This is a genomic window from Streptomyces meridianus (assembly GCF_023703325.1).
GTDB lineage: Bacteria > Actinomycetota > Actinomycetes > Streptomycetales > Streptomycetaceae > Streptomyces > Streptomyces meridianus.
The window spans coordinates 1-56,369 of sequence record NZ_JAMQGM010000048.1 but is presented as its reverse complement, the minus strand read 5'-3'; the positions used below and the strand labels follow the sequence as shown (position 1 = coordinate 56,369).

The 56,369-nt window shown below is 70.8% G+C and carries 51 protein-coding genes, 2 tRNA genes and 2 pseudogenes (1 of these 55 running past the window's edge); 36 read left to right on the top strand and 19 right to left on the bottom strand.

Annotated elements, in window-relative coordinates:
* Positions 1-248 carry the 3' portion of a cytochrome P450 family protein gene (locus M1E25_RS21690; protein WP_251418335.1) on the top strand. It extends 850 nt beyond the left edge of the window, so the window shows 248 of its 1,098 coding nt (coding positions 851-1,098); its start codon lies beyond the left edge, outside the window; it ends in the stop codon at positions 246-248.
* On the opposite strand, the gene fdhD is transcribed toward M1E25_RS21690, so the two are convergent.
* Positions 223-1,065: a formate dehydrogenase accessory sulfurtransferase FdhD gene (gene fdhD / locus M1E25_RS21685; RefSeq protein ID WP_251418346.1), complete on the bottom strand. Its 843-nt coding sequence runs from the start codon at positions 1,063-1,065 to the stop codon at positions 223-225. The two genes, M1E25_RS21690 and fdhD, sit on opposite strands and share 26 nt — an antisense overlap.
* A gap of 429 nt (positions 1,066-1,494) precedes the next feature.
* Here fdhD and M1E25_RS21680 point away from each other — a divergent pair, with 429 nt between their 5' ends.
* From M1E25_RS21680 to M1E25_RS25835, 4 genes are all read left to right on the top strand, one after another.
* The gene (locus M1E25_RS21680; protein WP_251418333.1) at positions 1,495-3,036 is read left to right on the top strand and encodes an aldehyde dehydrogenase family protein; all 1,542 of its coding nucleotides are present in this window, start codon (positions 1,495-1,497) and stop codon (positions 3,034-3,036) included.
* A gap of 220 nt (positions 3,037-3,256) precedes the next feature.
* Positions 3,257-3,341, top strand: a tRNA-Leu gene (locus tag M1E25_RS21675).
* A gap of 90 nt (positions 3,342-3,431) precedes the next feature.
* Entirely contained in the window at positions 3,432-3,824 is a 393-nt protein-coding gene (locus tag M1E25_RS25840) for a tyrosine-protein phosphatase (protein ID WP_308290463.1), read from the top strand.
* Entirely contained in the window at positions 3,709-4,158 is a 450-nt protein-coding gene (locus M1E25_RS25835) for a tyrosine-protein phosphatase (protein ID WP_372501265.1), read from the top strand. Before M1E25_RS25840 ends, M1E25_RS25835 begins: the two co-directional genes overlap by 116 nt.
* 50 nt (positions 4,159-4,208) lie before the next feature.
* Here M1E25_RS25835 and M1E25_RS21665 read toward each other — a convergent pair whose 3' ends face one another.
* A complete protein-coding gene (locus tag M1E25_RS21665; RefSeq protein ID WP_251418332.1) occupies positions 4,209-4,769 on the bottom strand; it encodes a hypothetical protein in 561 nt (186 codons plus the stop codon).
* A 304-nt stretch (positions 4,770-5,073) separates the two neighbouring features.
* Here M1E25_RS21665 and M1E25_RS21660 point away from each other — a divergent pair, with 304 nt between their 5' ends.
* Positions 5,074-5,955 (top strand): SDR family oxidoreductase, encoded by an 882-nt coding sequence (locus M1E25_RS21660; RefSeq protein ID WP_251418330.1) that lies wholly within the window; start codon positions 5,074-5,076, stop codon positions 5,953-5,955.
* 65 nt (positions 5,956-6,020) lie between these two features.
* On the opposite strand, the gene M1E25_RS21655 is transcribed toward M1E25_RS21660, so the two are convergent.
* Complete coding sequence (locus M1E25_RS21655) at positions 6,021-7,448, bottom strand: M28 family metallopeptidase (RefSeq protein ID WP_251418328.1); 1,428 nt, start codon at positions 7,446-7,448, stop codon at positions 6,021-6,023.
* Between the two features lie 384 nt (positions 7,449-7,832).
* A complete protein-coding gene (locus tag M1E25_RS21650) occupies positions 7,833-8,033 on the bottom strand; it encodes a DUF4236 domain-containing protein (RefSeq protein ID WP_251418326.1) in 201 nt (66 codons plus the stop codon).
* Positions 8,034-8,174: 141 nt separating this feature from the next.
* On the opposite strand from M1E25_RS21650, the gene M1E25_RS21645 reads away from it, so the two are divergent.
* The gene (locus M1E25_RS21645; RefSeq protein ID WP_251418324.1) at positions 8,175-9,161 is read left to right on the top strand and encodes an NAD-dependent epimerase/dehydratase family protein; all 987 of its coding nucleotides are present in this window, start codon (positions 8,175-8,177) and stop codon (positions 9,159-9,161) included.
* 21 nt (positions 9,162-9,182) lie between these two features.
* Here the strand turns inward: M1E25_RS21645 and M1E25_RS21640 are convergent, their stop codons facing one another.
* The 4 genes from M1E25_RS21640 to M1E25_RS21625 form a co-directional block, all read right to left on the bottom strand.
* A complete protein-coding gene (locus M1E25_RS21640) occupies positions 9,183-9,893 on the bottom strand; it encodes an N-acyl homoserine lactonase family protein (RefSeq protein WP_251418321.1) in 711 nt (236 codons plus the stop codon).
* A 201-nt stretch (positions 9,894-10,094) separates the two neighbouring features.
* Positions 10,095-11,390 (bottom strand): type VII secretion-associated serine protease mycosin, encoded by a 1,296-nt coding sequence (gene mycP / locus M1E25_RS21635; RefSeq protein WP_251418318.1) that lies wholly within the window; start codon positions 11,388-11,390, stop codon positions 10,095-10,097.
* Between the two features lie 87 nt (positions 11,391-11,477).
* Positions 11,478-12,872 (bottom strand): hypothetical protein, encoded by a 1,395-nt coding sequence (locus M1E25_RS21630; RefSeq protein WP_251418315.1) that lies wholly within the window; start codon positions 12,870-12,872, stop codon positions 11,478-11,480.
* A gap of 60 nt (positions 12,873-12,932) precedes the next feature.
* Entirely contained in the window at positions 12,933-13,268 is a 336-nt protein-coding gene (locus M1E25_RS21625) for a hypothetical protein (RefSeq protein WP_251418313.1), read from the bottom strand.
* Positions 13,269-13,553: 285 nt separating this feature from the next.
* Here M1E25_RS21625 and M1E25_RS21620 point away from each other — a divergent pair.
* A pseudogene (locus M1E25_RS21620) lies at positions 13,554-13,799 on the top strand (WhiB family transcriptional regulator); the annotation flags it as partial.
* A gap of 165 nt (positions 13,800-13,964) precedes the next feature.
* Positions 13,965-14,038 (top strand) — tRNA-Met (locus tag M1E25_RS21615).
* 244 nt (positions 14,039-14,282) lie between these two features.
* On the opposite strand, the gene M1E25_RS21610 is transcribed toward M1E25_RS21615, so the two are convergent.
* On the bottom strand, positions 14,283-15,254 hold the full coding sequence (locus M1E25_RS21610) for an acyl-ACP desaturase (RefSeq protein ID WP_251418308.1): 972 nt from the start codon (positions 15,252-15,254) through the stop codon (positions 14,283-14,285).
* Between the two features lie 517 nt (positions 15,255-15,771).
* Here M1E25_RS21610 and M1E25_RS21605 point away from each other — a divergent pair.
* The 6 genes from M1E25_RS21605 to M1E25_RS21580 are packed head-to-tail and all read left to right on the top strand — an operon-like array spanning position 15,772 to position 21,060.
* The gene (locus tag M1E25_RS21605; protein ID WP_251418305.1) at positions 15,772-17,157 is read left to right on the top strand and encodes an ATP-binding protein; all 1,386 of its coding nucleotides are present in this window, start codon (positions 15,772-15,774) and stop codon (positions 17,155-17,157) included.
* Positions 17,154-17,588 (top strand): roadblock/LC7 domain-containing protein, encoded by a 435-nt coding sequence (locus M1E25_RS21600; protein ID WP_251418302.1) that lies wholly within the window; start codon positions 17,154-17,156, stop codon positions 17,586-17,588. Before M1E25_RS21605 ends, M1E25_RS21600 begins: the two co-directional genes overlap by 4 nt.
* Positions 17,585-17,944, top strand: a complete 360-nt coding sequence (locus M1E25_RS21595; protein WP_251418299.1) for a DUF742 domain-containing protein — start codon at positions 17,585-17,587, stop codon at positions 17,942-17,944. The genes M1E25_RS21600 and M1E25_RS21595 overlap by 4 nt, the downstream gene beginning before the upstream one ends.
* On the top strand, positions 17,922-18,521 hold the full coding sequence (locus M1E25_RS21590; RefSeq protein WP_251418295.1) for a GTP-binding protein: 600 nt from the start codon (positions 17,922-17,924) through the stop codon (positions 18,519-18,521). The genes M1E25_RS21595 and M1E25_RS21590 overlap by 23 nt, the downstream gene beginning before the upstream one ends.
* Entirely contained in the window at positions 18,518-19,951 is a 1,434-nt protein-coding gene (locus M1E25_RS21585; RefSeq protein WP_251418292.1) for a cytochrome P450, read from the top strand. The genes M1E25_RS21590 and M1E25_RS21585 overlap by 4 nt, the downstream gene beginning before the upstream one ends.
* Complete coding sequence (locus M1E25_RS21580; RefSeq protein WP_251418345.1) at positions 19,933-21,060, top strand: cytochrome P450 family protein; 1,128 nt, start codon at positions 19,933-19,935, stop codon at positions 21,058-21,060. Before M1E25_RS21585 ends, M1E25_RS21580 begins: the two co-directional genes overlap by 19 nt.
* Positions 21,061-21,197: 137 nt before the next feature.
* Here the strand turns inward: M1E25_RS21580 and M1E25_RS21575 are convergent, their stop codons facing one another.
* Positions 21,198-22,817, bottom strand: a complete 1,620-nt coding sequence (locus M1E25_RS21575; protein ID WP_251418290.1) for an ABC-F family ATP-binding cassette domain-containing protein — start codon at positions 22,815-22,817, stop codon at positions 21,198-21,200.
* 322 nt (positions 22,818-23,139) lie between these two features.
* Between M1E25_RS21575 and M1E25_RS21570 the strand changes: the two genes are divergently transcribed.
* The 4 genes from M1E25_RS21570 to M1E25_RS21555 all read left to right on the top strand — a co-directional run bounded on the left by M1E25_RS21570 (position 23,140) and on the right by M1E25_RS21555 (position 25,564).
* On the top strand, positions 23,140-23,856 hold the full coding sequence (locus tag M1E25_RS21570) for an endonuclease V (protein WP_251418288.1): 717 nt from the start codon (positions 23,140-23,142) through the stop codon (positions 23,854-23,856).
* 10 nt (positions 23,857-23,866) lie between these two features.
* A complete protein-coding gene (locus M1E25_RS21565) occupies positions 23,867-24,166 on the top strand; it encodes a YciI family protein (RefSeq protein WP_251418286.1) in 300 nt (99 codons plus the stop codon).
* Positions 24,167-24,217: 51 nt separating this feature from the next.
* Positions 24,218-25,333, top strand: a complete 1,116-nt coding sequence (locus M1E25_RS21560) for a WD40/YVTN/BNR-like repeat-containing protein (protein WP_251418284.1) — start codon at positions 24,218-24,220, stop codon at positions 25,331-25,333.
* 75 nt (positions 25,334-25,408) lie between these two features.
* A complete protein-coding gene (locus M1E25_RS21555) occupies positions 25,409-25,564 on the top strand; it encodes a hypothetical protein (RefSeq protein WP_251418282.1) in 156 nt (51 codons plus the stop codon).
* Between the two features lie 7 nt (positions 25,565-25,571).
* Here M1E25_RS21555 and M1E25_RS21550 read toward each other — a convergent pair whose 3' ends face one another.
* A complete protein-coding gene (locus M1E25_RS21550) occupies positions 25,572-26,744 on the bottom strand; it encodes a saccharopine dehydrogenase family protein (RefSeq protein WP_251418279.1) in 1,173 nt (390 codons plus the stop codon).
* A 167-nt stretch (positions 26,745-26,911) separates the two neighbouring features.
* Between M1E25_RS21550 and M1E25_RS21545 the strand changes: the two genes are divergently transcribed.
* The 4 genes from M1E25_RS21545 to M1E25_RS21530 all read left to right on the top strand — a co-directional run bounded on the left by M1E25_RS21545 (position 26,912) and on the right by M1E25_RS21530 (position 32,723).
* Positions 26,912-28,060, top strand: a complete 1,149-nt coding sequence (locus M1E25_RS21545; protein ID WP_251418276.1) for a CaiB/BaiF CoA transferase family protein — start codon at positions 26,912-26,914, stop codon at positions 28,058-28,060.
* A complete protein-coding gene (locus tag M1E25_RS21540) occupies positions 28,057-29,199 on the top strand; it encodes an acyl-CoA dehydrogenase family protein (RefSeq protein WP_251418273.1) in 1,143 nt (380 codons plus the stop codon). The genes M1E25_RS21545 and M1E25_RS21540 overlap by 4 nt, the downstream gene beginning before the upstream one ends.
* Positions 29,200-29,238: 39 nt before the next feature.
* Positions 29,239-30,453: an acetyl-CoA C-acetyltransferase gene (locus M1E25_RS21535; protein WP_251418271.1), complete on the top strand. Its 1,215-nt coding sequence runs from the start codon at positions 29,239-29,241 to the stop codon at positions 30,451-30,453.
* 101 nt (positions 30,454-30,554) lie between these two features.
* Positions 30,555-32,723, top strand: a complete 2,169-nt coding sequence (locus M1E25_RS21530; protein WP_251418269.1) for a 3-hydroxyacyl-CoA dehydrogenase NAD-binding domain-containing protein — start codon at positions 30,555-30,557, stop codon at positions 32,721-32,723.
* Between the two features lie 84 nt (positions 32,724-32,807).
* Here the strand turns inward: M1E25_RS21530 and M1E25_RS21525 are convergent, their stop codons facing one another.
* Positions 32,808-33,575, bottom strand: coding sequence for a MerR family transcriptional regulator (locus M1E25_RS21525; RefSeq protein ID WP_372501258.1), 768 nt, complete (start codon positions 33,573-33,575; stop codon positions 32,808-32,810).
* A gap of 139 nt (positions 33,576-33,714) precedes the next feature.
* On the opposite strand from M1E25_RS21525, the gene M1E25_RS21520 reads away from it, so the two are divergent.
* The 4 genes from M1E25_RS21520 (at position 33,715) to M1E25_RS21505 (ending at position 39,883) form a co-directional block, all read left to right on the top strand.
* Positions 33,715-34,692: an oxygenase MpaB family protein gene (locus M1E25_RS21520; protein WP_251418267.1), complete on the top strand. Its 978-nt coding sequence runs from the start codon at positions 33,715-33,717 to the stop codon at positions 34,690-34,692.
* 553 nt (positions 34,693-35,245) lie between these two features.
* Positions 35,246-36,940, top strand: coding sequence for a BCCT family transporter (locus tag M1E25_RS21515; protein ID WP_251418343.1), 1,695 nt, complete (start codon positions 35,246-35,248; stop codon positions 36,938-36,940).
* Positions 36,941-37,131: 191 nt separating this feature from the next.
* Positions 37,132-38,769 (top strand): ABC-F family ATP-binding cassette domain-containing protein, encoded by a 1,638-nt coding sequence (locus M1E25_RS21510; protein ID WP_251418265.1) that lies wholly within the window; start codon positions 37,132-37,134, stop codon positions 38,767-38,769.
* A gap of 373 nt (positions 38,770-39,142) precedes the next feature.
* Complete coding sequence (locus tag M1E25_RS21505; RefSeq protein ID WP_251418263.1) at positions 39,143-39,883, top strand: DUF4328 domain-containing protein; 741 nt, start codon at positions 39,143-39,145, stop codon at positions 39,881-39,883.
* 69 nt (positions 39,884-39,952) lie between these two features.
* On the opposite strand, the gene M1E25_RS21500 is transcribed toward M1E25_RS21505, so the two are convergent.
* From M1E25_RS21500 to M1E25_RS21490, 3 genes are all read right to left on the bottom strand, one after another.
* Complete coding sequence (locus tag M1E25_RS21500; protein ID WP_251418261.1) at positions 39,953-42,367, bottom strand: Tex family protein; 2,415 nt, start codon at positions 42,365-42,367, stop codon at positions 39,953-39,955.
* 202 nt (positions 42,368-42,569) lie between these two features.
* Complete coding sequence (locus M1E25_RS21495; RefSeq protein ID WP_251418258.1) at positions 42,570-42,689, bottom strand: LPFR motif small protein; 120 nt, start codon at positions 42,687-42,689, stop codon at positions 42,570-42,572.
* A gap of 90 nt (positions 42,690-42,779) precedes the next feature.
* Positions 42,780-43,646 carry an SCO6745 family protein gene (locus tag M1E25_RS21490; protein WP_251418255.1) on the bottom strand — a complete coding sequence of 289 codons (867 nt, stop codon included), beginning with the start codon at positions 43,644-43,646 and terminating at the stop codon, positions 42,780-42,782.
* 111 nt (positions 43,647-43,757) lie between these two features.
* On the opposite strand from M1E25_RS21490, the gene M1E25_RS21485 reads away from it, so the two are divergent.
* Entirely contained in the window at positions 43,758-44,816 is a 1,059-nt protein-coding gene (locus tag M1E25_RS21485; protein ID WP_251418252.1) for a GlxA family transcriptional regulator, read from the top strand.
* A gap of 2 nt (positions 44,817-44,818) precedes the next feature.
* Positions 44,819-45,460: pseudogene (locus tag M1E25_RS21480) on the top strand (DJ-1/PfpI family protein).
* A gap of 6 nt (positions 45,461-45,466) precedes the next feature.
* Here the strand turns inward: M1E25_RS21480 and M1E25_RS21475 are convergent.
* Positions 45,467-46,231, bottom strand: a complete 765-nt coding sequence (locus M1E25_RS21475) for an enoyl-CoA hydratase/isomerase family protein (RefSeq protein WP_251418250.1) — start codon at positions 46,229-46,231, stop codon at positions 45,467-45,469.
* A gap of 324 nt (positions 46,232-46,555) precedes the next feature.
* Here M1E25_RS21475 and M1E25_RS21470 point away from each other — a divergent pair, with 324 nt between their 5' ends.
* Positions 46,556-47,068 carry an ATP-binding protein gene (locus tag M1E25_RS21470; RefSeq protein WP_251418248.1) on the top strand — a complete coding sequence of 171 codons (513 nt, stop codon included), beginning with the start codon at positions 46,556-46,558 and terminating at the stop codon, positions 47,066-47,068.
* A gap of 24 nt (positions 47,069-47,092) precedes the next feature.
* Here the strand turns inward: M1E25_RS21470 and idi are convergent, their stop codons facing one another.
* The 3 genes from idi to galE form a co-directional block, all read right to left on the bottom strand.
* Positions 47,093-47,686 (bottom strand): isopentenyl-diphosphate Delta-isomerase, encoded by a 594-nt coding sequence (gene idi / locus M1E25_RS21465; protein WP_251418246.1) that lies wholly within the window; start codon positions 47,684-47,686, stop codon positions 47,093-47,095.
* A 152-nt stretch (positions 47,687-47,838) separates the two neighbouring features.
* The gene (locus tag M1E25_RS21460) at positions 47,839-48,777 is read right to left on the bottom strand and encodes a cation diffusion facilitator family transporter (protein WP_251418243.1); all 939 of its coding nucleotides are present in this window, start codon (positions 48,775-48,777) and stop codon (positions 47,839-47,841) included.
* Positions 48,778-48,984: 207 nt separating this feature from the next.
* On the bottom strand, positions 48,985-49,971 hold the full coding sequence (gene galE, locus M1E25_RS21455) for a UDP-glucose 4-epimerase GalE (RefSeq protein WP_251418241.1): 987 nt from the start codon (positions 49,969-49,971) through the stop codon (positions 48,985-48,987).
* Between the two features lie 296 nt (positions 49,972-50,267).
* Between galE and M1E25_RS21450 the strand changes: the two genes are divergently transcribed.
* From M1E25_RS21450 to M1E25_RS21425, 6 genes are all read left to right on the top strand, one after another.
* Complete coding sequence (locus tag M1E25_RS21450; protein WP_251418342.1) at positions 50,268-52,034, top strand: DUF5941 domain-containing protein; 1,767 nt, start codon at positions 50,268-50,270, stop codon at positions 52,032-52,034.
* Entirely contained in the window at positions 52,031-52,780 is a 750-nt protein-coding gene (locus M1E25_RS21445) for a phosphocholine cytidylyltransferase family protein (RefSeq protein ID WP_251418240.1), read from the top strand. The genes M1E25_RS21450 and M1E25_RS21445 overlap by 4 nt, the downstream gene beginning before the upstream one ends.
* A complete protein-coding gene (locus tag M1E25_RS21440) occupies positions 52,768-53,829 on the top strand; it encodes an iron-containing alcohol dehydrogenase family protein (RefSeq protein ID WP_251418238.1) in 1,062 nt (353 codons plus the stop codon). Before M1E25_RS21445 ends, M1E25_RS21440 begins: the two co-directional genes overlap by 13 nt.
* Positions 53,807-54,586, top strand: coding sequence for a CDP-alcohol phosphatidyltransferase family protein (locus M1E25_RS21435; RefSeq protein ID WP_251418235.1), 780 nt, complete (start codon positions 53,807-53,809; stop codon positions 54,584-54,586). The genes M1E25_RS21440 and M1E25_RS21435 overlap by 23 nt, the downstream gene beginning before the upstream one ends.
* Positions 54,587-54,597: 11 nt before the next feature.
* Positions 54,598-55,470 (top strand): glycosyltransferase family 2 protein, encoded by an 873-nt coding sequence (locus M1E25_RS21430; RefSeq protein WP_251418232.1) that lies wholly within the window; start codon positions 54,598-54,600, stop codon positions 55,468-55,470.
* 89 nt (positions 55,471-55,559) lie between these two features.
* Positions 55,560-56,369: ABC transporter permease (locus M1E25_RS21425; protein ID WP_251418229.1), on the top strand; the 810-nt coding region annotated here is incomplete at its 3' end.

Sequence of the window (56,369 nt, the reverse complement as noted above, 5' to 3'; positions counted from 1 at the left end):
GACCGGACGCCGGCAGCTTCGACATCACCCGCGAGCCGCAGCGCCACCTCTCGTTCGGCCACGGCGCCCACTTCTGCATCGGTGCCCCGCTGGCCCGCATGGAGGCCGAGACCGCACTGGCCCGGCTCTTCCGGCGCTTCCCCCGCCTCGCGCCCGCCGTGGATCCGGAGAAGCTCGAGCCGGTCCCCTCCGTCGTCTCCAACGGGCCGGACACCCTGCCCGTCATCCTGGGGCGACCGGAAGCCTGATCCGCTCCTCGCCGGCGTAGACGTTCATCGAACTGCCGCGGAGAAAACCGACGAGCGTCAGCCCGGCCTCCGCGGCCAGGTCGACGGCCAGGGATGACGGGGCCGACACCGCTGCCAGCACCGGAATCCCCGCCATCACGGCCTTCTGCGCCAGCTCGAACGACGCCCGGCCGGAGACCAGCAGCACCGAGCGGGACAGCGGCAGGTCGTCCGCCTGGAGCGCACGCCCGACGACCTTGTCGACCGCGTTGTGCCGGCCCACGTCCTCGCGCAGGTCGAGCAGTTCGCCCTCGGCCGAGAACAGGCCGGCCGCGTGCAGGCCGCCAGTCCGCTCGAACACCCGCTGTGCCTCCCGCAACCGGTCCGGCAGCGCGGACAGCAGCGCGGGGGAGAGGCGCACCGGCGGGTCGTCGGCCACCGGCCACCGGGCCGTCGTGCGGACCGCGTCCAGGCTCGCCTTGCCGCAGAGGCCGCAGGACGAGGTGGTGTACACGTTCCGCTCGAGCGTGATGTCGGGCATCTCGACCCCCGGCGCCGTCCGGACGTCGACCACGTTGTACGTGTTCGCGCCGTCGGACGTCGCGCCGGCGCAGTAGACGATGTTCGCCAGTTCCTCGGCCCGCCCCAGGACTCCCTCGCTCACCAGGAACCCGGCGGCGAGCGCGAAATCGTCCCCTGGCGTGCGCATGGTGACGGCGAGCGGCTTGCCGTTGAGCCGGATCTCCAGCGGCTCCTCGGCGACCAGGGTGTCCGGTCGCGTGTTCACCGAGGTGTCACGAATCCGCAGCACTCGGCGTCGGTCGGTGACCCGTCCCATCGCGATCAGCTCCGGCCCGGTCGGTGAGAGGTCGTCATCCGCCCATTGTCGCGCACCGCCTGCGGGCGCAAGCCGCCGGTCGGGTGGGGCGCCCGGCAGCACTCGGCCCGGAACGCATGCGGCGATCACTCCGGCGTGCACGCCGGGGACGCCGGCGATGACGTCGCGCGTGGTGACCGGGTGGGAGGAGATCCCGGGCGCGAGCACCGAGACCCCGGCCGGCGACTGTCCGAGTGGCCGAGAGCGGCGCCCTCCGGGCCGTGCCGCTCTTGAGCCGCCGGGTGGCGGCGATCGCCCGATCGGCCGCCACGGTTCGTCGTCACTCCGCCCCGCGAGTGATGCTGGAACGAGCGCCACCTCCCTTTCCCCCGGGGTCCCCGGTTACGCGGAGTCCCGGGACCTCGGACGATCCCGAGTATGGAGCACCCCATGGCATCTCTCATCCTCAAACCCGGCACTGCCTGGACCGATGCCTGGCAGCGCTGTCTGTCCGCAGCTCCGGAAGCGTTCCGTGAGGACCGGGTCCTCAACCTGTGGGACGGCCGCTGGCAGGCCGACGGCCACTCCCTCCCCGCCACATCGCCCGTCGACGGCAGTCCGATCGCCGGCCCGCCGCGACTGGACGCCACCACCGCGGGGCGGGCCGTCCGGGCGGCTCTCGACCAGCACCGGGCGTGGCGGGACGTACCGCCGGCGGAGCGCCGGGCCCGGATCACCGCCGCCCTCGACGCCCTGGACGAACACCGCGAGCTGCTGGCACTGCTGCTGGTGTGGGAGATCGGAAAGCCGTGGAGGTCGGCGCAGGCCGATGTGAACCGGGCCGTCGAGGGTGCGCGCTGGTACGCCGAGGGCATCGAGAGCATGCTCGCCGGCCGCCGCCCGCTGCCGGGCCCGGTCAGCAACATCGCGAGTTGGAACTACCCGATGAGCGTGCTCGTGCACGCCATGCTCGTCCAGGCCCTGGCCGGTGACGCGGTGATCGCCAAGGCGCCGACGGACGGCGGTCTCGCCTGCCTGACGCTCGCCTGCGCCCTGATCCACCGCGAAGGCGTCCCGGTCACGCTCGTCAGCGGTTCCGGGGCGGAACTGTCCGAGCCGTTGGTGCGCTCACCGGAGATCGGCTGCGTCTCGTTCGTCGGCGGGCGGGACACCGGGGCCAGGGTGGCGACCGCCGTGGCGGACCTCGGCAAGCGGCACATCCTTGAGCAGGAGGGCCTCAACTGCTGGGGAGTGTGGGAGTACAGCGACTGGGACACCCTCGGCGGTTTCATCCGCAAGACCTTCGAGTACGGCAAGCAGCGTTGCACGGCCTATCCGCGCTTCGTCGTCCAGCGTTCCCTTTTCGATGCCTTCCTGGACACCTATCTGCCCGCCGTGCGGTCCGTGCGGATCGGGCACCCGCTGGGCGTCGAGAACCCGGACGACCCGCTGCCGGATCTCGACTACGGGCCGCTCATCAACGCCGCGAAGGCCAAGGAACTCGGCGAACAGATCGACGAGGCGATCGACCGCGGTGCGGTGCCGCTGCACCGGGGAAGCCTGGACACGGGCCGCTTCCTGCCGGGTCAGGACACGTCGGCCTATGTGCCGCCGGTGACGCTGCTGAACCCGCCGTCCGGTTCGCCGCTCCACCACGCCGAGCCGTTCGGCCCGGTCGACACCATCGTTCTCGTGGACACCGAGGCGGAGCTGCTCGCGGCGATGAACGCCAGTAACGGCGCGCTCGTCGCGACGCTGTCCTGTGACGACGAGGCGACGTTCAAGCGACTGGCGCCGGAGATCCGCGCCTTCAAGACCGGTTTCGGGAAACCCCGCTCGCGTGGTGACCGCGACGAGCTCTTCGGCGGCTTCGGAGCCTCCTGGCGCGGCGCGTTCGTCGGCGGTGAGCTCCTGGTGCGCGCCGTCACGGACGGGCCGTCGGACGAGCGGTTGCCGGGCAACTTCCCCGACTACCACCTCATGCCGGAGTGAGCGGTCCGGCGAGCGGGAACCCGGGGGCGCGACCCGGAGAGCAGGGCCGGAGCGAGCGGGCCGGTGCGAACGGGCCCCGAACGGTCCGCAAGGGGTCCGCACGCCGGTCACACCGCGTGCCCGAACGGTCCTCCGGTGCGACGGATGTGCAGGTGAAGGCGGTCTCCAACCCCTGGTATGGTTGTCGTCGTCGCCGCGGGGCACCGCGGCCGATCACCTTGTCCGGGTGGCGGAATGGCAGACGCGCTAGCTTGAGGTGCTAGTGCCCTTTATCGGGCGTGGGGGTTCAAGTCCCCCCTCGGACACGTCCTCGGAGAGACCCCGGCCCCGGCCGGGGTTTCTCCTTTTACGGGGAACGGCCCGTGGCGACCGTCCCGTCCGGTTACGGTGCGGCGGTGACGAGACACATCGTGTTCGAGCGGCTGCACAACTTCCGGGACCTCGGGGGCTACGCCACCCGCGACGGCCGCACGGTCAGGTGGGGCCGGCTCTACCGGTCGGACTCGCTGTCCAAGCTCCGGGGCGCGGACCACAAGCGGTTCCGGGCCCTGGAGATCGACATCGTGATCGATCTGCGGTACCCGTGGGAGATCGATCTGCGGGGCAGGGTCCCGCACCACGAGGGACTCCGCTATCACAACCTCTGCATCGAGCACCGGCCCTATGACCAGGCTGCGCTCGCACCGGACACCCCCGTCGGCCCGTACCTCGCCGAGCGTCCACGGAGAGGTGGCCCACGACGGGGCCGCGGAGTTGCGGCAGGCGCTGGACGTCATCGCGGCCGGTGACCGGGTGGTCTTCCACTGCGCGTCGGGAAAGGACCGCACCGGTCTGCTCGCAGCCCTGGTGCTGAGCCTGGTGGGCGTCGGCGAGGACGACGTCGCCGCCGACTTCGAACTGACCGAGGCGGCCACCGACCGGCTCATTGCCGACTGGCGGGCGGACCACCCGGGCCGCCGGCTCGTCTGGCCCGGGTACGGGCGGGCTCCCCAGGACGTCATCCGCCGCTTCCTCGCCGAACCGACCGAACGCTACGGCTCCGTGCACGGTTATGCGCGCCAACGGCTCGGTGTGGACGACGCGTTGGTGGATGCGCTGCGCAAGGGGCTGCTGAACGGCTGAGGCGCCGGCCGCTGCGGTGCAGCCCGGGCCGAGGGCCGCAGAGAGGTGTTCTACGACAGGCGTGTGGCCGGGCCCTGTGCCGGGCGCAATTCCTCGCCGAACACCCTCGACACCGCGCGCATGCGCAGTTCCTCGACGATCTCGATCTGCCGCCGGGCGGCGTGCAGGAGGTCCTCCAGCCGGAGCCGGTCGAGCCGAGGATCCTCGGGGTGCGCGGTGAGAAGCGTCTTCCACAGCAGCGACTTGCCCTCGATGCCGAGACGCAGCCCCTCCAGCTCGATCACGGTGCTCAGCCCGGACCTGCGCACCAGCCGCCCATTCGACTTGAGCATGCCGGCCCGTTCCCCGATCCGCCCCGCGAGGATCTTGTACTGCCGTGCGGGCACCCCGAGCGACGTCATGATCTCCAGCAGCGCCTGGCGGTCCGCCGCGATCTCGACCGCGAGCCGCGCGAACTCCGCGCCGTACGGTGAGCGAGCGTGCACCCGGGCGATCCGCCCGGCGAGCTGCGTCCCCGCCGTCGCGCCGGCCAGGTGATCGTTGAGGTAGATCGCCAGGGTGTGCACGGCCTTGTCCTCGCCGGAGCGAGGTGGTGCCGGGGACGGGCTCATCGGGAACTCCGCGGGTCGGGGCGCACGGACTGCTGTCGAGTGCCCCCTGAAAAGCGCCCTAATCACCCCGGGGCAGTCGGGCCGGTGCAGCCCTGGTGAGGACGGCGCTCCCGACGCTCCGGCGGTCCCGACGCCGAGAGACTGCCGAGGGGCGGCCGAGGGGCGGCCGGCCGCCGGCCTGTCACCTACGAGGTCTGGACGCCCGGAGCGGCTTCACTGCGGACGGCCGCTGTTTTCCCGGTTGGGTGCGGGGCACACGGTGCGTGATCCGACCTCGTACCCCCGGAGGCCCGCCATGGCCCCTATGGCCGAACGACAGCAGCATCCCGGCGAGCAGTACCCGCAGCCCGAGTTCCCCCAGCAGGACCAGCCGCACCCGGGAACCACCGAACGCATGGAGCCCCGCCCCGACCACGGTGAGGAGACCTATCGCGGCAGCGGACGGCTCGAGGACCGCTGCACGGTGATCACCGGCGGTGACTCCGGTATCGGCCGGGCGGTCGCCCTGGCCTTTGCGCGCGAGGGCGCGGACGTCGTCTTCACCCACCTCCCCGAGGAGGAGCAGGAGGCCCGGGAGACGGTACGGCTCGTCGAGGACGCCGGGCGGCGGGCCGTGGCCGTACCGTGCGACATCCGGGAGGAACAGGCCTGCCGGGAGCTGATCGATCGGGCGGTGTCCGAGTTCGGGCGGATCGACGTCCTGGTCAACAATGCCGCCTACCAGATGTCCCAGCCCGACAGCCTCGAGGCCATCACCACGGAGCAGTTCGACCGGGTGATGCGCACGAACCTCTACGCCCTGTTCTGGCTGTCCAAGATGGCGCTGCCGCACATCCCGGCCGGCGGCAGCATCATCAACACCACCTCGGTCCAGGCGTACAAGCCGAGCCCGCATCTGCTGGACTACGCGACGACCAAGGGTGCCATCGTCACGTTCACGCAGGGGCTCGCGGCCCACCTCGCGGATCGCGGCATCCGCGTGAACGCGGTCGCCCCCGGGCCGGTGTGGACGCCGCTCATCCCGGCCACTCTGCCCGACACCGCGAAGTTCGGGGAGCAGAGCCCGCTCGGCCGCGCCGCCCAGCCTGCCGAGATGGCACCGGCGTTCGTCTTCCTGGCATCGCAGGAGGCGAGCTACATCACCGCCGAGATCGTCAACGCCACGGGCGGGACCCCGCTGCCCTAGCTGTACCCCCGCACCCGAGAGAACGCTCACGGGTGCGGGGGCCGGCGGGCGGCCGGCCGCTGTGCTCAGCGCTGGGGCACCGGGAAGGCGACAGGACTGCGGTTGCCGGCGCGGTTCACCGCACGGACCCCGAAGAAGACGTTGTCCTTGGACAGGTCCACTTCGTGCTCGGTGGCATCGCCGACGTCGATCACGTGCGTCCACTCCGGGGCCGTGGTCTCGCGCCACACCACCTCGTATCCGGCCAGGTCGGACTCGGTGCCCCGGTCCCACCGCAGTTGCGTGCTGTTGGTCAGGGCACTGGTGAGGATCTTGACGCCGCGCGGTGTGCCGGGGGCCTGCGCCAGTGTCCAGAGCGTTGCGCCGTTGACGCGGGCGACCCGTGCGATGAAGTCGAAGTCGCAGAACTCGGGCAGGTCGCCGAACTGTTTGCCGTCCTCCACGCGGACGTTCTGGTGCTGGTGCGCGAAGTCCTCCGCCGGTTCGGTGAACCGGGCCGCCGGAAAGGCGCGTTCGAGGAACGGGATGTGGTCACCGCCGCGCAGGTAGCGGTCCCGCCGGTAGACCACCCGGACCCGCATGCCGGTTGCGGGGTTGTCCGCCACATCCCGTACGAATCGGGCGAGTTGGCGGGCGGGGGAGTCGTTCTCGCCGCCGACCGAGCGACGGATCGCCGCCTGCTCGGGGGTCTCCGAAGTCGGCACGCCCTCCGCGAACAGCCGGATCGTGTACGGATCCCGGGTGCCGTCGTCGGCCCGTGAGCTGCCGACGATGTCGTTGGTGAACATGCCCTGCACGTCCGCGTCCGCGGCCTCGAACTGCTCGGCCATGTGCGTGGATCCGTACAGGCCCTGCTCCTCGCCCGCGACCGCGGCGAAGACGACCGTCGCGGCGGTGCGCCGGGTGGCCATCACCCGGGCGAGTTCCATGGCGACGGCGACCCCGGAGGCGTCGTCGTCGGCACCGGGCGCGTCGCTGGTGGTGTCCATGACGTCGCTCGCCCGCGAGTCGTAGTGCCCCGAGACCACGTACACGCGGTCGGGTTCGGTGGTGCCCCGCAGGGTCGCGACGATGTTCGTGATGCGGGTCGCGACGGGAATCCTCGAGGCGGGCTCCTGGACGTACGACTGGAGTTCCACGGTCATGCGGCCGCCGGATTGTGCGGCATACCGTTTCATCTCGGCGTGGATCCAGTCGCGGGCGGCGCCGATACCGCGCTTCGGATCGTCCTGGGTGGACAGGGTGTGCCGGGTGCCGAAGGAGACGAGCCTGCGCACGGTGGCCTCGATGCGCTTCGGGTCGATCTCCCGTAGCAGGGAGCGCAGTTCGGGACCTGGGCGCTGGGCTGTGGCGGGCGGATCGACTGCGGGCGGACCCTTTTCGGCTGCTGCTGCCGGCGTGGTCCGGCCGGCCAGGGTCGCTCCTCCTGCGACCGTCAGGGCGGCTGCGGACAGGAGGGTTCTGCGGTGGGTGCCGCCGGACTGTTCCGACATCTGAGGTCCCTTCCACGACGCTGGGTGGGGGATGGCCATCCGACATCGTCATGGACGGGCCAAGCGGCGGGCAAGGCCGCGGCAGTGACGGAAAGACAGTGCTGTGGCCGCCGAGAACTCAGGGTGATGGCCCGTCAGATAGCTGGGTGGGCGCCGACGCCGACCCGGAGACGGCGGCGCAGGGGGCCACGACGAGGGTGGGGGGCCACGACGAGGGCGACAGCTCGGGCCATGTGGCCGAGCAGCGGGAAAGCCGGGCACCCTGCTTCGGGCGCCGGATGCCGACAGGCTGATCATCCTGACGAAGCGACCCCACCACGTTGCGACGGGTGGGGTCGACTGCCTGACCACCGGGAGGCTGCGCCGTCCCGGAGGCGGTGCGCGTCAGTCCTTCTTGCCACGCTTTTCGGTCTTGCGGTAGCCGAAGGGGCCCGGGAGATCCATCGACGTGGTGGTGCGGCCGGTCGTCGAGTAGGTGCGCTTCGCGCCGTCCTTCTTGCCGATCGTGACCGACATGGACTTGCGGTTGATGTTGAGGCGCACGTTGGGAAGTATCTGGAAGCTCTTGCGAAACGTGACGGGCATGGTGACTCCTCTCTCTCGCAAGGTGGCCTGCCCCGAAACCCTTCGACTACACAGGGCAGTTGACGCAGCCTGGCCGATCGCCCAACTCTGCCGACAGCGAACTCTCCGGGGCCGCCGGGCCCGTGGTGCTTGGATGTCGGGATGGACATCCTGGTTCTGGGCGGAACGGCTTGGCTGGGCCGCGAGTTGTCGCGGCAGGCGATCGAGCGCGGACATCAGGTGACCTGCCTGGCCCGCGGCGAGAGCGGAGACGTCGCGGACGGAGCAAGGCTGGTCGCCGCCGACCGACGGGACTCCGACGCGTACGCGGCGCTGCTCGACAGCCGATGGGACGCGGTGTTCGAGGTGTCCTGGCAGCCGGGTTTCGTTCGTGAGGCGCTCGACAAGCTGGGTGCCGGAGCCCGGCACTGGACCTACGTCTCCTCCGTCAGCGCCTACGCCACCCATGCCACGCCGGACGCGGACGAGTCCGCCGCGCTCCTCACCGCCACCGAACTGGAGGAAGCGGAAGAGGCTTTGTACGGCGAGGCCAAGGTCGCCTGCGAGCAGGCGTCGACGGCGGCGGTGGGGGATCGCCTCCTCATCGCCCGGGCCGGCCTCATCGGTGGCCCGGGCGATCACAGTGGGCGGTCCGGCTACTGGGTGGCCCGCGCCGCCCGCGATCCGGAGGGCCCGATGCTCGTTCCCGACGCATCCGCCCTGCCGACACAGACCGTCGACGTGAGGGACCTCGCCGCCTGGCTGCTCGACGCTGCGGAGGCGGGGACCACCGGCGCCTACGACGCAGTCGGCCCGGTCGTGCCGCTGGGGGAGTGGATCGAGATGTCCCGAATCATCGGCGGTCACACCGGGCCGGTGGTCACCGTCGATTCGGCCTGGCTGCTCGAGAACGGTGTCGCCGAGTTCATGGGGGACGAGTCGTTGCCGATGTGGCTGGTCGAGCCCGGCTGGGAGGCGTTTTCCTCCCGGAGCGGGGCCGCGGCGCTCGCCGCGGGGCTCTGTCATCGGCCCAGGGCCGAATTGCTGGCCGACACCCTGCTCTGGGAACGCGGCCAGGGTCTGCAGCGGGAGCGACGCGCCGGCCTCAGCGCTCGGCGTGAGCGTGAGCTGCTCGACACCTTGGGCTGACGGCTCGTCTGCCGGGCGGTCTCATTCGTTCTCGGTCGGGGGTTCCCAGACCGAGCAGTCGTGGGCGAAGAGGACGCGCCGTGGATCGAACTCACTCAGCCGTTCCATCCATGGGCGGTAACCGGGGAGCGGCTGCTCGGCGCCCTGCAGCGCGGCGTGACGGGCCAGATGATCCGACGCGTAGTGGGAGGCGAAGTCATGGGCCTGCCCGGCGAGCACCACGGTGCCGTCGCTCCGCCGCACCACCAGGGACTGGTGTCCGTCGGTGTGGCCGGGTGTCGGGATGATGTGCATCCCGGGCAGGATCTCGGCCTCGCCGGTGACCTCCTCGTAGAACGCGCCGGGGAAGTCCACGAGTTCGTCGAACGTGTAGCCGCCGCGTCGCGCGGCCACCAACTCCGTTGCCTGGACCACGATCGGCTTCCCGGCAAGGAGGGGGTTGCCTCCGCAGTGGTCGAAGTGGAGATGGCAGTTCACGACGAGGGAGATGTCGGTGAGATCGACCCCGGACGCTGCGAGGGCACTTTCGAGGGACCGCCGCCGCGGCCGGTAGTGGGCCTCCGTTCCGGGATCGGCGGTGCCGATGCCGGTGTCGAAGAGGATCAGATCGTCCTCACGCCGAACGAGGTAGGCGAGCACCGGTTCCACCCGAGGCTGGTCGGTGTCCGTTTCCTCGGCCGGGCGGATGAAGTAACCGAGATCGAGACGCCGCACGAGTATGGCGTGGCTCATGCGGGTCATCCTGACATGCAGAGCGTTGGGCGACGGGGAATTCCGCTGTGGGGCGCAAAGGGATGACCTCCCCGGCCGAGCGTGGGATCGCTCGGGGAGCCTTCCGGGCGGGGAGGATCCGGGCAGGGCTCGACAGAAACGGCGGACCCCCGTCACCGCTCCGAAGGGGCGACGGGGGTCCGCCGTGCGTGTGGGGTCCCGCTACTGCTGAGGGCCTTGGGGCGGGTTCGGCGGCCCGGGCGGGTAGGGGCCGGGCGCACCGGTCTGCTGGTGGGGGCCGGGCTGCTGCGGCGGGTACCCCGGAGCGCCCCCGGAACCTCCCCAGCCGCCGGGCGGCGGTCCGCCACTGTTGTTCTTCCGCTTCACCAGCATGATCACCACAGCGACGATCACGAGGAGCACGACGACGCCGAGACCGATGAGAAGGACGCGGCCCATGCTCATGCCGCTCTCGGAGCCGGCGGAACTCTCCGGACCAGAGCCCGCCTTGTCGTTCGCGATAAGGGTTGGTGTCCTCAGCGGGCCCTTCTTGGGGCCGGGAGGGATATCTTTCGTCAGCGCGGCCAGTGGCTGGACGAAGCCGTAGCCGTACTTCTCATCCGGGAGCTTGAGCCCCTTCGCCGACGCGGGAAGTCCGGCCGTCTTCGTCATGCGGTTGGCGATCTGACCGGCAGAGAGGTCAGGATATTTTGCGCGAAGCAGGGCCGCGTTAGCGGAGACGTAAGCGGTGGCGGCCGAGGTCCCATCCGCCTTGCGGTAGGGAGACGTGCTTGAGGAAAGGCCAGTTGAGACGATCCCAGTAGCAGGCGCGGTCAGTAGTGTCGCCGGTCCGTAGTTTGATCCTTCCCAGATGCTGCCGTTTCTGTTTACGCCACCAACGGCGAGAACTCCGGGGTAATTGGCGGGGTAGATCTTCCCGTCCGCTGGTCCAGCACCGTCATTGCCTGTTGCTGTGACAACAAGAACATCGTGCTTCCAGGCGTATTCGATCGCTTCGAGGTCCTCAGGAGATGGGGTTCTTTGCATCGAGATGTTGATCACTGAGGCGCCGCTGTCCACCGCGTAGCGAATCGCTGGTAGAAAGCCTTCCTGTGTCGAGCCGTTGTCGCGGATCGGCAGAATATTGGCGTTTGGGGCCAATCCCTTTACGCCTTCGGAGTTCCCTGGACCATGTCCGTGGCCAGCGATGATCCCCGCCATCTCAGTCCCGTGTCCGTCTCCGTCTTCGGGATCGGGCGCGCCACCGTTGATGAAGTCCTTACCCTTGAGGATGTTGCCCTTCAGGTCCGGATGATTGGGGTCGACGCCGTCGTCAATGACAGCCACGGTGACACCTTTTCCGGTGGACACCTGCCAGATCTCCTCGGCTTTGAACGCCCTGAGTGGCCACTGGCCGTCTCTGACCTGATCGGCCGAAGCCGCCGGGGCGAGACCGAGGAGCAATGCTCCCGCCATCGCCGCGCCGCCGACCGCACGCAGCGTCCGCGTGAAGCTCATGCCGTGTTCCTCTCCTCGCAGAACGAAGCCCGCAACCTCGGGTTGCGGGCCCCAACTCGTTCCGCCGATCACATGGGCCCGGCCCGTCTACTCGATGACCCGAGGGGCCACATTACGCTCCGGAGTCCAGGTCTCCTCGTCCTCGACCAAGTAGTCGGGACGCTGTCCGCGCTCCTTCTCCTCATTGGAGTTCGCACCACGCGAGCCGGGGGCACCGGCCATACCTGCCTTGGCGCCACCCCGGCTGCGGTGCAGGCCGGACCCCCCTTGAGGACCTGCACCGGCTTTGCCCTTAGCGGCTCCGAACACACCGCCCTTCTGGCGAGCGAGGCCGCTGCCGCGCCCTTTCGCGCCCTTGGCCCCGTTGGCGCCACCACCCGGACCACCGCCCGTGCCGGGCATACCAGGACGCCCCGTCCGGGAGCCTGCGCCGGCTCCGCCTCGGGCGAGACCGCCGGCGATTCCGCCCGCTGCACCGGGAAGTCCCGGGGATGCGGCACCGATGCCGCCGGATCCGGAGACCTTGGAACCGCCGCCGAGGACACCCTTCCCAAAGCTTCCGCCGGCTCCGATGCCTGTGCTCGTTCCGGTGCCACCGGAAATGCCGTTGAGGCCGGTACCGACACCCGCACCGGGCTTCGGGGCGGTGCCGATCCCGCCGTTGATGCCCGCAGTCCGGGGGTTGCTCATGCCTGACGGACTGAAGCCGCCCTTGACCCCGGAGGCTCCCGGAGCACGTGCGGCAGGGCTGGTGCCGGATGAACCAGGGGGCATCAGCAAGGGAACCGGAGCGGATCCGCCGGGTTCGCCCGGATATGCGTCACTCCTCTCATCGAGGTGCTTGTTCCACGTCCCCATCGACTTCGACTGCGAGGCGTACGCGGCGCCCAACTGCTCCATCTTGACTGCCATGTCCAGCTGGGCTTCCTTGCCCTTGGAGAGGTCGTCGCGGTTGGCGTCGAGGGCTTCCTGCGTCGTCTTGTTTCCGTCGGCCAGGTCACGGCGCAGACCCGAGTCGTCACGGTCCAGGTCGGTTGCGCTGTCCCAGGCACTGGAGAGCGCGCTGGGCTTCTCCATGGCTTCGACCTCGGGCTTGATCTTTCCGAGGATCGTCGCTGCGTTCTTCATGGCGATGGAGGTGTACCGCGCGTATTCGGCACCGTCGGAGATCTTTTTCGCGATCTTCTGGGCCTCGGCGCGGAACTGGTCGGCGGCCTTGCCCTCCCAGTCCTGGAGAACCTCTTCAACGGCGGCTGTGAAGATCTTCTTGATGCCTCCGCTGCCGCCGTTTCCCTCCGCCGCGGTGCCGCCGACGAGTTGGTGGTAGAGGTCCGCCCACCCGTGGGCGACGTCGTGGACGTCGGAGGGCTTCGCCGCGGACACCATGGCCTTCATGGTGTCCATGTCCAGTTCCGCGAAGTTTGTCTTGTGCTCCGCGTTGTAGCACATGTTTGCCGGAATGTACTCGTACTCGGTGCTCACGCCCTCAGTCCCCCTCGTCCCGTCCTGCCGCTACCAGTCTGCCGCGCGCCCGATGCGCCGTCACGCCCCGCCCGACATGTCCGCCGTGACGTCGGCCTCCTGGTTCTGGTAGGCGCCGTGCGCCTTCTTCGTCTTGGTGCCGAACTTGTCCATCACATCGTTGAGGTGTTCGACCACCTGCTCGATGTGCGTCTTCATGTCCGTGTGGGCGTCGGCGAGTTCGCGCGCCTCGATGAACTTGGCTCCACCGGCGTCAGCCCCCAGAGCGCTGGGCGACAGGTACGTCTTGTACTTGGTGTCGCTGTTGGCGTTGCCCAGGTCGCGGAGCACCCCGTTCAGCTTCTTGATGACGTTGTCGAGTGCGCTGAGGTCGACCCTGTACTGATCCTGCGCCATAGCGGCCTCCCCGTGAGTGTTGAGCAGAGTCTTCCGGCACCGCTGGAGCGCCGCAACGCCTGAGCCCCGGTCACGCCCTAGCGGGCGGACTCCGTGCCTACGCCGGGGCTGTGACGATCGCGTCGCTCCGAGGGTCGGTTGTCTGTTGCCTACGATTCGACCACATCCCGGACTCCGGCGTCGCCCCGGGAGGGTGAAGAGACGGCGAAGGCCCGGATGAGGCCATCTGCGCCCCGCGCAGCGTTCGTTGAGCGGACGTTTATCGGCGCCCGGCACGGTCCTCTCATGATGATCCAGCGGATCCCCGATGCCGAGGAGGCAGACCTCGAGGCCGGGTGGCGGGAGCGGGCGCTGTGCGCACAGGTCGGCCCCGAGGTGTTCTTCCCCGAGCCGGGCGGCTCGACGCGGGAGGCCAAGCGCGTCTGCTCCGCCTGTCACGAGCGCGAGGCGTGTCTGCGGTACGCCCTCGTCCATGACGAGCGCTTCGGTGTCTGGGGCGGCCTCTCCGAGAACGAGCGGCGGGACCTGCGGGGCGGATGGAGGCGTAGGCCGGACCCGGCCGCGCCGGACCGCGGAGGCTCCCGGATCGCGGAACCCCCCGGGCCGGGCTCTGCCGGACGGGCGGGGCGGGGATCGCCGGACTGCGGCAATGGATTTGGACGATCCGCTGCGAGCACGTAGAGTCGGGTTCGTCGACGCGGGGTGGAGCAGCTCGGTAGCTCGCTGGGCTCATAACCCAGAGGTCGCAGGTTCAAATCCTGTCCCCGCTACTAGTGGAAACGAAAGGCCCCCTCTTCGGAGGGGGCCTTTCGCATGTGACGGGTACGTGGCGCGCCCCCAGCCCCGACCGGCGCAGAGTCCGTTGTCAGTGGCGCCCCCTACTGTGGTGGCCGTTGGCAGGGGCTGCTGAGGAGGGGGAAGCAGCCCCCGTCGACCGTGTGCTCCTCGCCGACGGGGGTGGCGAGGAGCACACGGGGAGGACGGGCTGCGCGCTCAGGACGCGCGCGGGCGCGCTCAGCCGGCCTTGCGGGCGGCGCGGCGGGCGAGGATCGCCGCCTGGCGCTCATCGAACTTCGTGGCCTGGTCGTCCAGACCGTTCATGAACAGTCCCAGCTCTTCCTGCGCCTTCAGTCCCTCCGGGCCCAGGCCCGAGATCTCCAGCACCTTGAGGAAGCGGAGCACCGGCTGGAGCACGTCGTCGTGGTGGATGCGCATGTTGTAGATGCCGCCGATGGCCATCCGGGCGGCGGCGCGCTCGAAGCCGGGCATGCCGTGGCCCGGCATCCGGAAGTTGACGACCACGTCGCGGACGGCCGACATGGTCTGGTCCGGGGCCAGCTCGAAGGCCTTCCCCAGCAGGTTCCGGTAGAAGACCATGTGCAGGTTCTCGTCCGTGGCGATCCGGGCCAGCATCCGGTCGCACACCGGGTCGCCCGAGTGGTGGCCGGTGTTGCGGTGCGAGATCCGGGTGGCGAGCTCCTGGAAGGCGACGTAGGCCACCGAGTGCAGCATGCTGTGCCGGTTGTCGGACTCGAAGCCCTCCGACATGTGCGCCATGCGGAAGCGCTCCAGCTCGACGGGGTCGACGGCCCGGCTGGTCAGCAGGTAGTCGCGCATGACGATGCCGTGCCGGCCCTCCTCGGCGGTCCACCGGTGCACCCAGGTGCCCCAGGCGCCGTCGCGGCCGAAGAGCGAGGCGATCTCGTGGTGGTAGCTGGGCAGGTTGTCCTCGGTCAGCAGGTTCACCACCAGCGCTATCCGCCCGATGTCGCTGACCTTGGACTGCTCCGGAGCCCAGGCCTCGCCGCCCATGACGCCGTCGAAATTGCGGCCGTCGCTCCACGGCACGTACTCGTGCGGCATCCATTCCTTGGCGACCTTCAGATGGCGGTTGAGCTCCGCCTCGACCACCTCTTCGAGCGCGTACAGCAGCCGGGCGTCACTCCACGCCTCCGATGCGACGCGGGGGGGAGGGGTGATGGACACAGAGCGGCTCCAGGGGACGATGGGACCTACGGCTCCGTAGGTTACGACACCGTAGGTTACGCCCCGCGTGAGGCCTGGCCAAGGGGCGGAGGTGTCTTGTGAATTTCAGGGGCTTTCGCGAAGAATGTGAAGTTCTGGTGTGCGCGGCGCCTGCCGGCGCTCGCGTCGCAGTGAGCTGTGCGCCCGCCCGCTCTCCGGGGCCGGTGGACGTCCGCGGTCTCCGATGACGCGCGCCGGTCGAAGGATGGTTGATGCACTTTTTGCCAGAACGGGCAGACCCGCCCCAACGGCCCCTGCCTGAACCGCTGTTACCGCCGGGATCTTGATGTGTCAGGGCATGGCTAGGATGATCGGCGCGTTCCCGTTCGCACGGCGAACAGGGTTTCGGCCGCCCCGACTTCGGTGCGCCGGAACACGGTTGGGCCCGTCAAGCGCCGGCGGACCGCACCCGGGGACGTCCGAGCCTCGGCGCCCCCACCTGCACGTCCGCCAACGCCCCCCAGCTCTTGAGGATCCGATGACACGACACATACCGGAGGCGGCGTTCTGGTGCCTCGCTGCCGGTGTGCTCGCAGGCCTGGTCCTGTTGGTACGCGAACGCCTGATATCCCGCAGGTTGCGCAAACGACTGGCCGTGTCGGAGGACAGCCTGCGTGCGCGTGACGCCGAGGCCAGGCACCTGGTCGAGGTCCGCCTGCCCGTTCTCGAGGAGGCCGAGCACTTCGGTCCGGCGCCCGCGCCGGGGCTGCTCGACCCGAGGCTGGCCGGCACGGAGTTCGGCCGCTGCCTGCAGCACGTCGTGGACCGCTTCACGGGGGCGGCCGACAAGGCGCGGGCCCGCGCCGACCAGTCGGCGAAGGCCACCCTCAAAGCTGCCATGCGTGCGCTCCAGGCCCTCGCCAACGAGCAGCAGCTGTCCATCACGGACATGCAGGACCGTCACCACAGCCCGGCCGTCCTCCAGGACCTCCTCGAGATCGATCACGCCAACTCGCAGTTCGGCCGCAGGGCGCAGGCCATCGCCGTCCTGTGCGGATCGTGGCCGGGCCGTCAGCGGGTGGCCTCCCCGCTGATCGACGTGGTTCGCGGCGCGAAGTCCCGGGTCCGCGACTACCGGCGCATCGAGATTCACACGCGGGTCGACATCGACGTGGTCAGCCGGGCGGTGGAACCCGTCGTGCTCACCGTGGCCGAGCTCCTCGACAACGCCGCGCGGCACTCGCAGCCCAACACCACGGTCGAGGTCAACATCCGGCCGGCGCACAACGGCACCTGCATCGTCATCGACGACGCCGGTGTCGGTATGGACGCGCGGGAGATCGAGGAAGCGGGCCGGCGGCTCTCCGGCCGCGAGGACATCGACATCAACCGCCTCGGCGACCCACCGCAGTTCGGCTTCGCGGTCATCGGTGTGCTGGCCGCCCGCTACGGGTTCAACGTCTCGATCGACTCCCAGTCCCCCTACGGCGGCGTCCGTGCCGTCGTGCTCCTGCCCAGCTCGCTGCTGACCCGCGCCAAGCCACAGGACGCGGCGCCGCAGCAGAGGCCGATCCGGACCGCGAGGGCCGGGACCTCCGCTCCCGCACCTCTCCCCGTCCGGCGGACGGTCGCGGAGCCGTCCGCCGCACCCGTGGAACCGGCGGTGTCCGCGGAACCGGCTCCCTCCGCCGCACCGGAGGCCACCGCCGGAGGCCTGCCCAAGCGCCGCCGCCGGGCAGCCGCCGAGGGCACTGTCGACCACCAGGGGTATCCCGACCGGGGATCCTCCGCACCGACCGGGACGCAATCCGTGCCGGTCCGCTCGGCGCGCGAAACCGCCTCCCGGATGGGTGCGTTCGCACGTGGCACCCGGTTCGGGCGCGCCGCCGCTCCGTCAGAACACGAAGGGAACCATCAGGAATGACCGACCATATGGCCAATGAACTGGGCTGGATGCTCGACGAAGTCCTGAAGGTTCCCGAGGCGCGGCACGCGATCCTGCTCTCCGCCGACGGCATGCTGCGCGGGCACTCCCAGGGCATCGGCCGCGACGAGGCCGAGCGGCAGGCCGCCGCTCTCTCCGGCCTGCAGTCGATCAGTCGCAGCACCGCCGAGTTCGCCGCCGGGGAGTCCTCTCCCTGGCAACAGACACTGGTCGAGTTCGCCGGAGGGTACGTGTTCCTGGTCGCCGCCGGCGCCGGCGCCTACCTCGCCGTCTCGGCCACCCAGGACGTCGACATGGAAGCGGTGACCTATCGCATGCAGAAGCTCGTCGACCGGCTGGGCAAGGAGCTGACCAGCCCGCCCCGCGCCGACGGGGTGCCCGTCCGGCCAGGCAGCAGCGGCCGGGCATGACTCCGCCCGTCAGGCGCGAGAGAGGACTGGTGCGGCCGTACGTCGTGACGGACGGCCGCGCCCACCCGACCCGCAACACCCTCGACCTGGTGACGCTGGTGATCGCGATGAGCGACCGCCCTGTCGACAAGCTCGGCCCAGAGAAGCGCCGCGTCATGGAGTTGTGCCGGGGCGGAGCGCTCTCGGTCGCCGAAGTCGCGGGTCACCTCTCTCTGGCGGTCAGCGTCACCAAGGTCCTGCTGAGCGATCTCATCGACAGCGGCCACGTCACCACCCGGGCCCCCGTACCCACGGCCCAACTCCCCGATGCCCACGTCTTGCAGGAGGTGCTCGATGGGCTTCGCTCCCGTCTCTGACCAGATCTACGTGTCCAATACGGTCAAGGCGGCAGTCAAGATCCTGATCGTGGGGCACTTCGCAGTCGGCAAGACCACCTTCGTCGGCGCGCTCTCGGAGATCAAACCGCTGCGCACCGAGGAGACGATGACCGAGGCCAGCGCACCGATCGACGATCTGGCCGGGACCCCCGACAAGACCACGACGACCGTCGCCATGGATTTCGGCCGCATCACGCTCAGCGACCGACTGGTGCTCTACCTGTTCGGCGCCCCCGGGCAGAAGCGATTCACCCAGCTGTGGAAGGACATGATGCAGGGGGCCCTGGGCGCACTCGTGCTCGCCGACACCCGGCGGCTGGACCAGTCCTTCGACGTGATGGGTCTGCTCGAGGAGCACGGCATGCCGTACGCGGTCGCCGTCAACCAGTTCGACGACGCGCCCGCCTATCCGAAGGAGGAGATCCGCGAAGCGCTCGACCTCCTCCCCGAGACCCCCCTCGTCGTCTGTGACGCCCGTGACCCGGCCTCCTCGACCGGGGCCCTGATCGCACTCGTCGAGTACCTCCAGACCCGCACCGCACAGGAGCAGCCATGACCACTTCCGAAACGGGTCCGGTCTCGGTGCCGCCGCCCGGCTGCCCGGCCCACGCCGGTCACGAGAGTGCCGCCCCGTACGACCCCTCCGTCGAACTCCTGTACGGTCCGGACTTTGCGGCGGACCCCGCGTCGTTCTACGAACGGCTCCGCAGGAAGGGCGCAGTGGCCCCCGTCGAACTCGCCCCGGGCGTCCGGGCGCACCTCGTGACCACCTACGCAGGCGCCCTCGAAGTCCTGCGCAGCCCGGAACGGTTCTCCCACGACTCGCGCCGCTGGCGGGCGCTGGCCGACGGTACCGTCCCCGCGGACAGCCCCGTCGTGCCGATGATGATGTACCGCCCCAACGCCCTCTGGTCGGACGGCGACGAGCACGCCCGTCTGCGGGGAGCCATCAACGACAGCCTCGGCCGGGTCGACCCGAACGCCCTGCGCGGCTACGTCGAGGAGAGCGCCGACACCCTCATCGACGTCTTCGGGCCGCAGGGCGAAGCCGACCTCCTGGGCGAGTACGGGGCGATCCTGCCGCTGCTCGTCTTCAACAAGCTCTTCGGCTGCCCCCGCGAGATCGGCAGCAAGCTCGTCGACGCCATGTCCAAGATCTTCGACAGCAATGCGGACGCCGAGAAGGCGAACATGATGCTCGTCGAGGCCATCGCCGAACTCGTCGCCCTCAAGCGCAAGGAGCCCCGCCAGGACGTCACCTCCTGGCTGATGGCCCACCCCGCCGGTCTCACCGACGAGGAGATGATGCACCAGCTCGTCCTCCTCATGGGCGCGGGCACCGAGCCCCAGCAGAACCTCATCTGCAACGGTCTGCTCCTGCTCCTCTCCGACGACCGCTTCGCCGGTGACCTGGCCGGCGGCAGCATGCCCATCGAGGACGCGCTCGACGAGGTCCTGTGGTCGGACCCGCCGATGGCCAACTACTGCGTTCACTACGCGATCCACGACGAGGAGATCGACGGCTGCCCGGTCCCCGAGGGCGAGCCCGTCCTGATCAGCCTCGCCGCCGCCAACACCGACCCCTCCCTGGTCCGGGACGACCAGCGCGGCGGCAGCCGTGCCCACCTGGCGTGGTCCGCGGGCCCGCACACCTGCCCGGCCAAGAGCCCCGCGCGCCTGATCGCCGCAGTCGCCGTGGAGAAGCTCCTCGACCGGCTGCCCGACATCGAGCTGGCCGTCGACTCAGCCGAGCTGATGTGGCGCCAGGGGCCCTTCCACCGGGCGCTCGCCGCGCTTCCCGTGCACTTCCCGCCGATCACCGTTACCCCGAACCGCAACTCTGGAGCCAGCGCATGGAACACGACTCCCACCCCCTCGTCCTCGACCCCTCCGGCTCCGACATCCACGGCGAGGCAGCCCGAGTCCGGGCCGGCGGACCGGCGACCCTGGTGGAGCTCCCTGGCCAGGTGGTGGCGTGGGCAGTAAGCGACCACGCCCTGCTCAAGGAACTGCTCACCGACTCCCGTGTGTCGAAGGACCCGCGCCGGCACTGGCCGCGGTTCATCAACGGTGAGATCACCCCGGACTGGCCGCTGTTCGCCTGGGTCGCGGTGACCAACATGTTCACCGCCTACGGCGCCGACCACCGCCGGCTGCGGAAGCTGGTCTCCACCGCGTTCACCGCCCGCCGCACCGAGGCCCTCCGGCCGCGCATCGAGGAGATGACAGCCGAGCTCCTCGACGGCCTCGCCGCCGCCCCGCGGGGCGAGGTGCTCGACCTGCGCGACCGCTTCTGCTACCCGATCCCGATCCAGGTGATCTGCGAGCTGTTCGGTGTGGACGACGACGACATGCGCGAGGAACTGCGCCGTCTCGTGGACAGCGTCTTCAACACCGCCGCCACCCCCGCGGAGGCCATGGCCACCTTCCAGCGGCTGCACGCGATCCTCGCCGAACTGGTCGCGTACAAGCGGGAACAGCCCGGCGACGACATGACCAGCGTGCTCATCGCCGCCCGCGAGGAGGACGGCACCCGGCTGTCGGAAGCGGAGATGGTCGACACCCTGCTGCTGATGATCAGCGCCGGACACGAGACGACCGTCAACCTGCTCGACAACGCCGTCCACGCCCTCCTGACGCACCCGGAGCAGCTCGACCTGGTGCGGCAGGAGAAGGCGACCTGGAGCGACGTGATCGAGGAGACGCTCCGTGTCGAGGCCCCCGTCGCCAGCCTGCCGCTGCGGTACGCCGTCGAGGACATCGAGGCGCACGGCGTGACCATCAAGAAGGGTGAGGCCATCCTCGCCGCCTACGCCGCTGCCGGCCGCAGCCCCGAGGTGCACGGGGAGGACGCCGACCGCTTCGACCTGACCCGGGTCAACAAGGAGCACCTGGCGTTCGGTCACGGAGTGCACTTCTGCCTCGGAGCCCCGCTGGCCCGCCTGGAGGCCGAGATCGCCCTTCCGGCGATCTTCGAGCGGTTCCCCGACCTGGAGCTGGCGGTTCCCGACGAAGCCCTGCAGCCGGTGGCGTCGTTCATCTCCAACGGCCACCGCTCCCTGCCAGTGAGGCTCGGACGGGACACCAAGGTCTGACCGGCCTGTGTGACACGGCCCGGGACACCGCCCTCGCGGGGCGTCGTCCCGGGCCGTTCCACGCGGGGGCCCGACCGACACCGTCGGGGATCAGCACAGTTCCGGGACGTGAGGACAGGACTCACCTCTGGACACCGTCAGGAACGTTCGGTCCCGCCCGACCTCCCGTCCAGCCGGACCCATCGGTCGATGCCGACCGCTCGCAGGAACGGCAGGTCGTGGGAGGCCACGAGCAGGGCGCCCTCGTAGGCGTGCAGGGCCGCCGTCAGCTGCCGGGCCGAAGCCATGTCCAGGTTGTTGGTGGGCTCGTCGAGCAGCAGCAACTGCGGAGCGGGTTCGGCGAGCAGCAGGGTGGCCAGCGTCGCCCGGAACCGCTCACCGCCCGACAGGGTGCCGGCCCGCTGGTCGGCCCGCGCGCCGTGGAAGAGGAAGCGGGCCAGCAGGGCCCGGATCCGGTTGTTCGTGGCCTGGGGGGCGAACCGGCCGACGTTCTCCGCCACCGTCAGCTCGTCGTCCAGGACGTCGAGCCGCTGCGGAAGATGCCGTACCGGAACCCGGGCCGAGACCCGGCCGGCCAAGGGCTCGATCTCCTCGGCGATCGTGCGCAGCAGCATGGTCTTGCCCGACCCGTTCCGGCCGGTGAGCGCGATCCGTTCGGGGCCGCGCACTTCGAACGTCCCGACGTGAGCGCCGTGGGGCAGCGTCAGGTCGTCGAGGGTCAGCACGGTCCGACCCGCGGGCACTGCCGTGCCGGGCAGATCGACCCTGATCTCGTCGTCGTCCCGCACCGCCTCCCGGGCCTCGTCGAGCCGTTCCCTGGCCTCCTCCAGTTTTCCGGCATGCAGGAGACGGTGCTTGCCGGCCGACACCTGAGCGTCGCGTTTGCGCAGCCGCATCACCGCCCGCGGCTCGCGCTTGGAGTCGTACATCCTCTGGCCGTACCGCATCCGGCGCGCCAGCTTCACCTGCGCCTCGGACAGTTCGCGCTTCTGGCGTTTCACGTCGGCCTCAGCCGCCCGGACCGTGCGCTCCGCCGCCTCCTGCTCCACGGCCAGGGCCTCCTCGTAGGCCGTCAGGTTGCCTCCGAACCAGCGCACCCGGCCGTCCCGCAGCTCGGCGATGCGGTCCACCAGGTCGAGCAGCTCACGGTCGTGGCTGACGACGACCATCACCCCGTTCCACGCGGCGACCGCCTGGTACAGGCGCCTGCGGGCAGCGGTGTCGAGGTTGTTGGTGGGCTCGTCGAGCAGCAGGACGTCGGGCCTGCGCAGCAGCAGCGCCGCCAGCCGCAGCAGAACGGCCTCGCCGCCGGACACCTGGCCGACGGTCCGGTCGAACGCGAGGTGTTCCAGGCCCAGCTGGTCCAGCACCGCCCGGGCCCGTTCCTCGACGTCCCAGTCGTCGCCGACGGCCGTGAAGTTCTCCTCGCTCGCGTCGCCGCCTTCGATGGCGAGCAGTGCGGCGCGGCAGGCAGCGATCCCGAGGGCGTCGTCGACGCGCAGTCCGGTGTCCAGGGTGAGATTCTGTGGCAGGTACCCGACCTCACCGGCTGCCCGCACCGTTCCTGCGCAGGGGCGCAGGATGCCTGCGAGCAGACGTAGCAGGGTGGACTTGCCCGAGCCGTTGAGGCCGATCAGGCCGGTGCGCCCGGGACCGACGGCCAGCTGGAAATCCTCGAGGACAGGGGTGCCGTCGGGCCAGGCGAAGGTGAGCCCGGAGCAGGTGAGGGAACGGGGTGCGGAATCGGATGGTGACATGCGGCCTCCTGGTCGCGTGATGGTGGGGCAACACGGGGAGACACCGCGACGGCAGCCGGCCGGCAGGCGTGAAAGGGGCGTCAGGCGAGAAGGCAGCTCAACACCGAGGCCGCACACGGCTCGCGCGTGAGAACGCGGAGCGCGGTGTCAGGGACCTCAGAGGAGCAATGTCCTTCTCCGTTCGACGGCGACAGGGCCGTAAAGAACCTTAGGGAGAGCAGCCGTGCCGCTCAACGCATTTTCCGCTGCACCGCCGCAGCCTCGCCGGCTCACGGATCCGGCGGACCCTGCGCCCCTCACGTCCGGGTGATAGCAATGCGTCATGACAACGCGTGGCATCGAGTGGCCGGCCTCCACGGCGGAGGCGGTCGCCGAGCAGGAACGGCTCCGGGACCTCGTCGACCTCGGCGCGGCCGGTCCGGATCCCGCCGCGGGCGGGACGGTCGCGGGGGTCGACGTGGCGTACGACGAGAACTCGGACCGACTGGCCGCGGCCGCAGTGGTCCTCGACCTCGCGACCCTGGAGGTCGTCGAGCAGGCGACGGCGACCGGTCGTGCCGCTTTTCCCTACCTTCCCGGGCTACTGGCCTTCCGGGAACTGCCGCCCGTGCTCGACGCGCTGGACCGGCTGTCCGCCCGGCCGGACCTCGTCGTCTGCGACGGGTACGGCATCGCCCACCCTCGCCGCTTCGGTCTGGCCTGCCATCTCGGCGTGCTGACGGGCATCCCCGCCTTCGGTGTCGCGAAGACTCCCTTCGTCTTCGACCACGAGGAGCCGGGGCCGCGGCGCGGGGACTGGACGCCGCTGCTCGACGGCGACGAAGTGGTCGGCAGAGCCCTGCGGACCCAGGAGAGCGTCAAGCCCGTCTTCGTCTCCGTGGGGCACGCGATCACCCTGGCGAAAGCCTGCGCGCACACCCTGCGTCTGGCCTCGCGGTACCGGCTGCCCGAGTCCACGCGGCGCGCGGACCGGCTGTGCCGCGACGCCCTGGCGGCAGCCGTCGCGGGGGGATCCCGTACGCCGCTGACCGGCGCGTAAGCTGAGGATCATGTTCGTACTCGAGTTGACCTACACCGCCCCGGTCGAGGAGATCGACGCACTCCGCGAGGCCCATCTGGCCTGGCTGGACGAGCAGTACGAGGCCGGGGTGTTCGTCGTCTCGGGACGCAAGAACCCGGGTGACGGCGGGGTCATCCTCGCGGTCGGGGACGACCGGGATCGCATCGAGGCGATCGCCGCGAGCGATCCCTTCGCGCAGGAGGACGTCTGTGCCTACCGGATCACCGAGTTCACCGCCACCCGGACCGCTCCGCCGCTCAAGGAGTACCGGCAGCAGCTGCACGTCTGACGCCGTCCGCACTCTGGACGGCGGGTAAGGGGTCGGCTAGCTTCCGTCGGCATGAAGCCGATGCTGCGCAAACTGAGACGCACGGTGTCCGTCGGGCTGTGCGGGGCCGCTGTGGTCCTGGGCGTCACCGCCCCCGCACATGCGGAGCGGCCCACGGGACAGGGGGAGCCGGCGCTCGGCTGGCAGCTCACCCCGACCGGGACGGATGCCCGGTTCCGCGGCCTTTCCGCCGTGGACCGCGACACGGTCTGGGCGGCCGGTTCCGCCGGGACCGTGCTGCGGACCGTCGACGGCGGACGCCACTGGCAGGACGTCTCCCCGCCCGGCCTGTCCGCCCTGCAGTTCCGGGACATCGAGGCGTTCGACGCCCGCCGCGCCGTCGCCCTGACGATCGGTGAGGGCGAGGACTCGCGTGTCTTTCGTACCGACGACGGCGGCGCGACCTGGACCGAGACCTTCCGCAACACCGAACCGCGGGCCTTCTACGACTGCATCACCTTTTTCGACGGCCGCCACGGGCTCGCGATGAGCGACCCCGTCGACGGCCGGTTCCGCATCCTGTCCACCGGTGACGGCGGCAGGTCGTGGGAGGTGCTGCCCTCGGACGGGATGCCGCCGGCGCAGCAGGGAGAGGCGGGATTCGCCGCGAGCGGACAGTGCCTGGTCTCCTCCGGTCCGAAGGACGTGTGGCTCGCATCCGGCGGGGCCGCCGCCGCGCGGGTGTATCACTCGAGGGACCGCGGCCGGACCTGGACGGTCGCCGATTCGCCGATTCCGGCCGGCGACCCGGCGAAGGGGGTCTTCGGCCTGGCGTTCCGGGACCGTACGCACGGGATCGCCGTGGGCGGTGACTACCGGCCCGAGGAGGCGTCGCCGCGGGCGTCGGCCGTCACCGCGGACGGTGGTGAGACCTGGGCCGTCTCCCAACAGCCCCCGGCTGCCTACCGGTCGGGCGTCGTCTGGGTGCCGCTGACGAAGAGCGCGGCGATCGCCGTCGGGCCGACGGGCAGCGACCTGACCCTGGACTCCGGCCGCACCTGGCGAAATTTCGACGGCGGATCCTTCGACACCGTCGACTGCACCCGGGACTTCGGCTGCTGGGCTTCGGGGGAGAAGGGGCGCATCGCCCGGCTCGGCCTGCCGTCGAGCCCATCCGGGCTGCACTGAGCGACCGGACCCGGGACGACGTCGGCCGGATGTCGTCCCGGGCCCGTTGTCAGTGGTCACCGGCATGCTGAGGGCATGAACGAGATCACGAACTCCGTTTGTCCCACCGTCCGCCGTGCCTGGGGAGTGCAGCCCGGGATGGCTGTGGCCCTGGCTGCCGCAGCGGTGGCGAGCCTGGGGTGGCTGCTGGCGATGGCCTACTCCATAGGCACGTGGGCGATGGGTATCTGATCTCCGGTCAACCGCAGCGGATGACGCGAAAGTTCAGGCCCGCGGCGGTGAGCCGCCCGGTCAGCGCGTCGCCCATGGCCACGGCGGTGGTCACCTGGCCCGAGGCGGGGGGAAGGTCGTCGAAGGCCAGGCAGATCGCCGACTCGGCCAGCATCTTCGCGGTCTCCTCGTAGCCGGGATCTCCTCCCGACACCTCCGTCACCACCCGCTTGCCGCCGCCCTCCGCCACGAAGCGCACAGTGAACCAGCTCCTGGCCCGCCGGTCCGGGCCGGGGCCCGTCCCCGGCTCGAGACGACGGGACAGCCACCGGCGGGCCGGGGGGATCTGGGCCATTGCGAAGAGCCCCGCCGTCCCCGCCACTCCGCCCACGGCGACCGGCAGCCACTTCACGGCCGCGTAGTGCCGGTAGCGGAAGTCGGGGCCGTAGCGCTCCAGGGCGGCGGCCGACCGCTCGACGATCTGCGGATCGATGGTGGGCAGCGGCACGGCCCAGACACCGAGGTCCCGGCGGTGCACGGGCGGGCCGAGCGGAGCCCGGGCACGCCGTCCGGGGGGCCGGGTCTCGCTGCCGCGTCGTGCGCGGGCGGTGCGCACCGTGCCGAGCGGCCGGGACATCGCGGTGAGCGCGGAGGCGAGGGTGCCCCCGGAGAACGTCGCGTTGGAGCGCACGAACGCGTCGACGCGCAGCGGGACGTCCTCCGGCAGCAGCCCCACGGTGTAGTGGACGCCCAGGTCGTGCGGAACGGAGTCGAAGCCGCAGGCGTGGACCAGGCGCGCGCCCGTCTCCTGCGCCCGGGCGTGGTGGTGCAGGTACATCCGGTCCACGAACTCGGGCTCCCCCGAGAGGTCGGCGTAGTGCGTCCCGGCGTCGGCGCAGGCGGCAACGAGAGGTTCGCCGTGTGTCAGATAGGGGCCGACCGTGGTCGCGACCACCCGGGTCCCGGACGCGAGTGCGCGCAGGGATGCGGGGTCCGCCGAGTCGGCGTGCAGCAGTGGCAGTTCCGCGCAGTCGGGGTTGATCCGTTCCAGCCGCGAGCGGAGCGCCTCCAGCTTCGCCGGGTCGCGGCCGGCCAGCGCCCAGCGGCAGCCGGCGGGGGCGTGCCGGGCCAGGTATTCGGCGGTCAGCCCGCCGGTGAACCCGGTCGCCCCGTACAGCACCAGGTCGTACGTCCGGCGCACGCTTCCCCTCCCGATGGGTTCCGGTCAAGTTACGCCACAGTAGAAACGTGTCTGGCCCCGGTCAACAGCGCCGCCCGTTCGCTCCCCGAGGACCCTTGTGGAAAGTGGAACACGTTCTTAACATTGTTGCTGTTACATCAGTAGTGTCATGTCCGATTGGCGGCTTGATGGCAGCAGCAGGGAACGGTCCGCTCGCCGGGATCCGTGTCGTCGAACTGGCGGGGATCGGCCCCGGGCCCTTCGCCGCGATGCTCCTGGGAGACCTGGGGGCCGACGTGGTGCGTGTCGACCGGCCCGGCGGCCCCGGGCTGGGCATCGACCCGCAGTACGACATCACCAACCGCAACAAGAGGTCGGTTCTGCTCGACCTCAAGTCCCCGGAGGGCCGTGAGGCGGTGCTCGCCCTCGCCGAGCGCGCGGACGTCCTCCTGGAGGGCAACCGCCCCGGCGTCACCGAGCGCCTCGGCGTCGGCCCCGAGGACTGTCTCGCCCGCAACCCGAAACTCGTCTACGGACGGATGACCGGCTGGGGCCAGGACGGGCCGCTCGCCGACCGCGCCGGACACGACATCGGCTACATCGCCGTCGCCGGGGCGCTGGGCATGATCGGCCGCGCCGGCGAGCCGCCCGCCGTCCCCGCCAACCTGATCGGCGACTACGCCGGAGGCTCCCTCTACCTGGTCATCGGAGTCCTGGCAGCCCTCCAGCACGCGCGCACCCACGGCACCGGGCAGGTCGTCGACGCGGCCATCGTCGACGGGACCGCCCATCTGACCTCGATGATCCACGGCATGATGGCCGCCGGAGGCTGGCAGGACCGCCGCGGCGCCAACCTCCTCGACGGCGGCTGCCCCTTCTACGGCAGCTACGAGACGTCCGACGGCGGCCACATGGCGGTCGGCGCCCTCGAACCCCGCTTCTACGCGGAGTTCGCCGAGCTGCTCGGCATCGCCGACGTGGCCCCCGACCGGAACGACTTCGACCGCTGGGGCGAGCTCCGCGCGGTGATCGCCGACCGGTTCCGCACCCGCACCCGCACGGAGTGGACGGTTGTCTTCGAGGACTCCGACGCCTGTGTGGCCCCGGTCCTCTCGCTGCGCGAGGCTCCCGCCCATCCGCACCTCGCCGCCCGCGGTACGTTCACCGGCGCAGGGGGTATCACCCAGCCGGCACCCGCCCCCCGGTTCTCGGTCACCCCCGGATCCCTGCGCCGCCCTCCCGCCATGCCCGGTGCGGACACCGGCGACGTGGCGCGGGACTGGGACGTACCCGCCCTCACCGCCACTTCGCAGCCGCCGCAGGAGGCCCCCCGTTGAAGCGCCAGATCTTCTCGCCCGAGCACGACGCGTTCCGTGAGACCGTGTGCACCTTCCTGGCCAAGGAGGTGCTGCCCCACTACGAGCAGTGGGAGAAGGACGGGATCACCGACCGGGCCGCCTGGCTCGCCGCCGGCCGCCAGGGCCTGCTCGGTCTCGCCGTCCCCGAGGAGTACGGCGGCGGCGGGAACCCGGACTTCCGGTACAGCGCCGTGCTCGCCGAGGAGTTCACCCGCGCCGGCGCGCCCGGCCTCGCCGTCGGCCTGCACAACGACGTCATCGGCCCGTACCTGACCTCGCTCGCCACCGACGAGCAGAAGCGCCGCTGGCTGCCCGGGTTCTGCTCCGGCGAGATCATCACCGCGATAGCGATGACCGAGCCCGGCGCCGGCTCGGACCTGCAGGGCATCCGGGCCACCGCCACCGACGACGGCGACCACTGGGTGCTGAACGGCTCGAAGACCTTCATCTCCAACGGCATCCTCGCCGACCTGGTCGTCGTGGTCGCGAAGACCACACCCGAGGGCGGGGCCAAGGGCCTCAGCCTGCTCGTCGTCGAACGGGGCATGGGAGGGTTCGAGCGAGGCCGCAACCTCGACAAGATCGGCCAGAAGTCGCAGGACACGGCCGAGCTGTTCTTCAACGACGTCCGCGTTCCCAAGGAGAACCTCCTCGGCGAGCTCAACGGCGCGTTCCTGCACCTGATGACCAACCTCGCGCAGGAGCGACTGAACATCGCCGTCACCGGCATCGTGGCGGCCGAACACCTGCTGGAGATCACCAAGAACTACGTGAAGGAGCGCGAGGCGTTCGGCCGCAAGCTCGCGAAACTCCAGCACGTCCGCTTCGAGATTGCCGAGATGGCCACCGAGTGCGCGGTCACCCGCAGTTTCGTCGACCGCTGCATCGTCGAGCACTCGGAGGGCGGGCTCGACACCGTCCACGCCTCGATGGCGAAGTGGTGGGCCACCGAGCTCCAGAAGCGCGTCACCGACCGCTGCCTCCAACTCCACGGTGGATACGGCTACATGACCGAGTATCCGGTCGCCCGGGCCTACACCGACGGCCGAATCCAGACGATCTACGGAGGAACGACCGAGATCATGAAGGAGATCATCGGTCGCTCCCTCCTCGCCTGAGCCGCTTCCCCACCCTCACCTCCGGAAAGGCTGCTGATCTTGAGCACCGAAGCTTTCGTCTATGACGCCATCCGCACCCCGCGCGGGCGCGGCAAGGCCAACGGCTCCCTGCACGGCACCAAGCCCGTCGACCTGGTCGTCGGTCTCATCCACGAACTGCGCGCCCGGTTCCCCGACCTGGATCCGGCCGCCGTCGACGACATCGTCCTCGGCGTCGTCAGCCCGCTCGGCGACCAGGGTTCCGACATCGCCAAGGTGGCGGCCATCGCGGCCGGCCTGCCCGACACCGTGGCCGGCGTGCAGGAGAACCGCTTCTGCGCCTCCGGGTTGGAGGCCGTCAACCTCGCCGCCGCCAAGGTCCGCTCCGGCTGGGAGGACCTCGTGCTCGCGGGCGGCGTCGAGTCGATGTCACGCGTCCCGATCGGCTCGGACGGCGGGGCCTGGGCCATGGACCCGATGACCAACTTCGAGACCGGCTTCGCCCCCCAGGGCGTCGGCGCCGACCTCATCGCCACCATCGAGGGCTTCTCCCGGCACGACGTCGACTCCTACGCGTCCCTGTCGCAGGAACGCGCGGCCGAGGCGTGGAAGGACGGACGGTTCGACCGCTCCGTCATCCCGGTCCGCGACCGCAACGGGCTCACCGTTCTCGACCACGACGAGCACATGCGCCCCGGCACCACCCCGGAGTCCCTGGCCGGCCTCAAGCCGTCCTTCGCCATGATCGGCGAGGCGGGCGGTTTCGACGCCGTGGCGCTGCAGAAGTACCACTGGATCGAGAAGATCGACCACGTCCACCATGCCGGAAACTCCTCCGGCATCGTCGACGGCGCGGCCCTGGTGGCCATCGGCTCCGAGGAGACCGGCCGGCGCTACGGGCTGACCCCGCGCGCGAGGATCGTGTCCGCAGCCGTCTCCGGCGCCGACCCCACGATCATGCTGACCGGCCCCGCTCCGGCCACCCGCAAGGCGCTCGCCAAGGCCGGGCTGACCATCGACGACATCGACCTCGTCGAGATCAACGAGGCCTTCGCCGGCGTCGTCCTGCGCTTCGTCAAGGACATGGGGCTGAGCCTGGACAAGGTCAACGTCAACGGCGGGGCCATCGCCATGGGACACCCGCTCGGCGCCACCGGCGCGATGCTGCTCGGCACCGTCATCGACGAACTCGAGCGGCGCGACGGGCGGTTCGGCCTCGTCACCCTCTGCGTGGGCGGCGGCATGGGCATCGCCACCGTCGTGGAGCGTCTCTGACCGGGTCGGACCGGCGGGCGGCGCAAAGCCCCACCCAATGGACGCCCCGAACCCCGAGCATCAGCCACCGACGTGGCTCAACCCGACCCGGAGCACAAGACATGAGCGAGCCCACCACCATCCGCTGGGATCAGGACGACACGGGTGTCGTCACCCTCGTCCTGGACGACCCCGGCCAGTCCGCCAACACCATGAACGCCGCCTTCGGCGCCTCCCTCGAAGCGGTGGCGGACCGCCTGGAGGCCGAGAAGGACACCGTCCGCGGCGTCATCGTCACCTCCGCCAAGAAGACCTTCTTCGCCGGCGGCGACCTGCGCGACCTCAAGAGCATCGGCCCCGACCAGGCCCAGCGCGCCTTCGACGCCGGCATGAGCGTCAAGCGGAACCTGCGCCGCCTGGAGACCCTCGGCAAGCCCGTCGTCGCCGCCATCAACGGCGCCGCGCTCGGCGGCGGTTACGAGATCGCGCTGGCCTGCCACCACCGCATCGCCCTCGACGCCCGCGGATCCAAGATCGGCCTTCCCGAGGTGACGCTCGGACTGCTCCCCGGCGGCGGTGGCGTCGTCCGCACCGTCCGTCTGCTCGGCATCACCGACGCCCTGCTCAAGGTGCTGCTCCAGGGCAAGCAGTACGACCCGCGGCGCGCCCTCGAGGCCGGCCTCGTGCACGAAGTGGCCGAGACCGACGAGGAGATGCTCTCGGCCGCCCGCGCCTTCATCGACGCCCACCCCGAGTCGCAGCAGCCCTGGGACGCCAAGGGCTACCGCATCCCCGGCGGCACCCCGTCCGACCCCAAGTTCGCCGCCAACCTGCCCGCCTTCCCGGCCAACCTGAAGAAGCAGGTCAACGGCGCGCCCTACCCGGCACCGCGCAACATCCTCGCCGCCGCCGTCGAAGGATCCCAGGTCGACTTCGAGACCGCCCAGGTCATCGAGGCCCGCTACTTCACCGAGCTGGTCACCGGTCAGACCGCCAAGAACATGATCCAGGCGTTCTTCTTCGACCTCCAGGCCGTCAACTCCGGCGCCAACCGCCCGCAGGGCATCGAGCCGCGCACCGTCCGCAAGGTCGCCGTGCTGGGCGCGGGCATGATGGGTGCCGGCATCGCCTACGCGTGCGCCAAGGCCGGCATCGACGTGGTGCTCAAGGACGTCACCCTCGACGCCGCCGAACGCGGCAAGGCCTATTCGCAGGGCCTGCTCGACAAGGCGCTCGCCAAGGGCCGCACCACGCAGGAGAAGCGCGACGCCCTCCTCGCCCGCATCACCCCGGCCGCCGACCCGCAGGCGGTGGCCGGCTGCGACGCGGTGATCGAAGCGGTCTTCGAGGACACCGCCCTCAAGCACAAGGTGTTCCAGGAGATCGAGGACATCATTGAGCCGGACGCGCTCCTGTGCTCCAACACCTCGACGCTGCCGATCACTTCGCTCGCGGAGGGCGTGCAGCGCCGGCAGGACTTCATCGGCCTGCACTTCTTCTCCCCGGTCGACAAGATGCCGCTCGTCGAGATCATCAAGGGCGAGCAGACCGGCGACGAGGCACTGGCCCGTGCCTTCGACCTGGTGCGGCAGATCCGCAAGACGCCGATCGTCGTCAACGACTCGCGCGGCTTCTTCACCTCCCGTGTCATCGGCCACTTCATCAACGAGGGCGTGGCGATGGTCGCCGAGGGCGTCGACCCGGCGTCCGTCGAGCAGGCCGCGGGGCAGGCAGGCTACCCGGCCAAGGTGCTGTCGCTGATGGACGAGCTGACGCTCACCCTGCCGCGCAAGATCCGCGACGAGACCCGGCGCGCGGTCGAGGCGGCGGGCGGCACCTGGCAGCCGCACCCGGCGGATGCGGTCATCGACCGCATGGTCGACGACTTCGAGCGGCCGGGCCGCAGCGGCGGAGCGGGCTTCTACGAGTACGCCGACGGCGCCCGCACCCGCCTGTGGCCGGGCCTGCGCGAGCACTTCACCAAGCCGGACACCGCGATCCCGTTCGAGGACCTCAAGGAGCGCATGCTCTTCGTCGAGGCCATCGACACCGTCCGCTGCATCGAGGAGGGCGTCCTGACCTCGGTCGCCGACGCCAACATCGGCTCGATCCTCGGCATCGGATTCCCCGGTTGGACCGGCGGCGTGCTCCAGTACGTCAATGGATACGAGGGCGGCCTGTCCGGCTTCGTCGAGCGCGCCCGCGAACTCCAGGCGGCCTACGGCGACCGTTTCGCGCCGCCTGCGCTCCTGGTGGAGAAGGCCGGGAAGGGCGAGACGTTCGGCGACTGACCCCAGGGTGTGTCCGGCGGATCCTCGGACGGCCCGCCGGACACACCGGGGCGGCCGAGCCCTCCGTTCGGGCCGCGGTCCGGGTCAGCCGTCCTCCGAGTTCCAGGCCCGCAGCTCTTCCCGCATCGATCGCTGGAACGCGGTCACCAGCGCCTGCACCACCAGGGGCTGCATGTGTGCCGAGAGCGATTTCATCCGCTCCCGCCGCTGCGGGCCGCTCTCGCCCTCCTCCTGAGGCTCCCGCATTTCGTCCCGGAACAACCTGCTGAGCTCGCGTGCCGCCGCCCGGGTGTGCTCCATGACCACCGTGCGGGCCGCGAGGATCGACTCCAGCGAGATCGGTACGTCCAGCAGTTGGACCCCGAGGTGCAGCATGCCGGCGTCGACCTGGAAGACGTCCGGCTCGGCCCCGCGCACCAGGATGCCCATGGCCGCCAGCCGGTCCAGCTCCTCGTCCGTCAGCTCCCGGCCGACCCGTTGCCCGATCCGGTCCCGTGTGAGGTCCTCGGCGCCGTCCGGCATCCACGAGGCCACCAGAGCCCGGTGGATGGCCAGGTCGTGGGCGCTCAGATCGGCCGGCAGACGCTGCAGATAGCGCTCGATCGCCGCCAGCGTCATCCCCTGGTGCTGGAGCTCCTCGATCAGCGCGAGGCGGGACAGATGCTCCTGGTCGTAGCGGCCGACCCGGCGCGGACCTATCTGCGGCGGCGGCAGCAGGCCGCGGGTGCTGTAGAAGCGGATCGTCCGGACCGTGACGCCGGCCCGGGCCGCGAGCTCGTCCACGGTCATCCCGGGTTCCCCGGTGGCGGGCGGCGCCGTACGGGCCCCGGATGCTGCCCGTCGAACGGACATCGGCTGCTCTCCTCGCGCGGTTGGTGCGCCGGCTGCCCGGCGTTCGTCGTCTCCGGTGCAACAGTATTGCTGTCTCACCGGAGGTGTGGAACGGGTGGATCGCCGCACCGGGAGGCGCGAGCCGGGGCCGGAGTGGAAAATGGCCGGCAGGACACCAGGCCGTACAGGGGGTGAACAGCGCGTGCCGCAGCCACTGCCGCCTGCGCCCGGCGGGATCCTCTGGGACATTGCCGGCGACGTGCGGATGACCCTTGCCCTGCCCTCCGCACTCGTCATGCAGGTCGCCCACCCGGCCGTCGGTGCCGGAGTGGACCAGCACTCGGTCTTCCGCACCGACCCGTGGGGGAGGGGCGAACGCTCCCTGCGGTCCGTCCAGCTGTGGGTGTACGGACGCGACGAGGCGGCACAGGAGGGCCGTAGGCTCCGCAAACTGCACGCCTCCGTCCGCGGCACCGACCCCGGGGGCCGCCCCTACCGGGCCCTGGACCCCGAGTGCTATGCCTGGGTCCATGCGACCGGCTTCCCCGTTTACCGGCACGCGCAGAAGTACCTGGGCCGGCGACCGTTCAGTCCCGCCCAGGAGCGGAAGCTGTACGCGGAATGGCTCCAGGTCGGGAGGATCCTCGGCATCGACGACCGGGACATGCCACAGACGCTCGGCGATTTCTGGCCGTACTACAGCCGCATGCTGCGGGACACGATCGGACCCACGCCCGTGGCCAGGGAGCTGGCCGCCGCCGAGCGGCCGGTGCCGCCGCCCCCGTGGGGCCCGGCCCCGTTGCGTCTCCTGGTCCGAGCCGCCTGGCCCGTCCTCGGCCCGGGATTCGCCGGGCTGCGGGCCTTCCTCACTGCCGGACTCATGCCCCCCGAGGCGCGTCAGGCGATCGGCCTGGCGTGGACGCCCCGGCAGGAACACCGGCTGCTGCGGCTGTGCCGGGTGGTGCGCACCGTGACTCCGCTGCTGCCGGAGCGGCTCCGCTATCTGCCGCTCGCCCGGGAGGCCCGCCGGGCGGTTCGCCGCCGGGCCCGAAGCGACGGCGCGGGTGTCGCCGACAGCGTCCGGGCGGTGCTGCACGGGGTGCGGCCCGACCGGCGGAGGCCGTTCCGCCGCTGGTGAAACGGCCCGGCGAAGCCGGCCGGCCGAGGACGGGGCAAACCGGTGCGGCCGGGCGGCTCGGTCGCGGGGACACCGGTGACCAGCGGGACCACGGGTGGAATGCGTCACACCGCGCGTGGCGGGGAACTTCGGCCGGGACGTCCACGCAGCTGCGCGTGCCGTCACCTGCGGCTCCTGATCCGGCCGTCATGACGGCCCGTCACCGAACGGGTCCGGGCCCGCAAGCCGGAACGGCCGGGGACGGCGGACGGCCCCGACTCGTCGGCGAGAGCGGGATGTTCGGCCGGGCACCACGAACGCACTCCCGGGATCGGCGGTCGCCGGCTGCGGCGCCCGTCCGGTGCGGTCGCGCCCGCCGAAGCGCTCCCCGGCCGGCCACGATCCCGAAACGGATGAACCGGACGTTCCGCTGATCACAGGCCTGTGATGGATCTCGCGCATTTTGAAATCGGGCGAATGGGTCGCGTAGGAAGGGGTATTCGCCCCCGGAATCGGACCAGGAAGGAGACGGTGCGTGACAGCCGAACAGCAGAAAGCATCCGACGGAGGCCGGGTGTCACCCGTGGTCGCGACGGCCGCGGAGACCCAGCAGCAGGGGCGACCGAGAACCGACCGCGTCGTCTTCGGCGTCAGTGCAGCTCTGACGCTCGCCTTCGTCCTGTGGGGCGGCGTCGCCACCGGAACGCTGGAGAAGGTGTCCAGCTCCCTGCTCGCAGGGCTGATGCACAACGGAGGCTGGGCGTTCGTCCTGACCGCGTCCGGCTTCGTGGTCTTCGCCCTGTGGCTGGCGGCCAGCCGTTACGGCCGCATCACCCTCGGCACCGAGGGTGAGAAGCCGGAATTCCGTACGGTCTCCTGGGTCGCGATGATGTTCAGCGCCGGCATGGGCATCGGTCTGATGTTCTACGGCGTGAGCGAGCCGCTCTCGCACTTCACCGATCCGCCGCCCGGCACCGACCCCAAGACCGCGGCCGAGGCCATGGAAACGGCGATGTCCACCACGCTGTTCCACTGGACCCTGCACCCGTGGGCCATCTACGCCGTCGTGGGCCTCGCCATCGCATACAGCACCTTCCGGCGCGGCCGCAAGCAGCTGATCAGCGCGGTCTTCACGCCGCTGATCGGCAAGAAGCGTGCCGACGGCCCGGCCGGCAAGGCGATCGACATCCTCGCCATCTTCGCCACCCTCTTCGGTTCCGCCGCCTCGCTGGGCCTCGGCGCCCTGCAAATAGGCAGTGGCATCACCCAGCTCGGCTGGATGGACAAGGTGGGAACCGGCGTGCTGGTCGCCATCATCGCCGTCCTGACCGTCGCGTTCATCGCTTCCGCGGTGTCGGGCGTCGCCAAGGGCATCCAGTGGCTCTCCAACATCAACATGGTTCTGGCCGTGGTCCTGGCGGTGTTCGTCTTCGTCGCGGGCCCGACCATCCTGGTCCTGAACCTGCTGCCGACCTCGGTCGGCGGGTTCCTCGGCGACCTGCCGCAGCTTACCGCCCGCACCGAGGCCACCGGCGGCGACGCCGTGGCCGACTGGCTGTCCAGCTGGACGGTCTTCTACTGGGCCTGGTGGATCTCCTGGACCCCCTTCGTGGGCATGTTCATCGCCCGCATCAGCCGGGGCCGCACCATCCGTCAGTTCATCGGCGGCGTGATCCTCGTCCCGAGCGTCGTCAGCCTCGCCTGGTTCGCCATCTTCGGCGGTGCCGCGATGAAGCTGAAGGACGGCGGGAAGCTCGCGGACGAGTCGACCCCGGAGGGCCAGCTCTTCGGCGTGCTCCAGCAGTACCCGCTGGCCACGGTGATGAGTCTGCTCGTCATGATCCTCGTCGGCATCTTCTTCGTCTCCGGGGCGGACGCCGCGTCCATCGTGATGGGCACGCTGTCGCAGCGCGGAGCGTTCGAGCCGACCAGGCCGGTCGTCATCTTCTGGGGCGCCGTCACCGGAGCCGTCGCCGCGATCATGCTGCTGATCGGCGGTGGTGAGGGCGATGCCCTCACCGGACTCCAGAATCTGACGATCCTGGTCGCAGCGCCGTTCACCCTGGTGATGGTCGGGCTGTGTGTGGCGCTGCTGCGAGACCTGAGGTCGGACCCGCAGATCGTGCGTGGTGAGATCGGCGAGGAAGCCATGGAAATGGCTGTCATCGCCGGTCACGAGAAGTACGACGGCGAATTCGAGATCCGCATCGGCCCGGCGCCCGAGGTTGCCGAGTCCGAGGAGCGCGAGCCCGTGCGCACGTCCTCCTGACGGCTCTTGTGCCGAACGGCGACGGGGGACGGCCGTCCTCTCGCGCTGTGAAGCGACCGTGCCGGTCCCCGCTGCAATCCGCGGCGGGGACCGGCACGGTCGCGTCGGGCCCGGGGCCGCTCGTCCCGAGGGCCGCGTGAGGGGACCGCGCCGGCGGCGGTCACCGGGCAGGACCTAGGATCTGCGGTCTGATGACTGCCACTCTCGTCGCCAAGGACCTCGCCGCCGGCCACGGCGAACGCTCCCTGTTCACGGGCCTCGACCTCGTCGTCGCCCCCGGGGATGTCGTCGGGCTCGTCGGCCCCAACGGTGCCGGCAAGTCGACTCTCCTGCGTCTGCTGGCGGGCCTCGACACCCCCGAGGGCGGGTCTGTCGGGCTCAGCCCGCCCACCGCGAACATCGGGCATCTTCCGCAGGAGCCCGAGCGCCGTCCGGGCGAGAGCATTCGCGGCTTTCTGGCCCGGCGCACCGGCGTCGCCGCGGCCCAGAGTGCACTCGACCGCGCCACCCAGGCGCTGGTCGACGGCGCGCCCGGCGCGGACGACGCCTATGCCGACGGTCTGGAGCGCTGGCTGGCCCTCGGCGGGGCCGATCTGGACGAGCGGGCCGAGGAGGTGACCGGCACGCTCGGTCTCACCGTCGGCCTCGACCGGCCGATGACCGGCCTCTCCGGTGGCCAGGCCGCCCGAGCCGGTCTCGCGTCGCTGCTCCTGAGCCGCTACGACGTCTTCCTCCTCGACGAGCCCACCAACGACCTCGATCTGGACGGCCTCGACCGGCTCGAGGCGTTCGTCACCGGTCTGCGGGCGGGAACGGTGCTCGTCAGTCACGACCGCGAGTTCCTGACCCGGACCGTCAACCGGGTGGTCGAACTCGACCTTGCCCAGCAGCAGGTCAACGTGTACGGGGGCGGGTACTCCGCCTACCTCGAGGAGCGCGAGATCGCCCGACGGCACGCGCGGGAGAACTACGAGGAGTACGCGGACCGGCGTTCGGCGCTGGAGGCCCGGGGGCGCATGCAGCGGTCCTGGATGGACAAGGGCGTCAGGAATGCCCAGCGCAAGGCCGGGGACAACGACAAGATCGGCCGCAAATTCCGCTCCGAGGCCAGCGAGAAGCAGGCGGCCAAGGCGCGGCAGACCGAGCGGATGATCGAACGGCTGGAGACGGTCGCCGAGCCGCGCAAGGAGTGGGAGCTGCGGATGGAGATCGCCGCGGCACCCCGATCAGGGACGGTCGTCGCCGCTCTGCGAGGAGCCCGACTGCGCCGCGGGGACTTCGACTTCGGTCCGGTCGACCTGCAGATCGACTGGGCGGACCGGGTTGCGGTCACCGGCGCCAACGGCTCCGGAAAATCCACCCTGCTCGCCGCGCTGCTCGGCAGACTGCGGCTCGATGCGGGCCACGCCTGGCTCGGCCCCGGCGTCGTGGTGGGCGAGGTCGATCAGGCGCGCGACCTCTTCCACGGGGACGAACCCCTCATGGACGCCTTCGGCGCGGCCGCCGAGCACCTCGAACCAGCGGACGTCCGGACCCTGTTGGCCAAGTTCGGGCTGAAGGCCGCCCATGTGCTGCGGTCCGCCGCCACACTCTCACCCGGTGAGCGGACCCGCGCGGCACTGGCCCTGCTCCAGGGGCGAGGGGTGAACCTGCTGGTCCTCGACGAGCCCACCAACCACCTCGACCTGCCGGCCATCGAACAGCTGGAGTCCGCTCTGGCGTCGTACAGCGGCACACTGCTGCTCGTCACGCACGACCGGCGGATGCTCGACGCCGTGCACACCTCGCGGCGACTGGAGGTCGCCGACGGCAAGGTGACCGAGAGCTGAGCCCCGCCGTCACTTGCGGTCGAACGCCTTCCAGGCGATGGCCGCGACGATGGCTATGGCGATGGCGGAGATGATCAATTGTGCTGATCCCATGAGCCCTCCCTCGGACACCCTGCACCGACGTGCGCGCCCCATCCTCTGCCCGGAGACGGCGCCGGGCAAGGCCGCATGCGACGACGGCAGTTTCCCGGGACGCCGGCGCAGGGATATCCGGACCGGTATCCGGATTGTCATGGACGGTTCGACAATGGATCTCATGCGGCGTAGGTTCCGCGAGCAGCCGTTCGAAGACGGTTGTGACGGTGGGGCGTCCTGGGGAGGGCCGTCCCTTTCCTGGGGGGATCGCCCGAGCATGCTCTGTACCGACTGCGGCATGTCCACGGCCACAACGGGCGAGGGGCTGTGCGACGGGTGCGCCGTCGCTCGCGGCATGGCCGAGCCCGCGCCGCGGCCGAAGAACCGGCAGCCGGGACGGCTGAGGTCCCCGCTCGGTCTGTCACGGGCGGTCGTCGTCCTGCTGGTCCTCGTCGCTGTCGCCGATCTGCTCGCGCTCTACACGCAGGGAATCTCGCCGTTGCTGGCGGAACCCGTCGACCCGGTCCGTACGGACACCGGCTGGACCCCCTTCACCATGACGGAGACGCTGCGGGCCGATGTGGTCATCCTGACCGGAGTGGTGTTCCTCGTCTGGTTCCACCGGGTGCGGGTCAACGCCGGCGTCCTCGCGCAGGGCAACCACCGGGGCGGCGTCGCCTGGGCGGTCGTCTCCTGGTTCATCCCGATCGCGAACATCTGGATCCCGCGCGGGGTGGCCGTCGACATCTGGCGGGCCAGTACGCCCCGGAACACGGAGGTCCCGGGGCGCGGGACGAACCACCGCGTCATCAACGCATGGTGGGCCGGCTGGCTGGTCTCGCAGCTCGTCGGGCAGTTCGCCGGCGCCGTGTACGAGGACGCCGACACGGTCGACGCGATGCGGACGGCAGCGTGCCTGCTGCTCGCCGCCGCTGTGGTGGACATCGCCGCGGCGCTGCTCGCCGTGCTGTTCGTGCGCCGGCTGACGGCGATGCAGCAGGAAGCCGTCGCACAGGCCCGGCAAGCCAGCACCGTCTGACGGCTCCTGCCGCCGAGCGGGACGGGGGCGCGGCCCGGACGACTCCCGGACCGCACCCCCCTGCAGACCCTAGGAGCGGCCCCCGCCCCCCAGCAGACCTGCCCGTCGCAGCGCGTCCGCCATGGCGCCGTTCGCCGGCGGCGCCTGACGGCCTCCGCCGTTGCCCCGGCCACCGCCACCGCGGCCCTGCCGCTGCTGCGGGGCGCGCTGCCCGCCGCCCCGCCCCGACGCCCGCTCGGGGCGGGACCCGGAGCCCTCGCGCCGGTCCTGCCGCCGTCCGCCGCCGCTGCCTCCCGCGGACGTCGCATCGTCGTCCAGCCTGAGCGTGAGCGAGATCCGCTTGCGCGGTGCGTCGACCTCCAGCACCTTCACCCGCACGATGTCGCCGGGCTTCACCACGTCGCGCGGATCCTTGACGAAGGTCTTCGACATGGCGGAGACGTGCACGAGTCCGTCCTGGTGGACACCGACGTCCACGAATGCACCGAACGCGGCGACGTTCGTCACCACGCCCTCCAGCAGCATGCCGGGCTCGAGGTCGCCGAGCTTCTCCACGCCCTCCTTGAAGGCGGCCGTCCTGAAGGCGGGCCGCGGGTCGCGGCCCGGCTTCTCCAGCTCCTTGAGGATGTCGGTGACCGTCGGCAGACCGAAGGAGTCGTCGACGAAGTCGGCGGGTGCGAGCCTGCGCAGCACCGTGGTGTTGCCGATCAGCGACGTGACATCCCCGTCCGTCGCCGCAACCATCCGGCGGACCACGGGGTACGCCTCGGGGTGGACGCTGGACGCGTCCAGCGGGTCGTCCCCGCCGCGGATGCGGAGGAAGCCCGCGCACTGTTCGTAGGCCTTGGGGCCGAGCCGGGCGACGTTCTTGAGTTCCTTACGACTCCGGAACGGCCCGTTGGCGTCCCGGTGGGCGACGATGTTCTCGGCCAGGCCCGCGCCGATGCCCGACACTCGGCCGAGCAGGGGGGCCGAGGCGGTGTTGGCGTCCACGCCCACGCCGTTGACGCAGTCCTCGACGACCGCGTCGAGCGAGCGGGACAGCTTCACCTCGGACAGGTCGTGCTGGTACTGGCCGACACCGATCGACTTCGGGTCGATCTTCACCAGCTCGGCCAGCGGGTCCTGGAGCCGGCGGGCGATCGACACCGCACCGCGCAACGAGACGTCCAGGCCGGGCAGTTCCTGCGAGGCGAACGCCGAGGCGGAGTACACCGAGGCACCGGCCTCGGAGACCATCACCTTCGTCAGCTTCAACTCCGGCCTTCGCTGGATGAGTTCACCGGCCAGCCGGTCGGTCTCGCGCGACGCGGTGCCGTTGCCGACGGCGATCAGCTCGACGGAGTGCTCACGTGCCAGCCGCTCGAGCCGGGCGAGCGACTCCTCCCACTTCTGCTGCGGCACATGCGGATGGATGGTGTCGGTCGCGGCCACCTTGCCGGTCGCGTCGACGACGGCGACCTTCACGCCGGTGCGGAAACCGGGGTCCAGCCCCATCGTGGCGCGGGTGCCCGCGGGGGCGGCGAGCAGCAGATCACGCAGGTTGGCAGCGAAGACCCGCACCGCCTCGTCCTCGGCGGTCTGCCGCAGCCGCAGCCGCAGGTCGATGCCCAGGTGGACGAGAATCCGGGTACGCCAGGCCCAGCGCACGGTGCCGGCGAGCCACGCGTCGGCGGGCCGTCCGCGGTCGGCGACGCCGAAGTGCCGTGCGATCGCCTGCTCGTAGGCGCTCGGGCCGTCCGCGGGAGCCGGGTCGTCGCCCTCCGGCTCGAGCGTGAGGTCCAGGACCTCCTCCTTCTCACCCCGGAACATGGCCAGTACCCGGTGCGACGGCAGCTGCGTGAACGGCTCGGCGAAGTCGAAGTAGTCGGCGAACTTCGCGCCCGCCTCCTCCTTCCCCTCCCGCACCTTCGAGGCCAGCCGGCCGCGCGACCACATGCGCTCGCGCAGGCTGCCGATGAGGTCGGCGTCCTCCCCGAACCGCTCGGTGAGGATCGCCCGGGCGCCCTCCAGGGCCGCGGCTGCATCGGCGACCCCCTTGTCCGCGTCCACGAACGCCGCAGCGGCGGCCTCGGGCCGGGTCGACGGGTCCTGCAACAGGCCGTCCGCCAGGGGTTCCAGTCCCGCCTCGCGCGCGATCTGCGCCTTGGTGCGGCGCTTCGGTTTGAACGGGAGGTAGATGTCCTCCAGCCGGGCCTTGGACTCAGCGGCCCGGATCCGTGCCTCCAGAGCCTCGTCGAGCTTGCCCTGGGAGCGCACCGATTCGAGAACGGCGCTGCGCCGGTCCTCCAGCTCCCGCAGGTACCGCAGCCGCTCCTCGAGAGCACGCAGCTGCGCGTCGTCGAGCATCTCGGTGGCTTCTTTGCGGTAGCGGGCGATGAACGGCACCGTCGAACCGCCGTCCAGCAGCTCGACCGCCGACTTGACCTGCCGCTCCCGTACGCCGAGTTCCTCGGCGATCCTGCCCTCAATCGACGTCGTCACGATCCCGTTCCGCCTTGTCGTCCAGCTTGGGCTTGCATTCTGGCAGGTGGGTCCGACGGATCGGGCGTCCCGCCCGGCGCGTGCCGGACCCGGGCTGCGCGTGCCCGGGCGGCACAGAAGTCCCGGCCGCCGCAGCGACCGGGACCCGGGCTCCGTGCGCGGTTTCGACCCGCAGCGGAGCGTTTTCCGAAGTACGCACGCTTCAGTGCGCCGAGCGGGAAGCACCCCCGAGAAGTCGGGCGACGGCACGGAACGGGAGCGTCACGACCGCAGCGAGGGTGGCTCCGATGGTGCGCAGGACATCTGCGATGGCGCGGAACACGAGATCCTCCAGGGGGTTGGTGCAAGACGTTCTCGAGCCCTCGTCTTGCCTCCCACGGGGACGCCAAACACGCGATCCGTCGCCGATTGCTCAGCCCTTGCCGAACAGGTCGGAGGGGAACGCTCCGGCGCCCACCGCCGTCATCGCCCAGGCGCCCGCCAGTTCTGTGAGCCGCTCTACGCCCTGTATTCCCAGGTGCTCGTACGGGGCCCGGTCGAGACGGTCGGTCTCCTCCTCGATCCGCTTGCGCAGCTGCGTTCCGGCGTCGGTCAGTTCACCGGCGTCGTCCAGCAGACCACGCTCGCGCAGCCGTCCCTGCGCTGCCGTCCAGTCCTCCTGGGTCCAGCCGCGGGTGCGCAGCACCCATTCCGGCGCCATGCCCCGGCCGCTCGCGGTGTGGCTGACGACGGCCTCCACGGCGTCGAGTTCGGCCCCGACGAGAACGGCCAGGTGACCGTCACCGCGGTGTTCGCGCAGCAGCGTCGCGGCGTGCCAGAAGGCCAGGTGCGGTTCGGCGGGGACGGGCAGGTCGGCGTGTGCCGCGTAGAGCGGGCGGGCGGAACGGTCGCATGCCTCGGCTGCGCGCAGGGCCAGCCCGGCGGCCTCCGCCATCTCCGCGGAGGCGACGACCTCCTCGCCGAGCAGACGCCGCAGCGTGGCATCCATGGCGCGCAGCCGTGCGGCGAGGACATCGGCGGGCTCGGCGGTATCCCAGACTGCGGGCAGGTGACGGGAGATGAGCGCGTGGTTGAAGTTGTAGAAGGAGGCGGTCACCGCACCCGCCCCGACCGCGCCCATGGGGGCGGCCCGGCCGGCGAAGTAGGCGGCGCGCGGGTCCTCGATCCCCAGGGCGGCCATCTCGCGCGCGTAGTCCGGGGAGAAGTACCCGACGGAGTGCAGCGGGTTGACGGCGTTGTGGCAGCGGCGGGCGGCGCGCGGGGGAAGTGAAGTGCTCATGGCCGCACGCTACCGGCAGGTATCCGGTGCTTGAAGGGCCCGGGGTGCATGGCCGGAAAGGTGGAATTCTCGTCGTTGCGGCCGTACGACGGGAACCCGACGATGAGAGGCATGGACGGAACCGGCCGCAGCGGCCCCTCGGGCGGACGGCGAACGCACAGCGTGCTCCTCGTGCTCTTCCACGGCGTGCAGAGCCTCGACGTGACCGGTCCGCTGGAGGTGTTCAGCGGCGCGTCACGGCTGCTGGGCGATCGGGCCGCCTACTGCGTGCGCACCGCCACCCTCGACGGTGGCCCCGTCCGCTCCTCCAGCGGGCTCCTTCTGACCCCGGACTCCTCGCTGCCGCGGTCCCCGCGACCGGACACCCTACTCGTCCCTGGTGGTGCCGGCACCCGGCATCCCGACCCGCGCCTGATCGACTGGCTGCGCAGGACGGCGCCCCGCGCCCCGCGCGTGGTGTCGGTGTGCACGGGCGCGTTCCTGCTCGCCGAGGCCGGACTGCTCGACGGCCGCCGGGCGACCACGCACTGGGCGATGTGCGACACGCTGTCGCGGCGGTTCCCGGCCGTCGAGGTCGACCCGGAACCCATCTACGTCCGCGACGGAAACGTGGCCACCTCGGCGGGAGTGACGGCGGGCATGGACCTCGCGCTGGCACTGGTGGAGGACGACCACGGCCGGCAACCGGCCCTGACCGTGGCCAGGCATCTGGTGCTGTTCCTGCGCCGCCCGGGCAACCAGAGCCAGTTCAGCGCCCAGTTGGCCGCTCAGACCGCCCGGAGCCGGCCGTTGCGCGACGTCCAGCAGTGGATCACGGAGAACCCGGGGACGGATCTTTCCGTCGAGGCGCTGGCCGCACGTGCCGCCCTCTCGCCCCGCCACTTCGCGCGTGCGTTCCGCGCGGAAGTCGGGGTGCCGCCCGGGCGGTACGTCGACCGGGTGCGGCTCGAATCGGCACGGCGGCTACTGGAGGACACCGCCGACAGCATCGAACGAACAGCGCGTGCCTGCGGCTACGGCACGCCGGAGGCGATGCGACGGGCCTTCGTCCGCACCCTGGGCGTGGCACCGGCGGAGTACCGGCGCCGCTTCCGGCCTCAGGAACCCACAGGCAGCAGGCCCGGGGAACCATCCGACGGCACCACTGTCGCGACTGCGGAAGGACTTTGACCGTGCAAACGGCGATTCTGCTCTACGACCGCTTCACTGCCCTCGACGCCGCCGGCCCCTACGAGGTGCTGTGCCGGATCCCCGGAAACGAGACCGTCTTCGTCGGTGAACGGACCGGCCCGCTCACCGACGATCGCCGCGGTCTCGGCCTGGTCGCCGAGGCCCGCCTCGCGGACGTGACGGCTCCCGATGTCGTCGTGGTTCCCGGCGGACCGGGCCAGGCAGCGCTCATGGACGACGGCCCGGTGCAGGAGTGGCTGCGGACCGTCGACCGGACGACGACCTGGACGGCGAGCGTTTGCACCGGCTCCCTGGTCCTCGCCGCCGCCGGGCTGCTCCGGGGACGCCGTGCCACGTCCCACTGGCTGGCGCTGGAGCAGCTCGCGTCCCACGGGGCCGAACCCGTCCGTGAGCGCTATGTGTTCGACGGCAAGTAGGTGACCGCGAGCGGGGTGTCGGCCGGCCTGGACATGGCCTTCGCACTCGTGGGGAGGATCGCCGGTGACACCGTGGCGCAGATGATCCAGCTGGCCCACGAGTACGATCCACGGCCGCCCTACGACGCCGGTTCACCCGACACGGCGCCGGCCGAGGTCGTCGAGGCGGTCCGCGGCATCAGCCGGTTCGTCCTGCGCGGCGAGTGAGCTCGGTCAGCCGGTCCAGGTGAAGCGTGGTGTCCGCCGCTCCAGGAACGCGGTGACCCCCTCCGTGGTGTCCGGCGCCCTCCGCGCCTGCTCCGCCCAGAACGCCACGCGCTCCGGGGCGACGGGACCGGCGGTGAACTCCTTGGCCGCCGCCTGGGTGAGCAGCGAGCGGGAGGCGAGGACGCGCGCGAACTCATCGACCCGGCGGTCGAGTTGGGCATCCGGCCGGACCTCGTCCACCAGCCCGGTGCGCAGCGCGTGTTCCGCGCCGATCAACTCGGCCGAGAACAGCAGGTACTTGGCGGTTGCGGGACCGACGAGCGCGGTCAGCCGCCGGGTGGTGGAGTCCGGGTAGACGATGCCCAGCCTGGCGGGAGTGATGCCGAAGGAGGAGCCCTCGGCGGCGAACCGGAGATCGCAGGCCGCGGCGAGTTGGCAGCCCCCTCCGACGCAGTAGCCGCGGATCGCGGCGAGGGTGGGCTTGGGGAAGGCAGCGAGGGCTTCCTCCGCCGCCACGGCCAGCTCCTGCGCGCCGGTGGCCGATTCCCGGAGCGAGCCGATGTCCGCGCCCGCGCAGAACGTGTTCCCGTGGCCCGTCAGCACGAGCACGCGCACCTCCCGGTCCGCGGCCAGCCGTTCCAGCAGCCCCGGCATCTCCTGCCACATGGCGGTGGTCATGGCGTTGCGCTTGGCGGGGTGGTGGATGATGACGGTCGCGATGCCGTCGTGGACGCGGGGGAGGAGTCCGTCGGACGGGATCGGTGGCGCCATGCGGCGGATGCTATCCGGGGCGTGGGGCGGAGCGGTGGCCGGTGTCCCGTCGCGGGGCGTTCGCCCACGTCCCTCACAGGGTGTGCATACCGACTGATGAAACGTTCCTTTTTCCCACAGCGGACCGGACAGGAAACGTCGTAATCAACTCCGGAACGACCGCAACACTTCAACAGCCGTCATTACGTGGCGATTTGCATTCAGGCATCGGCTGGATACGCATAATTGCCACCACAGACGGTGAGCAGTCGCAATCGCACGGTGCCTGCGCCGCCCCGTGCGACGGCCACGGGGACCGCTGTCCCAGGTCGAGAGGGTACGGATATGGACATCCGCGGGAGCATCCCGCAAGGCCCCGGGCAGGCCCCGCCGAGAGCCGTTGCGTCGGAGGAGCTGCCCGTGCCGCTTCCCTACGAGGGGGTGTGGCGCTTCACCGCCCCCGCCCTGGACTCCTCGGTCCCGCAGGCTCGGCATGCGGTCCGCGACCTGCTGCGGCGCCGAGGGGTTCCGGTTGCCGATGACGTCCTGCACGGCCTGTTGCTGATCGTCTCGGAACTCGTCACCAACACGGTGCGTCATGCCGCGCTGCTGTCGCCGGAGGTCGCCGTGGAGGTGGCCGTCGATCCGCACTGGGTTCGGGTGGCCGTTGAGGACGACCACCCCTACCGGCCCAAGGCGTTGGAGTCGACCCAGGGGCGTACAGGCGGACGCGGCCTGCTGCTCGTCAAGACGATCACGCAGGAGGCAGGCGGCGTCTGCGACGTGGAGCACACGGCGTCCGGCGGCAAGATCATCTGGGCCGCCCTGCCGCTCCGGGGTCCGGGCCCGGTGATCTGACTGCGCGGCTGCGGACCGGTGCGGTTACCAGTCGGCCGACGGTCCGGTGAGTTCCCGCACCACCGGCCGGGCCGCGTCCAGCACCGTCATGAACCAGGCCGAGAAAGGACGCCGGGCGTGCAACTCGGCCAACTCGGCCGCCGAGACGAAAGCGGTGCCGCCCACCTCCTCGGGATCCGGGTGCAGCTCCGGCCCCACCAGCCCCGCGAAGAGGTGGTTGTACTCCTGCTCGACCAGGCCGGAGGCCGGGTCCGGGTGGTTGTAGCGCACGGTGCCCGCCTCGCGCAGCAGCTTCGGAGACATGCCCAGTTCCTCGCCGGTGCGGCGGACGGCGGCGGCGAACGGAGCCTCGCCCGGGTACGGGTGGCCGCAGCAGGTGTTCGACCAGACCCCCGGCGAGTGATACTTGCCGAGTGCCCGCTGCTGCAGCAGCAGTCGGCCCGCGTCGTCGAAGAGGAAGACCGAGAACGCGCGGTGCAGCCGGCCGGGCGGCAGATGCGCCGAGAGCTTCTCCGCGGTACCGATCGTGATGCCGTTCTCGTCGACCAGTTCGAGCATGATCGGGTCCGAGTCGGCGTCCGACGTGATCTCCGCTGTCGGGACTGGTGTGGTCGGCATGGCCATCCTTCGGTTGGTCTGCGTCGAACAAGTCTGCCGCACAAATGGGGTACGGCCGGGCATCGTGTCCAGCATGTCAGGCCGTGGCCGGCAGATCTTCCGAATCGGACGTCCGGCCGTGGGAGGAAGGCCGGCCGGTCGACCGGGTGCGCTCAGAAGCAGAGGCCGGCCTCGTGCTCCGCGTGGCCCCCGGGCTCCAGCTGGAAGGTGCAGTGGGCCACGTCGAAGTGGTCGCCCAGACAGCTCTGCAGTTCGTGCAGCAGCTTCTCGTGGCCGACGGAGTCCAACACCTCCTGACTCACCACGACGTGGGCCGACAGCACCGGCAGCCCCGAGGTGATGGTCCACACGTGCAGGTCGTGCAGGCCCTCGACGCCGGGAAGGTCCAGGATGTGCGTCCGCACTTCGGCGATGTCCACGTCCTTGGGAGCGGACTCCAGCAGCACGTCCAGCGCCTCCCGCAGCAGCCGCCAGGTACGGGGGACGATCATCAGCCCGATGAACAGGGAGGCCACCGGGTCGGCCCGCTCCCACCCGGTCGTCGTGACCACCACTGCGGAGACGATGACGGCGGCCGAACCCAGGGCGTCCGCCATCACCTCCAGGAAGGCCCCGCGGACGTTCAGGCTCTCCTTCTGCCCCCGCATCAGCACGGCCAGCGACACCACGTTGGCCACCAGGCCGATGGCGCCGAAGAGGATGGTCGGCCCGCCGGCGACCTCCGCCGGGGTCACCAGTCGCTGCACGGCCTCGTAGAGGACGAACCCGCCGACGCCGAACAGCAGCAGGCAGTTGGCCAGCGCGGCGAGGATCTCCGCGCGGGCGTAGCCGAAGGTGCGCCGTTCGCTCGACGGCCGGTTCGCGAAATGGATCGCGAGGAGCGCCATCGTGATCCCGACGGCGTCGGTGGCCATGTGGCCGGCATCGGCGAACAGGGCCAGCGAGTCGGTGAGAAAGCCGCCGACGACCTCGGCCACCAGCACAGTCGCCGTCAGGGACAGCGCTATGCGCAGCCGTCCCCGGTGCGCCGCAGCGGCGGTGCCGGTGGCATCGCGGGGAAGCGCGTGCCCGTGGTCGTGCCCTGCGCCCATCGCAGACAGCCTCCCGGATCGGTTCGCGTGGCCGGCCGCCGCGGCGGCCGTACCCGCGGCGGTTGCCCCGGGGGCGTCGGCCGCCGGTGCCAGAGGACAGTGAACAACGGTCCGCGAGGCGGGGCAACACGGCACTGAACACCGTTGTCATTGCGCTGACCTGCGCGTTTGTGATGCCTTGAGGGGTGCAGGTCAGCGGCCTGCCGATCAGTTCGTACGGGCTTCGGGGTGACGCAGGCACCAGCCCTGCCACGCCGACTCGATCATCTCGCGCGCGTCGTGGCGCACCGACCAGCCCAGCTCCTCGGTGATCAGCTCGTTACCGGCTACGACGCGGGCCGGATCGCCCGCCCGGCGCCCGACGACCTCGGCGGCCGGCTCCTTGATACCGGTCACGTCCGCCACCAGGCTCGCGATCTCCCGGACGGACACCCCGGTGCCGCTGCCGATGTTCACCGTCAGATCGCGGGGCCCGGTTTCGGACGCGAGGCGGCGGGCGGCCGCCAGATGCGCCTCGGCCAGATCGGTGACGTGGATGTAGTCGCGGATACAGGTGCCGTCCGGCGTCGGGTAGTCGTCACCGAAGATCCGCGGTGCTTCTCCCCTGGTCAGGGCGTCGAAGAACATTGGAATGATGTTGAAGACCCCGGTGTCCGACAGTTCGGGACGGGCCGCGCCGGCCACGTTGAAGTACCGCAGGCACGCCGTGGACAGGCCGTGCGCCCGGCCCACCGCCCGGACCAGCCACTCACCGGCGAGCTTGGTCTCGCCGTAGGGGTTCATCGGCACGCACGGCGTGGTCTCCGTGACCAGATCGACGTCGGGCATGCCGTACACGGCGGCGGAGGAGGAGAAGACGAAGTTCCTCACGCCGGCCGCGGTCACGGCCTCGAGGAGCACGGTCAGCCCGTGCACGTTCGAGCGGTAGTAGGCGAGGGGCTGCTCGACGGATTCGCCCACCTGCTTCTTGGCCGCGAGGTGCACCACGCCGGTGACGTCGTACCGGGCGAGGGTCTCGTCCAGCAGTGCTCGGTCCAGAACGGATCCCCGGACCAGTGGGATCTCCTCCGGAAGCCGTTCGGTGACACCGGACGACAGGTCGTCCAGGGCCACAACGGACTCGCCGCCCTCGGTCATGGCCCGCGCCACGTGCGCCCCGATGTAGCCGGCTCCGCCGGTGATCAGCCAAGTCATGACGGCACCATATCGGCCGCGCGCGTACGGGGTGCGTCTGCTGAGCCGGGGCCGCACAGGGGGCGCCGGCACCGGCAGGCCACCTATATGATCATGCGAATTCCGCGCCAGGGGGCGATCCGGCCCGTCTTCGCAGGGGGATCCCATGTGATCGGGCGATGAACGGACGGCGACGCGCATCCGATAGCCTCTGCCGACGTGCCGCCGCCCGGCCCTGTGCGGGGATGTGCCACGCCCGCCGCCCGGACGTCCCCCGTCCCGGGGCGGCCATGCCAGCTTTCAAGGAGTGAGTCCGTCTGTCGACCGCAATCCTCACCGGCCCGCCGGTCGCCGGATCGCAGCTCGAGGGTGACCTGGAGGCACTCGGCTACCAGGTGGTCGTGACCGACGGTGACGATCTCACCACCCGGGTCGCAGCCGTGCCGGCGGGGGAGCGCCTCGCTCTCGTCGACCCCCGCCTCGTCGCACACCGGCACGCTCTCCGGCTCGCGCTGACCGACCCGCGCTTCGACGTCAGCGCGCTGCCGGGCCTGCTGCGCGTGGAGCCGGTCCGGCGTGCAGCCCTCGCCCCGGCCCGCGGCGCGACCCCGGACGAGCTCGCTGCCGCCATCGAGGCCTCGGGCGTTCCCGTGCAGCGCCCCGACCTCGGGGTGCTCGTGGCCCGGGTGCCCGCCGACGCCGACGAGCGCGCGGCCGCGCAGGCCGCCGCCGACGGCGTCGACGAGGAGCGGGTGCGGCTCAACAGCGTGGTCAAGGCCCGGGACGGCTTCTTCACCACCTTCTTCATCAGCCCCTTCTCCCGCTACATCGCCCGGTGGTGCGCCCGTCGCGGGCTCACCCCGAACCAGGTGACCACCGCATCCCTGATCACCGCGCTGATCGCGGCGGGCTGCGCCGCCACCGGCACCCGGGGCGGATACGCAGCCGCGGGTGTCCTGCTCCTGCTCTCGTTCGTCCTGGACTGCACCGACGGCCAGCTGGCCCGCTACTCGCTGCAGTACTCCACGCTCGGCGCATGGCTGGACGCCACGTTCGACCGCGCCAAGGAGTACGCCTACTACGCGGGCCTCGCCCTCGGCGCAGCTCGCGGAGGCGACGACGTCTGGGCCCTCGCGCTCGCCGCGATGGTGCTCCAGACCTGTCGGCACGTGGTCGACTTCTCCTTCAACGAGGCGAACCACGACGCCACCGCCAACACCAGCCCCACTGCGGCCCTTTCCGACCGGCTCGACAGCGTCGGCTGGACGGTCTGGGCCCGGCGGATGATCGTGCTCCCCATCGGTGAGCGCTGGGCCATGATCGCGGTCCTCACCGCGTTCACCACCCCCCGTGTCGTCTTCTACGCCCTCCTCGTGGGCTGCTCCCTCGCCGCCTGCTACACCACGGCCGGGCGGGTGCTTCGCTCGCTGACCCGCCGGGCCCGGCGCACCGACCGCGCAGCAGGTGCCCTCGCCGACCTCGCCGACTCCGGGGCCCTGGCCGAGGGGTGGGCGAAGGTTCTCGCCGAGCCCGCCCGCCGGCTCCCGGGCTTCACGGCTCCCGCCGTGGCGGCGCTGGGCACCGCAGTGATCATTGTCACGGCGGCACTGGCCCCGGTCCACGGGCCGTGGCCGCTGGTCGCCGCGATCGCCTGCACGGCGTCCTCGGGCCTCGCTGTGGCCCGCCCGCTGAAGGGTGCTCTCGACTGGCTCGTGCCGCCGTTCTTCCGGGCGGCGGAGTACACCACGATCCTCGTTCTGGCCGCCCGCTCGGCGTCCGACGGGGCGCTGCCCGCGGCATTCGGCCTGGTTGCGGCCGTCGCCTACCATCACTACGACACTGTGTACCGCATTCGCGGCGGTACCGGCGCGCCTCCGCACCGGCTGGTGCTGGCGATCGGCGGTCACGAGGGCCGGGTGCTGGTGGTCACCGCCGCCGCGCTCGTCCTGCACAGCACAGGTTTCACCATCGCGCTGACCGCCTTCGCCGCGGCCCTCGCGCTGACGGTGCTCATCGAGAGCATCCGTTTCTGGGTCTCTTCCGGAGCACCCGCCGTACACGACGAATCAGGAGAACCCGCATGATCGGCCTCGTGTTGGCTGCCGGCGCCGGACGGCGTCTGCGCCCCTACACCGACACCCTGCCCAAGGCCCTGGTGCCGGTGGACCCGGAGGGCGAGGGCACCAAGACCGTCCTCGACATCGCGCTGGGCAACTTCGCCGAGGTCGGCCTCACCGAGGTCGCCGTCGTCGTCGGCTACCGCAAGGAGGCCGTGTACGAGCGTCGCGAGGCCCTGGAGCAGAAATACGGCGTCAAGATCACTCTGATCGACAACGACAAGGCCGAGGAGTGGAACAACGCCTACTCCCTGTGGTGCGCCCGTGACGTCCTCAAGCAGGGCGTGATCCTCGCCAACGGCGACACCGTCCACCCGGTCTCCGTCGAGAAGACGCTGCTCGAGACCCGCGGCCGGGGACAGAAGATCATCCTCGCCCTCGACACGGTGAAGAACCTCGCCGACGAGGAGATGAAGGTCGTCGTCGACCCGGACAAGGGCGTCCAGCGCATCACGAAGCTGATGGACCCGTCCGACGCCACCGGCGAGTACATCGGCGTCACCCTCATCGAGCCCGAGGCCGGCGAAGAGCTGGCGGACGCCCTGAAGACCACCTTCGAGCGGGACCCGGACCTCTACTACGAGGACGGCTACCAGGAGCTGGTCAACCGCGGCTTCACGATCGACATCGCGCCGATCGGCGACGTCAAGTGGGTCGAGATCGACAACCACGACGACCTCGCCAAGGGCCGGGAGATCGCGTGCCAGTACTGACCCGGCTCATCCCCTCGCCGCTCGTCGTAGACATCCGCGCGGGGGCCCTGGACGACCTGGCGGCAGTCCTCGCCGACCAGCGGATCTCGGCGTCCGGGAAGCTGGCCATCGCAATAAGCGGCGGCTCCGGGGCGGTGCTGCGCGAGCGGCTCGCCCCGGCGCTGCCCGGCGCGGACTGGTACGAGGTCGGCGGCGGCAGGCTCGACGACGCGATCAAGCTCGCCGACGCCATGAAGTCGGGCCACTACGACGCAGTCGTGGGCCTCGGCGGCGGCAAGATCATCGACTGCGCCAAGTTCGCCGCGGCGCGCATCGGTCTGCCGCTGGTCGCCGTCGCGACGAACCTGTCGCACGACGGCCTGTGCTCGCCGGTCGCCACGCTCGACAACGACGCGGGCCGCGGCTCGTACGGCGTGCCGAACCCGATCGCGGTGGTCATCGACCTCGACGTGATCCGCGAGGCCCCGGTCCGTTTCGTCCGCTCCGGTATCGGCGACGCGCTCTCCAACATCTCGGCCGTCGCCGACTGGGAGCTCGCCAACCGCGAGAAGGGCGAGCAGATCGACGGTCTGGCCGCCGCCATGGCGCGCCAGGCGGGCGAGGCGGTGCTCCGGCACCCGGGCGGCGTCGGCGACGACGGCTTCCTGACCGTGCTGGCCGAGGGGCTCGTCCTCACCGGTATCTCGATGTCGGTGGCCGGTGACAGCCGGCCCGCGTCGGGTGCCTGCCACGAGATCAACCACGCCTTCGACATCCGCTTCCCGAAGCGGTCCGCCAGCCACGGCGAGCAGTGCGGACTCGGTGCCGCGTTCGCCATGCACCTGCGCGGCGCGCGCGAGGAGGCCGGTCTCATGGCGGAGGTCCTGCGCCGGCACGGTCTGCCCGTGCTGCCGGACGACATCGGCTTCACCGTGGACGAGTTCGTCGAGGTCGTCGAATTCGCGCCGAAGACCCGCCCCGGGCGCTACACGATCCTCGAGCACCTGGACCTGTCCGCCGACCAGATCAGGGACGCATACGCCGACTATGCCAAAGCCATCGGTAGCTGAGCTTCGCCCGGTCGTTCACCCCCCGGGTGTGAAGGACCGGCGGAGCGGCGAGCACTGGGCCGGCCGGCTCTACATGCGCGAGATCTCGCTGCGTGTGGACCGGCACCTGGTGAACACCCGGGTCACGCCCAACCAGCTGACCTACCTGATGACCGTCTTCGGCGTCCTCGCCGCCCCGGCCCTGCTGGTGCCGGGGATCGCGGGCGCCGTGCTCGGCGTGCTGATGGTCCAGCTCTACCTGCTGCTGGACTGCGTCGACGGTGAGATCGCCCGCTGGAAGAAGCAGTACTCGCTCAGCGGGGTCTACCTGGACCGCGTCGCCGCATACCTGTGCGACGCCGCGGTGCTGGCCGGCCTCGGGCTGCGTGCCGCCGACCTCTGGGGCAGCGGACGCATCGACTGGCTGTGGGCGTTCCTCGGGACCCTGGCGGCCCTCGGCGCCGTGTTGATCAAGGCCGAGACCGACCTCGTCGGTGTCGCCCGCCACCAGGGCGGGCTGCCACCGGTTGAGGAGGCGGCCGCAGTGCCGCGTTCGTCCGGCCTGGCTCTGGCTCGCAGGGCCGCCGCGGCGCTGAAGTTCCACCGGCTGGTGCTGGGGGTCGAGGCGTCGCTGGTCGTCCTCGTGGCCACGATCGCGGACCAGGTGCACGGCGACCTGTTCTTCACCCGGCTGACCGTGGCGGTACTGGCCGGCATCGCTTTGCTGCAGACGGTGCTGCACCTCGTTTCCGTCCTCGTCTCGAGCAGGCTCCGGTGACGGGGGCGGGCATGAAGCTCGGCGCGGTCGTCCTGACCATGGGCAACCGCCCCGAGGAGCTGCGTCTGCTGCTCGACTCGGTCGCCAAGCAGCACGGCGACCCGGTCGAGGTCGTCGTGGTCGGCAACGGCTCGCCGCTGCCCGAGCTGCCCGAGGGTGTGCGGACGGTCGAGCTGCCCGAGAACGTGGGCATCCCTGCGGGCCGCAACGTCGGCATCGAAGCGTTCGGGCCGGGTGGCGGCGAGGTCGACGCCCTGCTGTTCCTCGACGACGACGGTCTGCTGGCGAACCCGGACACCGCCGAACTGTGCCGCGAGGCCTTCGCGGCCGACCCGGCGCTCGGAATCATCAGCTTCCGCATTGCCGACCCCGACACCGGCGAGACCCAGCGTCGGCACGTGCCGAGGCTGCGGGCCGCCGACCCGATGCGTTCGTCCCGTGTCACCACCTTCCTGGGCGGCGCGAACGCGGCGCGCACCGCGGTGTTCCAGCAGGTCGGCGGCCTGCCGGACGACTTCTTCTACGCACACGAGGAGACCGACCTCGCGTGGCGCGCTCTCGACGCCGGCTGGAGGATCGACTACCGGTCCGACATGGTGCTGCTCCACCCGACGACGGCTCCCAGCCGCCACGCGGTCTACCACCGCATGGTCGCGCGGAACCGGGTCTGGCTGGCCCGGCGCAATCTGCCGGCCCCGCTGGTCCCGGTCTACCTCGGTGTCTGGCTGCTGCTCACGCTGCTCCGACGCCCGTCCCGTCCGGCGCTCCGCGCCTGGTTCGGAGGGTTCAAGGAGGGCTGGAGCACAGGATGCGGACCGCGTCGCCCCATGAAATGGCGCACGGTCTGGCGGCTGACCCGGCTGGGCCGGCCACCGGTTATCTGACAAGCTCGTGTTCGACAGCAGCGGGTCGTATCCCGGCCCGGCCGACGCCGGTCCATCCGGCTGCGTTCTGAGGACGAAAGTTTCCCCCTGTGAGTGAGACATCCCCTGACGGCGGGGTCGCGGTGAGCGTCCCGTCCTCCCATGACGACGGTTCGTCGCCGGCCGAGCTGGCCGCGCGGCACGGATTGTCGGTGAGCGGTGCTCGGCCCGGTCTGGCGGAGTACGTGCGGCAGCTGTGGAGCCGGCGGCACTTCATCCTGGCGTTCTCGCGGGCGAAGCTGCAGGCGCAGTACAGCCAGGCCAAGCTGGGCCAGCTGTGGCAGGTTGCGACGCCGCTGCTCAACGCGCTGGTGTACTTCCTCATCTTCGGGCTCATCCTGGGCGCACGTGAGGGTGTACCCGGCGGCAAGCACAACTACGTCCCGTTCCTGGTGATCGGCGTCTTCGTCTTCACCTTCACCCAGCAGTCGGTGCTGGCGGGCGTGCGCTCCATCAGCGGGAACCTGGGTCTGGTCCGCGCGCTGCACTTCCCGCGGGCCTCGCTGCCGATCTCGTTCTCGCTCCAGCAGCTCCAGCAGCTGCTGTACTCCATGATCGTGCTGCTGATCGTGCTGCTCGCCTTCAGGCAGCTGCCGGCCTGGTCGTGGCTGCTGGTGCTGCCGGTGCTGGTGCTCCAGTTCGTGTTCAACACCGGCCTGGCGATGATCATGGCGCGGATGGGGGCCAAGACCCCCGACCTCGCCCAGTTGATGCCGTTCGTGCTGCGCACCTGGATGTACGCCTCGGGCGTGATGTTCCCGCTGCACTACATGCTGGTGAAGAACGCGCACGCCCCCACCTGGGCCGTGGACCTCATTGCCGCCAACCCGGCGGCCGTCTACATGGACCTGATGCGCTAC

Bases quoted from the DNA above. Each gene is read 5' to 3' on its own strand.
- M1E25_RS21470 (WP_251418248.1), top strand. From the start codon at position 46,556: ATGGACATCCGCGGGAGCATCCCGCAAGGCCCCGGGCAGGCCCCGCCG.
- M1E25_RS21595 (WP_251418299.1), top strand. From the start codon at position 17,585: ATGACTCCGCCCGTCAGGCGCGAGAGAGGACTGGTGCGGCCGTACGTC.
- fdhD (WP_251418346.1), bottom strand. From the start codon at position 1,065: ATGGGACGGGTCACCGACCGACGCCGAGTGCTGCGGATTCGTGACACC.
- M1E25_RS21600 (WP_251418302.1), top strand. From the start codon at position 17,154: ATGACCGACCATATGGCCAATGAACTGGGCTGGATGCTCGACGAAGTC.
- idi (WP_251418246.1), bottom strand. From the start codon at position 47,686: ATGCCGACCACACCAGTCCCGACAGCGGAGATCACGTCGGACGCCGAC.
- M1E25_RS21545 (WP_251418276.1), top strand. From the start codon at position 26,912: ATGGCAGCAGCAGGGAACGGTCCGCTCGCCGGGATCCGTGTCGTCGAA.
- M1E25_RS21590 (WP_251418295.1), top strand. From the start codon at position 17,922: ATGGGCTTCGCTCCCGTCTCTGACCAGATCTACGTGTCCAATACGGTC.
- M1E25_RS21560 (WP_251418284.1), top strand. From the start codon at position 24,218: ATGAAGCCGATGCTGCGCAAACTGAGACGCACGGTGTCCGTCGGGCTG.
- M1E25_RS21565 (WP_251418286.1), top strand. From the start codon at position 23,867: ATGTTCGTACTCGAGTTGACCTACACCGCCCCGGTCGAGGAGATCGAC.
- M1E25_RS21605 (WP_251418305.1), top strand. From the start codon at position 15,772: ATGACACGACACATACCGGAGGCGGCGTTCTGGTGCCTCGCTGCCGGT.
- galE (WP_251418241.1), bottom strand. From the start codon at position 49,971: ATGACTTGGCTGATCACCGGCGGAGCCGGCTACATCGGGGCGCACGTG.
- M1E25_RS21475 (WP_251418250.1), bottom strand. From the start codon at position 46,231: ATGGCGCCACCGATCCCGTCCGACGGACTCCTCCCCCGCGTCCACGAC.
- M1E25_RS21490 (WP_251418255.1), bottom strand. From the start codon at position 43,646: ATGAGCACTTCACTTCCCCCGCGCGCCGCCCGCCGCTGCCACAACGCC.
- M1E25_RS21485 (WP_251418252.1), top strand. From the start codon at position 43,758: ATGGACGGAACCGGCCGCAGCGGCCCCTCGGGCGGACGGCGAACGCAC.
- M1E25_RS21520 (WP_251418267.1), top strand. From the start codon at position 33,715: ATGGCCGGCAGGACACCAGGCCGTACAGGGGGTGAACAGCGCGTGCCG.
- M1E25_RS21530 (WP_251418269.1), top strand. From the start codon at position 30,555: ATGAGCGAGCCCACCACCATCCGCTGGGATCAGGACGACACGGGTGTC.
- M1E25_RS21575 (WP_251418290.1), bottom strand. From the start codon at position 22,817: ATGTCACCATCCGATTCCGCACCCCGTTCCCTCACCTGCTCCGGGCTC.
- M1E25_RS21555 (WP_251418282.1), top strand. From the start codon at position 25,409: ATGAACGAGATCACGAACTCCGTTTGTCCCACCGTCCGCCGTGCCTGG.
- mycP (WP_251418318.1), bottom strand. From the start codon at position 11,390: ATGAGCTTCACGCGGACGCTGCGTGCGGTCGGCGGCGCGGCGATGGCG.
- M1E25_RS21570 (WP_251418288.1), top strand. From the start codon at position 23,140: ATGACAACGCGTGGCATCGAGTGGCCGGCCTCCACGGCGGAGGCGGTC.
- M1E25_RS21660 (WP_251418330.1), top strand. From the start codon at position 5,074: ATGGCCGAACGACAGCAGCATCCCGGCGAGCAGTACCCGCAGCCCGAG.
- M1E25_RS21445 (WP_251418240.1), top strand. From the start codon at position 52,031: ATGATCGGCCTCGTGTTGGCTGCCGGCGCCGGACGGCGTCTGCGCCCC.
- M1E25_RS21430 (WP_251418232.1), top strand. From the start codon at position 54,598: ATGAAGCTCGGCGCGGTCGTCCTGACCATGGGCAACCGCCCCGAGGAG.
- M1E25_RS21650 (WP_251418326.1), bottom strand. From the start codon at position 8,033: ATGCCCGTCACGTTTCGCAAGAGCTTCCAGATACTTCCCAACGTGCGC.
- M1E25_RS21460 (WP_251418243.1), bottom strand. From the start codon at position 48,777: ATGGGCGCAGGGCACGACCACGGGCACGCGCTTCCCCGCGATGCCACC.
- M1E25_RS21640 (WP_251418321.1), bottom strand. From the start codon at position 9,893: ATGAGCCACGCCATACTCGTGCGGCGTCTCGATCTCGGTTACTTCATC.
- M1E25_RS21625 (WP_251418313.1), bottom strand. From the start codon at position 13,268: ATGGCGCAGGATCAGTACAGGGTCGACCTCAGCGCACTCGACAACGTC.
- M1E25_RS21645 (WP_251418324.1), top strand. From the start codon at position 8,175: ATGGACATCCTGGTTCTGGGCGGAACGGCTTGGCTGGGCCGCGAGTTG.
- M1E25_RS21435 (WP_251418235.1), top strand. From the start codon at position 53,807: ATGCCAAAGCCATCGGTAGCTGAGCTTCGCCCGGTCGTTCACCCCCCG.
- M1E25_RS21585 (WP_251418292.1), top strand. From the start codon at position 18,518: ATGACCACTTCCGAAACGGGTCCGGTCTCGGTGCCGCCGCCCGGCTGC.
- M1E25_RS21505 (WP_251418263.1), top strand. From the start codon at position 39,143: ATGTCCACGGCCACAACGGGCGAGGGGCTGTGCGACGGGTGCGCCGTC.
- M1E25_RS21680 (WP_251418333.1), top strand. From the start codon at position 1,495: ATGGCATCTCTCATCCTCAAACCCGGCACTGCCTGGACCGATGCCTGG.
- M1E25_RS21655 (WP_251418328.1), bottom strand. From the start codon at position 7,448: ATGTCGGAACAGTCCGGCGGCACCCACCGCAGAACCCTCCTGTCCGCA.
- M1E25_RS21525 (WP_372501258.1), bottom strand. From the start codon at position 33,575: ATGTCCGTTCGACGGGCAGCATCCGGGGCCCGTACGGCGCCGCCCGCC.
- M1E25_RS21510 (WP_251418265.1), top strand. From the start codon at position 37,132: ATGACTGCCACTCTCGTCGCCAAGGACCTCGCCGCCGGCCACGGCGAA.
- M1E25_RS21665 (WP_251418332.1), bottom strand. From the start codon at position 4,769: ATGAGCCCGTCCCCGGCACCACCTCGCTCCGGCGAGGACAAGGCCGTG.